The sequence below is a fragment of the Candidatus Accumulibacter sp. ACC007 genome (assembly GCF_907163205.1).
GTDB classification, from domain to species: Bacteria; Pseudomonadota; Gammaproteobacteria; order Burkholderiales; family Rhodocyclaceae; genus Accumulibacter; species Accumulibacter regalis.
In genome coordinates, this window is record NZ_CAJQUD010000001.1 from 1,896,028 (window position 1) to 1,953,698 (window position 57,671).

The following is a 57,671-nucleotide window of genomic DNA, read 5'->3' on the forward strand; positions in this document are numbered from 1 at the left end:
CTTTCGGCGCTGCGGCGCTTATCGCCGCAAGCATTTTCCGGCAGCAAGGCAGCACCAAACCCCCCAGCCTGCCAAGCACGAAAAAGCCCGGTGCCGTAACACCGGGCTCGGACTTGCGCGAACGCAGCCGCCAGCAAGCAGCGGCTACTGATCGGCTGGCTCAGGCCGTCTTGGCGATCATCTTTGCAGCCGGTTTGGCGCTGACTTCGGTTGCCGGTTTGGTGAACTGAGCGAGGTTGGCAAGCATCGAGGTGACCGTCGTCACCATCTGCTTACCCGATGACACCGCAAAGTCCACACCCGGCGGGGTGTTCTTCTTGGCTTCCTGAAGCGCTCCGACGGCGCCCCTGCCGGCCTGCGAAAGCTGGCCGCCCAAAACCTGCACGACGGCTGACGAGGTTTCGTTGGAAATATGGTAGGCACGACGCGAAAAGGCGACCGATTGCGAGACAGCGGCGACCGCCATCGGCTGTTGCACGGCCTTCAGGCCGGCCATGTCGCGAACGTCAGACAGGGCCTTGAAGTTCTCGGCGCCTTGCTTGGCAACAGCGCGTGCAGTGTGCAGATTCAACGCGGCAAGCTTGCCCATCCCGTCAAAGGAAGCATTGACCACCGACTTCCACACGTCCAGACCGGCTTTGCTGCGGCTGGTGAATTGCTCAGCTACGTTGTACACGATACTCTCCTTGAAATTGCGAACCCGAACACCGCTCAGGCTTCCCGCCTGAAGCTGTTTGCTGCAATGCAGCGAATGACTCATTCTAGCCTTCGAGCAGGGATTGTCAAGCGTTTTTGCTGCGTTGCAACAAGAGAAAAACGGCGAGCCAATGAGCGCCGAAAACCGCCTTGCCACAAACGCACTTTCGCCTCCCTATCGCCCCAGCAAGGCGTCAGGCCACGTGTTGTGCAGGCCGCTACTCGCCTCTGCCGATCGAACCGGCGACCAGCAAAGTCTGCGCGAACCCGACCTTGAGTGAGCACCATGCCCGAAGCAACGCCCTACACCCTCATCGGTGGCGAAACCACCGTCGCCCGCCTCTGCCAACGCTTCTACGAACTGATGGAAACGGTGCCGCAGTTCGCGACGATTCGGGCGCTGCACCCGGCTGATTTGCAGTCGTCGCGCGACAAGCTGTTCATGTTTCTGTCCGGGTGGCTGGGCGGACCCGACCTCTACGTGCGGAACATCGGACATCCGATGCTGCGCCGTCGGCACTTGCCGTTTGCCATCGGCGAGGCCGAGCGTGACCAGTGGGTGGCGTGCATGGTGCTGGCCATGGAAGCGGTCGGAGTCGAGGAAGCCCTGCGCCAGAAACTGCTGGCGTCCTTTTTCAGTACGGCCGACTTCATGCGCAACCAGCCCGGCTAGACGGGGCGAGTTTTTGCAGCGCAGCACGGGCTTCCGGCCTGTGATAGAATAACCGCCCCTGTTCAGAGGCTTGACCCCTTATGACCCGCGCCATCCGTAACATCGCCATCATTGCCCACGTCGACCACGGCAAGACCACGCTGGTCGACAAGCTGCTGGTTCAGGCGGGCACTTTCTCCGCCCACCAGCACATCACCGAGCGGATGATGGACTCGAACGACCTCGAGAAGGAACGGGGAATCACCATTCTGGCCAAGAATCTGGCGGTGGACTATGGCGACGTGCATATCAACATTGTCGATACGCCGGGACACGCCGATTTCGGGGGTGAAGTGGAACGTGTGCTGTCGATGGTCGATGGCGTCCTGCTGCTGGTCGATGCCGTCGAGGGACCGATGCCGCAGACACGCTTCGTGACCAAGAAGGCGCTGGCGCTCGGTCTGAAGCCGATCGTGGTGGTCAACAAGATCGACCGCGACGGCGCGCGCCCGGACTGGGTCGTCGATCACACCTTCGACCTCTTCGACAAACTCGGTGCCAACGACGAGCAGCTCGACTTCCCGGTCGTTTATGCTTCGGCGATCAACGGCTATGCGACGCTCGATCTGGCACAGCCTTCGACCGACATGCGCGCCATGTTCGAGACCGTTCTCAAGCACGTCCCGCCACCGCACGCCGACGAGATCGACGGGCCGCTGCAACTGCAGATTTCGGCACTCGATTACTCGAGCTATGTCGGACGCATCGGCATCGGCCGCCTGCAGCGTGGCCGCCTGAAGCCGGCCCAGCAAGTGACCATCATGTACGGCCAAGCCGATGCCGACGGCAAGTTCGAGCACGGCGCGCCGAAGACAGCCAAGGTCAATCAGGTGTTCGGTTTTCAGGGCCTGGAGCGGGTGCCGATGGACGAGGCAGTTGCCGGCGACATCGTGCTGGTGACCGGTATCGACGATCTCTCGATCGGCTGCACCATCACCTCCACCGAGCAGCCGGAAGCGCTGCCGATGCTGCACATCGACGAGCCAACGCTGAACATGACCTTCATGGTCAACAACTCACCCTACGCAGGCACCGAAGGCAAGTTCGTCACCAGCCGCCAGATCGGCGAACGCCTGCGCAAGGAGTTGCTGACCAACATGGCGCTGCGCGTCGAGGAAACGACCGACACCGACAGCTTTCTGGTTTCCGGGCGCGGCGAACTGCATCTGACGATCCTGCTCGAGACCATGCGCCGCGAAGGCTACGAACTCGCCGTCGGGCGCCCGCGGGTAATCGTCAAGGAGGTCGACGGCGAGCCGTGCGAGCCCTATGAAATGCTTACTCTGGACGTCGAGGAAGCGCATCAGGGCGGCGTCATGGAAGCACTCGGTTATCGCCGTGGCGACCTGCAGGACATGTCTTCGGACGGCCGCGGCCGTGTTCGCCTCGAATACCGCATCCCGGCGCGTGGCCTGATCGGTTTCCAGGGCGAGTTCCTCAACCTGACGCGTGGCACCGGGCTGATCAGCCACGTTTTCGACGAGTACGCACCGGTCAAGGGCGACATCCCCGGACGCCGCAACGGAGTGCTGATCTCGGCCGAGCGCGGCGAAGCCGTCGCCTACTCGCTGTGGAAACTGCAGGACCGCGGGCGAATGTTCAGCAGCCCTGGCGACAAGCTCTACGAGGGCATGGTGATCGGCATCCACAGCCGCGAGAATGACCTGGTAGTCAATCCGATCAAGGGCAAGCAACTGACCAACGTTCGCGCCTCGGGCACCGACGAAGCCGTACGCCTGGTGCCACCGGTGGCGCTGACCCTTGAATCGGCCGTGGAATTCATCGCCGACGACGAACTCGTCGAAATCACGCCCAAGAACATTCGCATCCGCAAGCGCCTGCTCACCGACAACGAGCGCCGACGCGCGTCGCGCGAAGGCTGATCGCCGGAAAAGGCAAGCACGCCGGCCGGTCAGGAGCCACGCAGGGACTCTACGCCGGACGCTGCTCGCGGAAGTGCGCGGCAAAGGCCATGGCTGCCGGAAAGAACTCGACAAAGTCGCCTTCGAAGCCGGCGTAGCCGGCGACCAGTTCGCTGCCCGCGCCGCGCAAGCTGTTGCTGCGCCGCAACCGGTGCACGGCGATGCGGTCGAGCGCCCGACCCACGGCAGCCGGCTCACGGTAGCTGGTCAGCCAGTCCTCGTCGCGCATGGTGGGCAGAATCCGGGCCAGGCGATCGGGTAGCTCCCGGGAAGCGAGAAGCGCATAGACGGCGGCAGAAAACGCCGCCAGCGGCTGCGGTGAAAAGCGCGCCCAGTGCACGGCAAGAAAGTGATCGTAGAACATATCGACGATGATGCCGCTGTAGCGGCGACGCTCGCTGCTCACCCGTCTCCGGCTGCGCGCGAAAGCCTGGTGTGCGTCGGCGAAGCTGTCGATCCGCCGGTGCAGCAGCAGGCCGTGCACAACCGCCGCGCTGAACTGCGCTGGCGCTGGCGCCAAAGGCCCCTTGACGAAGTCGCCGAGCAAGCCACCCAGCCGGCACTCGTCGTCGGCACCGGAGAGCAGCGCGTGCGCCAGGTAGTTCACGACGGCAGGCGCGGAAACGGTCGATTCTGCTCCTCGTCTGGCGTGCCCACCGAACGCAGTGGCGACCGATTCGAGTGCGGCAGGTGCAGCGTCACCAGTTCGCTGCCGAGCAGCGTCACCTGACCATCGCGGCGATTGTCGCCGGTGTCGCTGAACTCGAAACGATAGACGCGACGCAGGCGAAAGCGACCCTCATCGTCGCGTCCCGGCCGCAGGGAGGCGAGGGCAACGGTGTCGTCGAGCAAGAGGAGATCCTCGGCAGCACAAGCGGCGCGAACCGCGCGCATGCCCGCCTCACGCGACTTGAAGCTGTCCAACCACAGGGCGCCACCAGCCAGCATCGCCAGCAGGCTGAGCACTTCGGCCCAGGGCATCAGCGCCTCTTCTGGCGGAGGGTACCGCCACCGGTCCCGCTGGCGGGAAGACCAGCCGTGCGCCGGCGAGCGCCGAAAGCTGAAAACTTGAATGTCATTGCGGCTTGCCTCGTTGTGGTGCGTTGTGGTGCGTCGTGGCACGGTCCGATGGCCACGGCGCGGGGCAACATTGTTTCAGGGGAAAAGTGGCCGCAGCGGACTGCGCCGAGCGCATCGCTCGGCTGCGATCGCTGCGAGCTTGGCTATACTAGCGAAAAATGACCATCACCACATCCCGACCGGGTTCGCTGCTTGCGCGCGCTGCTCGCTTCCTCACCGCAATCGTCATCGTGCTTGCAGCGCTTCCCGGCCAGCTGTCGGCCCGGGAAGTGAGTGACCCGTTTGCCACCGACGCCATCACCCCGCCTCGCCCGGCCCTCGATCTTTCTGCCGTGCAGAATGCCTATCTGCCCTGCCAGGCGCTGCCCGACGACACCCCTTACGGCGTCCTGGAAGTCGTCGATCTGGCGCTGTGCAAGAACCCGACGACGCGTGAAGTATGGGCCATCGCCCGCCTGCAGGCGGCTCAGGTCGGCGTCGCGCAGTCGGACTTCCTGCCGGCGCTCGATGGTCGACTGGCGGCCAATCGCCTGCGTGGCGAAGCACGCAGCGCGACCCAGCGCAGTGCGTCGCTGACCCTGTCGTGGCTGCTGGTCGATTTCGGCGCCCGCTCGGCCAACCTCGAAGTCGCGCGGCAGCTGCTCAGCGCTGCGTCGGCGACACTGGACGCGACCGTGCAGAGCGTCTTTCTCGGCGCCCTGCAGTCCTACTTCAACGCCCAGGCGGCACGGGCGGCAGTGAGCGCGGCGCTGGAATCGGAAAAGGCCAGCCGCGAGAGCCTGACCGCCGCCGAAGTCCGCTACCGCGTCGGCAGCGGCACCCCGGCCGACCGCCTGCAGGCGCAGACCGCCTGGTCGCAGGCAACGCTCAACCGGATCAGGAGCGAGGGTGTACTGCGCAACGCGTTCGGCAGACTGGCCAAGGTGATGGGCCTCGACGCCAACCATCCGCTACGCCTCGACGACATCCCGACGACGATCCCCGACAGCGGCTTCGACCGCGACATCGCCGCGCTGATCGCCGAAGCACGCCAGCGGCGACCCGAGATGAAGGCCGCCGAAGCCGAACTGAAAGCGGCGCAATCGGGGATCGACTACGCGCGCGCCTCCGGCCGGCCGACGATCTCGCTGAGCGCCGGTCCGCAGTGGGAAAACCTCGACGGCCTCTCGGGCCAGGGCAATGCCATCGGGCTGAGCGTGCAGCTGCCGATCTTTTCCGGCTTCAATACCACCTACCAGATACGCGCCGCCGAGGCGCGCAGCGAGGTCCAGGCCACGCGCCTGGAAAATACCCGCCAGGAGGTTGCTCTGGAGGTCTGGGAGAACTACCAGAGCCTGAACACCGCCACCCAGACGATCCGCACCAGCGCCGACCTGCTGAGCAGTGCCGAACAGTCGGAACGCGTCGCCCTGGGCCGCTACAAGGCCGGCGTCGGTAACATCCTCGATGTCCTCAACGCACAGAGCGCGCTCGCCGCTGCGCGCCTGCAGCGCATTCAGGCGATGCTGGACTGGCAAGTCTCGCGCGCCGCACTGGCCCGATCCATCGGCGTCCTCGACAGCAGCCTGCTGCTCGCCGCCGGTGGCGAGCCGAAAGCCCGCAAACCATGAAAATCTCCCGCACAAGAGCGGCCACGGGCGTGCTCGCCGTCGCCCTCGCCGCCAGCGGCCTGTACTGGCAACAACAAAAGGCTGCCCTGTCGCCGGAGCAGCGCTACAAGCTGCAGGCCATCGAGCGTGGCGAGATCACCCAGACGGTGTCGGCCAACGGCACCCTCAACCCGGTAGTGCTGGTCAATGTCGGCACGCAGGTTTCGGGGACGGTCACGCGGCTGTATGTCGATTTCAACGATAAGGTCGAGAAGGGCCAGGCCTTGCTCGAACTCGACGACTCCCTGCTCGCCGCCCAGGCCCGGCAATCGGCTGCCAATGTGCACAACGTCTCGGCAGCGCTCGATCTGGCACGCGCCAACGAAGCACGCATGCGGGCGCTCTTCGAGCAGGAGTACGTTTCCCGCCAGGAACTCGAGCAATCGATCCAGGCGCGCCGCTCGTCCGAGGCGCAGCTGGCGCAAGCCAGGGCAGCGGCCGACAAGGACCAGGTCAATCTGCGCTACACGACGATCCGCTCGCCGGTCTCTGGCGTCGTCGTCGACCGCGTCGTCGATCTGGGACAGACGGTCGCCGCCAGTCTGCAAACGCCGACGCTGATCAAGATCGCCCAGGATCTGTCCGAAATGCGCATCGATTCCAGCTTTGCCGAAGCCGACATCGGCAAGATCAGGGACGGGCAGCAGGTACGGTTTACCGTCGACGCTTTCCCGGAGCGAAGTTTCGCCGGCCAGGTGCAGCAGATTCGCCTCAACCCGACGACGCAGCAGAATGTCGTCACCTACAACGTCCGCGTTTCGCTCTCCAACCCCGACCATATTCTACTTCCCGGAATGACCGCCTACGTCAGCATCGTCGTCGCCCGGCGCGAAGACGCCCTGCTCGTCCCCAACGCGGCGCTGCGCTTCAAGCCGCCGGAAGAGGATAGCGGCAGCAAACCGGTCGCAGGCGACGTCAGGGGCAAGGGCGGCAAGGGCGGCAAGCACGACAGGGATAAAGACAGCGGCAGCAGCAGCGGCACCGTGCACGTCGTCGATCAGGGTCAGCTGAAGGCGGTGAGCGTGCAGCTCGGCATCACCGACAACCGCAACAGCGAAGTGCTCGGCGGCGAGCTGAAGGTCGGGGAACGCGTGGTCGTCGGCGAGAACCCCGTCACTTCGGGTGGCAAGCCGAGCAGCGTCGGCATGCGCCTGTTCTGATGTCGTCAGCACTGATTCGCGTCGCCGGACTCGGCAAGTCCTACGGCACGCCCGCCGGGCCGTTCCCGGCGCTCAGGGGTGTCGATCTGAGCATCGCAGCCGGCGAGTTTGTCGCCATCATGGGTCAGTCCGGATCGGGCAAGTCCACCTTCATGAACCTCCTCGGCTGCCTCGACACACCGACCAGCGGCGACTATTTTCTCCTTGGTCGCAATGTCGCCCATCTCGCAAGGAACGAACTGGCGGCACTGCGCAACCGGAGCATCGGTTTCGTCTTTCAGGGTTTCAATCTCCTGCCACGGATGACGCTCGCCGACAACGTCGCCCTGCCGCTGGTCTACGCTGGCGTCGACCGCGCGCAGCGACAGCAGCGAGCGAAGGAGGAACTGATCCGCGTCGGCCTCGCCGGCTACGCCGACTCGCTACCCAGCCGCATTTCCGGCGGTCAGCAACAGCGCGTGGCGATCGCCCGCGCACTGGTCACCTCGCCGCAGCTGATCCTTGCCGACGAGCCGACCGGCAACCTCGACAGCCAAACCAGCGCGGAGATCATGCACCTGCTGGCAACGCTCAACGCTGCCGGGATCACCATCGTCCTGGTTACCCACGAAACCGATATCGCCGCCTGGGCGCAGCGGCAGGTACGCTTTCTCGACGGGCTGATCGTCAGCGACGTCGCGACGCCGGCAAGAGCAGCTGGCCAATGCTGAAGGCGATGCTCGGCGAAGCCTGGAGGGCGATGGGGGCCAACCGCATGCGCACCGCGTTGACCATGCTCGGGATGGTCATCGGCGTCGGCTCGGTGGTGTTGATGATGGCCATTGGCCAGGGTGCTCAGTACGCGGTGGCCCAAACCATCAGCACCATGGGCAGCAATCTGTATATCGTGATCTCCGGATCGACCAGCGCCGGCGGTCTGCGCAGCGGCGGCGGCGGTGGCCCCTCGCTGAACGTTGCCGACGCCGAGGCGATCGCCCAGCTCGAAGGCGTCAGCCGGGTGGCACCGGTACATCAGGGGCGGCAGCAACTGGTGCATGGCGCGAACAACTGGAGTGCCACGGTGGTCGGCACGACGCCCGCCTATTTCGACGCACGCGCCTGGGCGGTGAGCAGCGGTTACCCGTTCGGCGATTCGGACGTACGCTCGGCGACCCGTGTGGCGCTGGTTGGCCAGACCATCGCCGACAACCTGTTCGGCAGCGACGATCCCGTCGGCAAGACCATCCGCATCCAGCAGAGTCCCTTCCTGGTCATCGGTGTTCTCGGCAAGAAGGGCCAGAACCTCGACGGGCGCGACCAGGACGACACGGTGATCGTGCCGCTGACGACCGCCCAGCGCAAGGTCTTCGGCACCCCCTTTCCGGGATCGGTGCGGGTCATGATGGTCCAGGCCGCTTCGGCAGAAGCCATGCCTGGTGTGGAAACGAGCATGATCGCCCTGCTTCGCCAGCGCCATCGCCTGCGCGAAGGACAGGACAACGACTTCTACATTCGCAACCTCACCGCTGCCGCCGACTCGGCCGCCGAAACGACGCGCGTGATGTCGCTGCTGCTCGGCGCCATCGCTTCGGTATCGCTCCTCGTCGGCGGCATCGGGATCATGAACATCATGCTCGTCTCGGTGACCGAGCGGACGCGCGAGATCGGCATCCGCATGGCCATTGGCGCCCGCCAGAAGGACATCCTCAGCCAGTTCCTGCTCGAAGCGCTGATCATTTCCGTCGCCGGCTGCCTGATCGGCCTGCTCCTCGGGATCGGCGGTGCACTGCTGGTCAACGCCATCACCGACATGGTGATCGTCATCTCCGGCGGCGCGGTGCTGGTCGCTTTCGCCGTTGCCGCAGGGATCGGCATCTTCTTCGGTTTCTACCCGGCGCGCCGGGCGGCCGCACTCGACCCGATCGAAGCGCTGCGCCATCAATAGGCCTGGCCGTGGCTTACAGGCTACAATCTGCAATCCGCAACGACCGCGAGACCCATGCCATGCCCATTTACGCACTCGGCGCCCGTCGCCCGCAGCTCGACCCACAAAGCTGGGTCGCCCCAACGGCAATCGTCATCGGTGACGTCCGCCTTGCCAGAAACGCCTCGATCTGGTGGAACGCCACGCTGCGCGGCGACAACGACCCGATCAGCATCGGTGAAAACAGCAACATTCAAGACAACTCGGTGCTGCACACGGACGAAGGTGTGCCCCTGACCGTTGGCCGCAACGTCACCGTCGGCCATCTGGTCATGCTGCACGGCTGCACCATCGGCGACGGCTCGCTGATCGGCATCGGCTCGGTGCTGCTCAACCATTCGGTGATCGGCAAGGGCTGCATCGTCGGCGCCAACACGCTGATTCCCGAAGGCAAGGTCTTTCCGGACCACTCCCTGATCGTCGGCTCGCCGGGAAAGGTGGTTCGCCAGCTGAGCGCCGAACAGGTGGAACGGATCAGCCACAGCGCCGAGCACTATGTTGCCAACTGGCAGCGCTACCAGGGCGAACTGCAAGGCTTGTAGCAGGCAGGCGCTAAGTCGGCAGAGTCACCGCCGCGACGGTCGGGGCGAGGACAGCGCAGCGCGCCCGGGTTCAATGCGCGAAGCGTTGTCGACAGCTCATTGCCGCAGCTCCAGGTAATCGTCGACTGGCCGCCGACCCGAAACGATCGCCGACCGCCGGGCAAGACCCATGCGAAACAGCATCACCGGAGCGGCGCCACCGAGCAGCCCCTTCCAGGCGTCGGCCAGGTCTCGCTGCAAGGTCGCGGGAATTCCCTCGGCCCGCGCTCCGCGGCAGGTGTAAAGGGCTGCCGCCGGCATCGGTTGCAGGACTCGCCCGTGTCCGGTCGCCGCCAACCACAGCCGCTGGAACGATCGTCCGCTGTCGAAAATCGACTGACTGTCGTCCGCATCACTGACCGCCAGAAGGCCCAGATGCGGTGCCATACGACAGGGGAGGTAGCAGGAGCGGAAGCCAAGCATCTGATGCGCCCCGAAGAGGTTCAGCACACGGGCCAGCGACCAATGGCGCAGGAGAGCGAAGAAGGGCTGCAGCGGTGCCTCGACACCCAGGCTGCCTGGTGGCAATCCTTCCAGGCAGTTATTGCGCCAGCCGACGTCAAAGCGGATCGCCGAAAAAAGCTCCTCGTGCAACACCGGGTTGCGGAAACGTTCGCTTTCCGCACGGCGCATCAGGCCAAGCACGCGCTTGCGCAGCGCCGCTTCGTCGAGCCACATCAGCTTGCTGGTCGGGTAAGCGGCGACAGCCGAATCGAGGTCGGCGTGTTCGGCAGCGTTCATTGCCGGACCACTGAAGCGGACCTGCCGGTTGGTATGGCGCTCGGGAATGCTTTTCCAAAGCGGATCCGGCGCCACGCCGCGCGCGTTGACGACAACGCGCAGGAGAAGATTGGCTTGCGCGGGGTCCGGCAACAGGAGCGCGTCGCCAGCCAGGCCAAATCGGCTCAGCGCAATGTTCAGATTCTCGGCCACGGCGCCGAGCGAGACCAGCGCGAGAACTCGCTTGTAGCTGCCCACGGGCGGCAGGCGAGTCTCGATGCCACGAATCGCGATCACGTGGTCACGAACCTGAATACGGAAACGGTGGTGGTTGTCCGCCGACGGCGCGAGGAGCGCGCTCTGGAGAACGAAGCGCAGCCGCTCCTGACTCAGCTTGTCCATGTCAATCCAGTTTGAGTTGGTGGCGAGCGATGGCGATCGCCAGGCGATTGATCGGATTACGGTTGCCGCCCGGTCGCCAGGTACGGGCCAGCTTGTTGCGATAACCGTCGAACTGTACGCCATGCGGAGCGGCCAGTACCCTGCCCCGGTCGAGCAGAAGCTTCAAGGCTTCGCTGCCGGCAACCCCGGCACACAGCATGCATGCCATTGGCGTCGATGGACCGCGGCGAGACTTCAGGTCGACGCGTGTCTGATCGACCAGATAATGGCGATGCAGCAAGGCCGGTGCAAGACCGACGAGAAAACGTACTGCCTTCTCCAGATCGGGGAGGCCGGCAACCTGAAAATAATCTTCAAAAGTCATGCCGCCGGGCAGGAAATTGAGCAGCGCCGCACTCATCCCAAGTGGCGCGACGGTGATCGCAGGAATCCTGTGCTCGGCACAATAGGCAAAAACACGCTCACGCGCTTCGAAGGCAAAGAAATCGAGGCCGTCGACATAAAGATCGACGCCCTGGAAAAACTCGTCCAGGTTGTCCTTGCTCACCCCGTCAGGGAAGAGAGCCAGCTGGCATTCCGGGTTGATGTCCCTGGCCATCTCGGCGAGAACCTCAACCTTTGCCCGACCCACGGTTGCCTGGCTCGCTCCGGCCTGACGATTGAAGTTGGCGACTTCGAAAACGTCGAGATCGGCGATGGTGAAGTGGCCAATGCCAAGCCGCGCCAGGGTGAGAAGATGAAAGCCCCCGACTCCGCCCAGGCCGGCAATGGCGACGCGCGCCTGGCGCAGGCGTGACTGTTCCGCATCGCGAACCCAGCCAAGGTTGCGCGAAAACGCCTGGTCGTAGTCGAAAGCTTGCACGATGAACCCTCTCCAATTAGTATCAGCGCCTAAACGGTGTCTGCCGGCCTTGCCAAAACGGTGCAACATGACCGCCTAAGCGCTTGATCAAATGCAACTTCTCGGCAATAGCTCGTGGCCCAGGTGGCGGCGCACTGCAGCAAGTCGGGCGGCACTCCCCTCCAACTCGTTTTTTGAACATTACAGGCAAAGAACTCTCGGTGCCAATAGCCAGCCTGATTGCGGATGTGCGCCTCGCCATCCGCAACCTGCAACGCAATACCCGGCGGACGGCAGTCGCCGTGTGCACGGTTGCCTTTGGCATCATGGCTTTTCTGCTCGCTGGCGGATTCATCGAGTACATTTTCCAGGAGATGCGCGAGGCGACGATTCACTCGCAACTCGGTCACCTGCAGGTCGTCCGCCCGGACTATTTCGAGAAGGGAATCGCCGATCCCTACGCCTTCCTGCTCCCCGGGCAATCGCCGGCGCAGCAAGTGGTCGAGAAGGCACCCGGCTTTGCCAGCCTGGCCCCGCGTCTAGCCCTGAGTGGGCTGCTCAGCCACGGCGACGCGACTATCGCCTTCATTGGCGATGGAGTAGACCCCGAACATGAAAAACGGCTGAGCAGCGGTATCGCCATCGTCAGTGGCCGCGATCTGGCATCGGCCACGGAATCGGCCGTCGTTCTCGGCGAAGGCCTGGCACGCAGTATGGGCCTGCAGCCAGGCGATGTCGTCGTGCTGCTGGCCACCGCCGCCAACGGCGGCGCCAATGCCGTCGAGGTCAGCGTGGCCGGGACCTTCGCCACCATGTACAAGGATTACGACGACCGGGCACTGCGCCTGCCGCTATCGGTCGCCAGAAAGCTGATGCGTGTCGACGGCGCGACATCGTGGGTCGTGCTGCTCGACAGGACCGAGCAGACCGCCGCGGCCGCCAGCCACCTGAACGACACCCTCAAGCGCGACGACTTCCAGATCGTGCCGTGGACCGAGCTGGCCGATTTCTACAACAAGACCGTGGTCCTCTTCTCCAAGCAGGTGAGCCTCGTCAAGTACATCATCGGCCTGCTCATTGTGCTCACCATCTCGAATACCCAGACCATGGGCGTTCTCGAGCGCACCACCGAAATCGGCACCAGCCTGGCCATCGGCCAGCGCGCCCGCCACATCATGGGGATGTTCATCTTCGAAGGCATCCTCGTCGGCCTCCTCGGCGGCGTCGTCGGGGTCGCGCTGGGCTACGGTCTGGCACAGCTGATCTCCGCCATCGGCATCCCCATGCCGCCGCCACCGGGGATGGCGCGAGGGTATATCGGGCGAATTCTGGTCAGCGGCAATCTGGCTCTGGACGCGTTCCTGCTGGCCTTGATCGCCACCCTGCTCGCCAGCATCATGCCCGCCTGGAAGGCCAGCCGAATGAACATCGTAGACGCGCTGCGGCATAACCAATGACGCTGCGCCTGCCCGACGGATGGACCTTTGTCCTGCGCAACATCTTTCGCCAGCGCCTGCGCTCGGCGGCAACGCTGGCGGCGATCACCCTGGGCGTCACCGGGCTGATTCTGGCCGGCGGCTTCGTGCAGGACATCTTCGTGCAACTGGGCGAAGCGCTGATTCACTCGCAGACGGGGCACCTGCAGATTTCCCGTCAGGGCTATCGCGAGGGCGGCATCCGCGCTCCCGAGCGCTATCTCATCGAGCAGCCCGAACAACTGCAGCAGGAGATCCTCGCCCAACCGGGAACCGAAATGGTCCTCGCCCGGCTGGCATTCGCCGGCATGATCAACAACGGCAAACGGGACCTCGGCATCATCGGCGAAGGCGTCGAGCCGTCGTCCGAGGCGGTTCTCGGCAGCTTCCTGCGCTATATCGAGGGTCGGCCACTCGCCGACAGCGACGTGGACGGGATCGTCCTCGGGCAGGGCGTCGCGCGAAGCCTCGGGCTGAAGGCGGGCGACCGCGCGAATCTGATCATCAGCCTGCCACAGGGCGCCGTCAACACGCTCGACTTCGAAGTCGTCGGCATCTTTCAGAGCTTCTCCAAGGAGTTCGACGCGCGCGCCGTGCGCATTCCGCTGGCGGCGGCGCGCAGCCTCATGGATACGCAATCGGCGCACCTGATGGTGGTCCTGCTGAGCCGGACCGAATACACCGAGCGCGCCCAGGCTTCGCTGCTGGAGAAACTGGGCCCGCGCGGCTACGAAATCGCGTCGTGGCACGAACTGTCCGACTTCTACGACAAGACGCTGGAGCTCTACGATCGGCAGTTCGGCGTGCTGCGCCTGATCATCCTGCTGATGGTCCTGCTCAGCGTGGTCAACAGCGTCAACATGACCATCTTCGAACGTACACGGGAGTTCGGCACCATGCTGGCGCTGGGCGATCGCCCCGGACGGGTATTCCGCCTGATCCTAGCCGAAAGCGCCTTGATCGGCCTGATCGGCGCACTCCTGGGGATCGGCTTCGGCTGTGTTTGTGCCTGGCTGATTTCGGCGATCGGCATCCCGATGCCCCCCCCACCGAACGCCAACATCGGCTACACGGCGTTGATTCGCCTGCTTCCGGTCGATGTCGTCACGGCCGGCGCCGTGGGCTTCGTGGCCACCTGTCTGGCCGCCTTGCTTCCAGCGCGGCGGGCGTCGCGGGTACTGATCGTCGACGCCTTGCGCCAGGGCACCTGAGCCCCTGAGCCCCTGCCAGACCGGTCCCGGCTTCCCGTTTACGATGAGCGCCGAAACGAACGAACGGGCAGCATAGGCTGCCCGTTCATTCATCCACACACCGCGTCGTCTGTCAGGCCGTCGCAGGCAGGCACGCCCTTAGCCCTTGACCGCGCGCCGAACGCCACCGCGCCCGGCAGCGAGCAGTCCAATGGCCAGTACCAGCAACGGGAGAGTTCCCGGGAGCGGCACTGCGGCGTGGTAGGTTGCCGCCGCCATCAGTTGGTGAACCTCGGTGGTCGGATGGATCGGATCCCAGAAAACATAGCCCGCCGGATTGGCAACCTGCCCGAATCCGGGAATGAAGGCCGGCGTCGTGGCGTTGGTAAACCCGAATGCCGACGGGTTCGCCTCTACCGATTTGAGCAAGCCGAACATATCAACCGGAAAGAGCTGCATCTGCAGGGTGGGATCGGCCATCAGGCCGCCGAGCAAGGCGTCGAGCTGCGTATTGAACGCGACGGTGAGGAAGGCCAGGAGCGGATTGGTGCCCGCTGGAAGCGTTGGTCCATAGCCGTTGAAGAACGGCGCAGTGCTGGCGTCGATCTGATTCGGCACGACCACGCGCTGCGCGCCGTTGGCGTCAAGCTTGCGCAGTTCCAGTTCGAATTCGCTGAGGGTGGCCGCCACGGCAGCCAGGCCGCTGGCAACGCTACCCGTCAGGGTTGCCTGCAGCAGGTTCTGCGAGCCGCCCCAGAAAAGGACCATCTGGTCCGGCGAAAAGCGATTGCCCGCGCTGGCCGCCAGGAAGTCGTCGATCTGCTTGCCGGTATTCGAAACCGGTTGTACCTGCCCCGGAAGGGCGATCGAAGGCCTCAGCCGCGTTCCCGGACCGATCGCGGATCCCGCATACGCATAGCCAGTTCCACCCGTGCCCTGCTGACTTGCCTCGGCGCGCGGAACGTTCATCGCATCGGCCAGGTAATCCACCCAGATTGGACCGTTGGACATTCTGCCCGAGTAATAGGGCGGCGTGGGTGGATCGGGAGTCAGTCCCAGGGCAATACTGTCGGCATAGACGTTGCCAACGTCGGAAAGGCTATCGCCAAAAACGACGAGCTGTCCGGCCCACACCCACGACGGGAAAAAAGCCACGATGACGATGGCCAGGAAGGATCTAAGAGTGCTCATCTTCGGTCTCCAGAGTGTCAAACAAGCGGACAAAAGTACTACCGGAATAGTCCGGCGGGAACGCAGCAGACCCCCTGAATTCACCGCCTCCCTGCCAGAACCTTCCTGCACACGCCAGGAAGGACGATTGGTGAGTCACCGACGCACTTGCGAGTCGAAAGCAAGTTTCACACCACGATATGCTACACACATTAAATCAGTCCGCTAGAAACCGCAGAAGACGGCCAGCGAACGAGACTGTAAAGAATTCCGACAGATCCCCGCCCTCCAGCAGCCGTGCCGGCGAGATCTTTCGGCTGGACACCGGCAGCGCTCCGCGCGAGCGCTGATCGAACCCGTGCAATCAGGCCGGGTCGCGACGACCGGCTGCCGATCGACCCCTGGTGCTGCCCACCGCCGGCAGGCTCAGCACCACCCGCAAACCGCCCAGCGGCGAATCAGCCAGGCTCAGTTCGCCCGCGTAAAGTTGCGCCAGGTCGTCGGCGATCGACAGGCCCAGGCCCGAACCCGGCACCTGCTGGTCGGCGCGCACACCGCGGCGGAATACCGCATCCCGATCGCTGGCGGCGATTCCCTGGCCGTCGTCGTCGATGGTGATCAGCAGGCGGTCGCCAGTCGTACAGGCAGCGACCTCGACGCGGCTGCGCGCCCACTTGCAGGCGTTGTCGAGCAGGTTGCCAAGAATTTCCTGCAGATCCTGCTCTTCGCCGCGAAATGCCAGGCTATCGGCAAAGGGACGCAGAAGCAGTTCGAGTTGCCGCTCGGCGTGTATCCGCCGCATCGTGCGCAGCAGTGCTTCGAGGTTCGCTCGCAGCGGCGTGCGTGCGCCGGGAAGGCAGCGCTTGGCCGCCACCTGTGCCCGCGCCAGGTGATAGTCGACCTGGCGTTTGGCCGTGTCGACCTGGCCGACGACCAGGCGGGCGAGTTCGTCGTCCTTGCCACTGGCGGCGTTGGCAAGAACGCTCAGCGGCGTTTTCAGCGCATGCGCGAGATTTCCCGCCTGCGTGCGTGCGCGCTCGACGACCTCGGCGTTCTGTGCCAGAACGGTATTGAACTCGTCGACCAGGGGCGCGATCTCGGCCGGAAATCGACCTTCGAGACGCTGCGCGTCGCCATCGCGAACGCGACCGAGTGCGGCGCGCAGGGTGCGCAATGGCGCCAGCCCGACGATCACCTGGACCAGGGCAGCGACGACCAGACCCGCCGCGAGAATGCCGAGTGCCAGCCACAGCGCGCCATCGAACCTGCTCACCGGTTCGCGCATCAGTTGCTCGTCGGCAGCGACGATCAGGCGAAAGGCGCGTGCAGTGCGCCTGCCGGCATCGCTTCCCTCCGTTCCGCCGCTCCCCTCGTCGACGCGGATAACGCGTTCGACCATGCCGAGCATGCTGCCACCCGGACCGCTCAGGCGGTGCTGATGAATCTCGCCGTCTGCCGGTGCATCGGGCGGCACGGCAAGCACACTGTCCCACAGCGAGCGCGAACGCAGCCGGCCGGCAAGCGGAGTGCCCGCCCGAGCAGAGTCGACCTCCGCCGGCAGCTCGTCGACCTGCCAGTAGAGTCCGCTGTACGGCAGGCTCAGGCGCGGATCGCTCAAGGGCATCGCCAGCGTCGCGGGCCCTTTGCCGTCAACCGCCAGCTGGGCGGTCAACTGGTCGAGATGCGTTTTCAGCTCGGCGTGAAACTGCGTCGCCACGTGTTCGCGAAACAGGCTGCTCAATCCCCAGGCGGCAACGGCGATCGACGCGGCGATCCAGAACAGCGTCCCGGCCAGGAGGCGGATGCGCAGCGAGCCGCGGGCAAAAAGAGCGCAGCGCGGCGAGGCGGGCACACTCATGCACCGGCGCTCAGGCGATAGCCGAGGCCGCGTACCGTTTCGATCAGCCCTGGCGGCAATTTCTTGCGCAGGCGGGCGATGAAGACCTCGACGGTATTCGAGTCGCGATCGAAGTCCTGCGCGTAGATGTGCTCGACCAGGTCGCTGCGCGAGACCACCGCGTCGCGATGGTGGATCAGATAGGCCAGGACGCGGTACTCGTGGCTGGTCAGCGTCAGTGCCTGGCCATTGACGGTCGCCCGGGCGTTGCGCGTATCGAGCGTCAGCGGACCGCAGACCAGTTCGGCGCTGGCGTGTCCGCCGGCACGGCGGATCAGCGCGCGCAGGCGGGCGAGCAGCTCTTCCATGTGGAACGGCTTGGTCAGGTAGTCGTCGGCGCCGGCGTCGATGCCGGCGACCTTTTCGTGCCAGCCGTCGCGCGCGGTCAGGATCAGCACCGGCATGGCGCGGCCGGCGGCACGCCACTTCCTGAGCACGCTGATACCGTCGAGCTGCGGCAGGCCGAGGTCGAGAACGACGGCGTCGTACGAGCCGCTGTCGCCGAGGTAATGGGCGTCGACGCCGTTGCTTGCGCTATCGACCGCGTAGCCGGCCGCGCGGAGTGCGTCGGCCAGTTGCGTCTGCAGCAGAGGTTCGTCTTCGACGATCAGGATGCGCATCAGTGCTGCTCCCCGCGTTGCTCCCCGCGCGCCTCGCCGCGGCGCTCGCCCTGCCTGTAATCCTTGCGCCCCTTGACGCCGATAATGCTGCCGTCACGGGCGTCGACCCTGAGCTTGACCAGCGCTCCGCCGCTGCGCAGCAGCTTGATTTCGTACTCCCAGCGGCCGTCCTCGCGTTCGAGTTCGACCTCGACGATCTGCCCCGGATAAGCGCGCTCGACGCGTTCGAGGATCGCTCGTAGGGGCAGCACCTCACCGGCTTCGAGCGCCTGGCGCGCGCGGTCGTGGTCAGCGCCGTGGCCGTCGCCCGAACTGCCGGCACTCCCGGGACTGGCACTGGCCATCAGCGCCATGGCAATGGCAAGCAAAGCGTTCTTCAAGCGGCTCATCTCCAGAGTGTAACGGGAGCAAGGACTTTCGGGGCGGACGCTCGCTCGCCACGGCGACCTGCTGTGGACCTTCTTTCTACGCCGTTGCAGCTGAACGCAGGATGAACACGCGCTTCAGCCTCCGTTCAGAGGGCGCCAGGCAAAGTGGCGCCATGTCAATCCGAAGCGAGAGGGAACGATCATGAAACAGTACGTACCGAGGCACCCGAGAACGCAGCTACTGGCAGCGACGCTGGCACTCGTGGTCAGCACAACCGCGTTCGCCGCGGCACGCGACGATCTGCTTGCCGGCTATGCCGCGGCAGCGAAAAGCGGCGACCCGCATTTTTCCGGTTTCTCGGCGGCTCGCGGCGAAGCTTTCCATCGCCAGTCGTTTGCCGGCGGCAAGGCCGATACCCCGGCGTGCACCAGCTGCCACGCCAACGACCCTCGCACATCCGGCCAGACGCCTGCCGGAAAGGCGATCGACCCGGTAGCGCTGTCGGCCAGCCCCGGCCGCTATGCCGACCCGGCAAAGGTCGAGAAATGGTTCAAGCGCAACTGCAAGGAGGTACTCGGCCGCGAGTGTACGGCGCAGGAAAAAGGCGACTGGCTGAGCTTCATGATCAGTCAGTAAGCACCCGCAGACACTTGCACGAATGCATGCACCCCACCAGCCATTCCAAGGAGAAACCGATGAATCTGCCCTATCGCCCCATCGCACTCGGCCTGCTGGCGATCGCCGTTTCTGCGCTCGTCTTCCAGCGCGCGCAGGCCGGTGGTAGCCACTACTTCCCGCCGGTCAGCGACCCGGTGGTCAAGGAAGAATGCGGCAGCTGCCACCTCGCCTTTCCGCCCTCGATGCTTCCGGCCAGTTCGTGGAAGCGAATGATGGGCGAACTCAAGGACCATTTCGGTGACGACGCCAGCGTCGATCCCGTGACTGCCGCACAGATCACCAACTACCTGGTGAGCAACGCCGGCGATAGCGGCGGCCGGCGCTACGGCGACAAACTGCTGCGCGGGACCTCGACGAGCAAGGCGCCGCTGCGTATCACCGAGCTCGCGCGCTGGGTCAGCGAGCACCGCGAAGTCCCCACCTGGGAGTGGCAGCACAAGGACGTGCGCAGCAAGGCCAACTGCCTTGCCTGCCACGCCGGCGCCGAACGCGGCTACTACGACGATTAGATTTCGCCACTTCCCCAACGCCCGATCAACAGCTGCTTCAGACGACGTTCAGAAAGCGCCGCGCACCATTGGCGGACGCTCACCGGCGCCAACCCACCACCCCACCACCCCACCACCCCACAACCCTATACAAACCCACAACCGGAGATTGCCATCATGACACTGAAAGGAATCCTTCCCGCCCTGGCCATCGGCATCGTTCTCGGCGCCGCCAGCACTTTCATCACACCTGCCTTCAGCGACGACAAGCGTCCACCGGCCGCCGCTGCCGCTGCCGACCGGCAGTGGCTGTCGATTCCGCAAATCGTCGAGAAACTCGAGGCGGCCGGCTACCGCAACATCGAGGAGATCGAACGCGAGCACGGCAAGTACGAAGTGCGCGCCACCCACCGCGATGGCAAGCGCAGCAAGCTGTACGTTCATCCGCAGACCGGCGAAGTCATGGACTATCGCCAGGGTGAGCGCCAGCGCGCGAGCGACGAACGTGGCGAACGCAGGAGCGGCTCGGCCGACTGCAACGAAAGGCGTTGCCGCGACGACCTGCCGCAGGCCGCCGTCGGCGCGCTCCCGCCTGCCGGCAAATGACCTCGAGTTTTCATTCGCCGGCCACCTCGCCCGCTGTCGAAGACTCCCCTGCCTGATCCACTGACGGAATGATGCGCCAACCATGAAAACCGCTCTCACTCTGATCATCACCCTCGTCACCGCGGCCTGGGGCTGGGATGTACTCGTCACCGGCACGCCGTCCGGCGGCGCCCCACTGTGGGTCCTGCGCCAGGAAGCTCTCTACCTCAGCGGTCTGCTCGCGATCTCGCTGATGTCGGTGGCGATGTTTCTGGCCACCCGCCCGACATGGCTCGAAGCCCCGCTGGGCGGCATGGACCGCGTCTATCGCACGCACAAATGGGCAGGGATCCTGGCCTGCGCTTTCGCCGCCGCGCACTGGCTGATCGAGATGTCGAGCGACATCCTGAAGGCACTCATCGGCCGTGAGGGACGCGTGCCCAAGGAGAACTACGGCGGCTTTCTGGAAGTGCTGCGCGACCTTGCCGAAGACCTCGGCGAATGGGCGATCTACGCGCTTCTGGCGATGCTGGCGATCACCCTGTGGCAGCGTTTCCCGTACCGGATGTGGCGATTCCTGCACCGGGCAATGCCCTTGCTTTACCTGATGCTCGCCTTCCATGCGCTGCTGCTGGCGCCGACTGACTACTGGACGCAGCCGGTCGGTTTGCTCCTCGCGCTGCTCATCGCCGGCGGCGTCTACGGCAGCGTGCTCGCGCTGGCCGGGCGCATCGGCCGCTCGCGACAGGTCCGCGGAAGCGTCGTTGCGCTCGACCACCCGGCTGGCGACCTGCTCGCCGTTCGCTGCCGCCTGGACGCCGGCTGGCCGGGGCATCGGCCCGGCCAGTTCGCCTTCGTCAGCTTTGACGACAGCGAAGGTCAGCACCCCTTCACGATCGCCAGCGCCGACCGTGGCGACCGCGAGATCACTTTCCAGATCAAGGCTCTGGGCGACTACACGCGCCAGCTCGCGCGACGCCTGGCCGTCGGCCAGCCGCTGCGCGTCGAAGGGCCTTACGGACGCTTCGACATCGCGCGCCAGCAGCGTGGCGCGCAACAGATCTGGATCGCCGGCGGCATCGGCATCACGCCTTTCCTGGCCTGGCTGGAAGCGCTGCAAGGCAGGCCCGCCGACGTGCCGAGCGCCGATCTGCACTACTGCACGCGCGATCGCGACGGTGATCCTTTCGTCGCCCGACTGGAGGCGCTCTCCGATCGACTGCCCTCGATCCGCCTCTACGTCCATGACGCCAGGCAGGGTCAGCAACTCGGCGCCGACGAACTGGCCGCGAAACACGATCGCGCGCGCCCGGCCGAGGTCTGGTTTTGCGGCCCGCAGGGACTCGCCGACAGCCTGCGCGACCGCCTGCACGAGCTGTGGCAGAGCCGCCTGCGCTTCCACCAGGAGGCGTTCGTCATGCGCTAGGGTGGTGCGGCAGGCACGGTGGAAGCAACCACTGCCTGCCCACCAGTCATTGCGAGGAGGCGCAGCCGACGCGGCAATCCAGTTCCATTCTCTGACTACAGGTGCGCCACAGCAGCCAGGCGAAAAACAAGACCTCTGGATTGCCGCGTCGGCTGCGCCTCCTCGCAGTGACGGCATGGCTCGATCGCAGGCTCGCCTGCCTTCGCGCGCACACCTTGGCAAGCGCCCCTCCCTGCACCATAACTCGTACCAGCACGCGCCGGCGTGCCCCGAACTTGTGCGCCGCATCATTTTGCGCCCGGCGACGCCAGAATAAACTTCAGGAAAATCAACCTTCGCCGCCTATGGCACGCCAATTGCTTTAATGCCTCCATAGAGACGTTTCGAATGGAGTTGCGAAGATGAGCAAGAAGAAACTGGTGATGGTCGGCAACGGCATGGCGGGCGTGCGCACGCTCGAGGAGTTGCTGAAGATCGCTCCCGATCACTACGAGATCACCGTATTCGGCGCCGAGCCGCACCCGAACTACAACCGCATCCTGCTCTCGCCGGTGCTCGCCGGCGAGATGACCATCCAGGACATCATCCTCAACGATCACCAGTGGTACGCCGACAACGGCATCCGGCTGCATCTGGGCAAGACGGTGAAGCGCATCGACCGCGTCAAGCGCCGGGTGATCGCCGACGACGGCAGCGAGGAAGGCTACGATCGCCTGCTGCTGGCAACCGGCTCCAACCCCTTCATGCTGCCGGTTCCCGGCAACGACCTGCCCGGGGTGATCTCCTACCGCGACATCGCCGACACCGACGCCATGATCGACGCCGCCAAGCGCTACAGCCACGCGGTGGTCATCGGCGGCGGCCTGCTCGGCCTGGAAGCGGCGAACGGCCTGAAGCTGCGCGGCATGGACGTGACCGTGGTGCATCTCGCCGACTGGCTGCTCGAACGCCAGCTCGACGAGACCGCCGGCAGGATGCTGCAGAAGTCGCTCGAAGAGCGCGGCCTGAAATTCCTGCTCGGCAAGCAGACCGAGGCACTGCTCGCCGGCGAGAGCGGCCGCGTCGCCGCCATCCGCCTCAAGGAGGGCCTGCAGCTCCCGGCCGACCTGGTGGTCATGGCGGTCGGCATCCGCCCGAACATCGCGCTTGCCGAGGCGGCAGGGATTTATTGCAATCGCGGCATCGTCGTCAACGACACCATGCAGACCTACGATCCCAAGGTGTACGCGGTCGGCGAGTGCGTCGCCCACCGCGGCATCGCCTACGGACTCGTCGCACCGCTCTTCGAGCAGGGCAAGGTCGCCGCCAACCATCTCGGCGACTACGGCATCAGCCGCTACACCGGCTCGGTGACCTCGACCAAGCTCAAGGTGACCGGCATCGATCTCTTCTCGGCCGGCGACTTCTTCGGCGGCAAGGACAGCGAGGAAATCATCCTCAACGACGCCGCCGGCGGCGTGTACAAGAAGCTGGTGATCCAGGACAACAAACTGGTCGGCGGCGTGCTCTACGGCGACACCGCAGACGGGCCCTGGTACTACCAGCTGCTGCGCGACGGCCAGGACATACACGAAATTCGCGACCACCTGCTCTTCGGCCAGTCGCACGTCGGCGACGTCGGCCACCAGGGCCACAGCAAGGCGGCGGCGATGGCCGACAGCGCCGAGGTCTGCGGCTGCAACGGCGTCAGCAAGGGGACGATCGTCAAGGCGATCAAGGAAAACGGCCTGTTCACGCTCGACGACATCAAGAAGCACACCAAGGCCGCTTCGTCGTGCGGCTCGTGTGCCGGCCTCTGCGAGCAGATTCTCTCGGCGACCATCGGCGGCGCCTACACGCCGGCGGCATCGAACCGCAAACCGGTCTGCGGCTGCACCGAGTTCTCGCATCAGGAGGTCCGTGACGCGATTCGCCAGCAGCCGCTGCTGAGCATCGGCGAAACGATGCGCTTCCTCGAATGGACGACGCCCGACGGCTGCGACAAGTGCCGCCCGGCACTCAACTACTACCTGATCTCGACCTGGCCGAAGCAGGCAAAGGACGATCCGCGCTCGCGGCTGATCAACGAACGCGCGCACGCCAACATCCAGAAGGACGGCACCTACTCGGTGGTGCCGCGCATGTGGGGCGGACTGACCACTGCCGCCGAGCTGCGCCGCATCGCCGACGTCGCCGACAAGTACCAGGTGCCAACGATCAAGGTCACCGGCGGCCAGCGCATCGACCTGCTCGGAATCAGGAAGGACGACCTGATCGGCGTCTGGAAAGACCTCGACATGCCCTCCGGGCACGCCTACGGCAAGTCGATCCGCACGGTCAAGACCTGCGTTGGTGCCGAGCACTGCCGCTTCGGCACCCAGCTGGCGATGGACATGGGCGTCAAGCTCGAAAAGATGCTCTTCGACATGTACTCGCCGCACAAGGTCAAGCTCGCCGTTTCCGGCTGCCCGCGCAACTGTGCCGAAGCCGGCATCAAGGACGTCGGCGTGATCGGCGTCGATTCGGGCTACGAGCTTTACGTCGGCGGCAACGGCGGCATCAAGACCGAAGTTGCGCAGTTCTTCGTCAAGGTCAGCAACGACGAAGAGGTGATGGAGTACGCCGGCGCCTTCCTGCAGCTCTACCGCGAAGAGGCCTTCTATCTCGAGCGCACCTGTCATTACCTCGAACGCGTCGGCCTCGACCACGCCAAGAGCCGGGTCGTCGACGACGAGGAAAACCGCAAGGCGCTGCACGGCCGCCTGCTCGCCGAACTCAAGGACGCCAAGGATCCCTGGGCCGAGCGCATCGCCGGCGTCGAGAAGAACGAATACGAAACGCTTTCGGTATAGAGCCGGAAGAACTGGAGAACAGCAATGGCTGAATGGAAATCGATTTGCAAGCTCGACGACATACCGCGCCTCGGCAGTCGCGTCGTCAGGTCAATGAATGGCGACATCGCGCTCTTTCGCACGTCGTCGGATGAGGTCTTCGCGCTGCGTGACCGCTGCCCGCACAAGGGCGGGCCACTGTCGCAGGGACTGGTGCACGGCAACCAGGTGACCTGCCCGCTGCATGGCTGGAGGCTGCGCCTTGATTCCGGAGAAGCCGTCGCCCCAGACCAGGGCTGTGCCCGCCGTTACCCGATCCGCATCGAAAGCGATACGGTGTTTCTCGATATCTGAAATAGCTGCAGCCTGAACTCTCACCCCCACCGACGGAATACGACCATGGACAACTCGTTCTGGAAAGCCGGCCACCGGCCGACACTCATCGCCTCCTTTCTCTACTTCGACCTGGCCTTCATGGTCTGGGTCATGCTCGGCCCGCTCGGCGTTCAGATCGCCGGCGACCTCGGCCTGACGCACGCCCAGAAAGGGATGATGGTGGCCACGCCGGTGCTCGCCGGCGCCCTGCTGCGTATTGTCATGGGCCTGATGGTCGACCACCTGAAGCCGAAACTCACCGGCGCCATCGGCCAGCTGGTGGTGATGGTCTCCCTGTTCGTCGCCTGGTACGTTGGCGTGCAGACCTACGAACAGACGCTGATCCTCGGCATTTTCCTCGGTGTCGCCGGCGCCTCGTTCGCTGTCGCCCTGCCGCTCGCCTCGCGCTGGTATCCGCCCGAACATCAGGGAACGGCGCTGGGCATCGCCGGTGCCGGCAACTCGGGCACGGCACTGGCGGCGTTGATCGCGCCGAGCCTGGCCATCGCCTACGGCTGGACCAACGTTTTCGGCCTGGCGCTGATTCCCCTGCTCCTGGTGTTCATTTTCTACATGGTCGCCGCCAAGGATTCGCCCGAGTGCCCGCCGCCGAAGTCGCTGGCCGAGTACCTGAAAGTGCTCAAGGACAGCGACGCCTGGTGGTTCATGTTCTTCTACTCGGTCACCTTCGGTGGTTTTGTCGGCCTCGCCTCGTCGCTGACCATCTACTTCAACATCCAGTACGGACTCGACGCCAAGACCGCCGGTTTCTTCACCGCCGCCTGTGTCTTCGCCGGTTCGCTGGTACGACCCATCGGTGGCAACGTCGCCGACCGCATCGGCGGCATCAAGAGCCTGTCGGTGATGTACGTCTTCGCCGCGATCTTCCTGGCCATCGTCAGTATCGGCCTGCCTGAAGCGTGGATGGCATTGCTCGCCTTCGTCGGCGCCATGCTGGCACTGGGCATGGGCAACGGCGCAGTCTTCCAGCTGGTGCCGCAGCGCTTCCGCAAGGAGATCGGTGTGATGACCGGGCTGGTCGGCATGGCCGGCGGCGTCGGTGGCTTCTACCTGGCATCGTCGCTCGGCTACGCCAAGCAGCTCACCGGCAGCTATCAGATTGGCTTCCTGATCTTCGCCGCACTGGCCCTGCTCGCGCTGGCCGGGCTGAGCGCCGTCAAGAACCGCTGGCGCACGACCTGGGGTGCGGCGCACCTGACGGCAGCGAAGATCTGAGGGCGGCAACGATGACCGCACGGCCTGGCTCGGTCTGCAGGCGGTAAGGGAAGGACTCGCGGCGGCAATCGCTGACCGCATCGGGGCGACCTGCGAACGCCCTGTTCCTTTCAGCAACCCGGCGCGGCAAGGTATATTGCGACCTTGCCGCGCCGTTCCCGCTCCCGCCGCCCTGCTTTCAAGCCGGCCAGCGTCGACGGCCGGCAGGCCCGTCCGCGCGTCGAACGTCCGGCGCTGGCGACTTGAACAACGCCTTCATCAAGCCGTAGAAACCCATTGCCATGAGTACACGCACCCACAGCCAGGAAGAAATCAGCGGGCAGGTCGATCGCCCACCGCGATTCAGTATCGCGCTGGTCAATTACAAGTCCTTGGAAATGACGTCGATCTGCCTGGATTTGCTGCAGAAAGCGGTCGACGTTTCCGAGATCCCGGTGTGGGTCGTCGATAACGATTCCAACGACGCCAGCCTGGATTACCTGAGGTCGATCGACTGGATCAAGCTGATTGAAAGAAAACCACCCGGCGAGGAAGTCGGCTTTCTGGCGCACGGCCGCGCGCTGGACATGATCCTCGAAAAGGTGAGCACCGAGTATCTCCTGCTATTGCATACCGACACTTTCATCTATGACCCGACCATTATCAACATCATGCTGGAGAAATTCTCTGCCGACGACAGGGTCGCCGCCGTTGGCTGCATGGAACCGGTGTTGCGCAAGCTGCCACACACCGTCTGGCGGACTGCGACGCGAGGAACGAAGTATTACTTCAGGCGGCTGAAGATAGCGCTTGGCTTGAAAACCAGGCCACCGACCCTGTATTACGAGGTTTACTTCAAGAGTTTCTGCGCCCTGTGGAACGTGAACATCATCAAGAGCCACGGCATGAGCTTCTCGATGGGAGAGAAAATTCCCGGTTACGAGATGCAGGACGCGCTGCCCAGGCTGGGTTACAGATTCGTCAAGATCGCGCCTCGCGAGATGTTCAGATACCTGGACCACATCGACAAGGGAACGGCGTCGGCCAAGGACGGGATCAGGCTGAAACGCGGAAAAATCCGCAAATATCAAAACGTCGTCAGGAAAAACCTGGCGAATCGCTGATTTCATCCAGCGCGAGCCTCGTGCTCGGTGCACGATAAAGGGCGCCGGGCGAGGCTCGTAAGCGCCAGACACAGGCGGCACAGCAGACCATGAAATCAGAAGGCTAGCCGAGAAATGCCGCTCAGAGTCGATATCGGTCACTCGTCGCTCACCGGACCGCGCGAGCGCAACGAGGATTTCTGCGGCATGGTCACGCCCGCCGGGGCCGAACTCGACAACAAGGGCCTGATCGCCGCCGTCGCCGACGGGGTCGGCGGCCACCAGGGCGGTCGCGAAGCCGCCGAGTACACGGTGCGCGGCCTGCTTTCCGACTACTACGCGACGCCCGACACCTGGAGCGTGCCGCACGCGCTGGAGAAAGTCATCGACGCGCTCAACCGCTGGGTGATGGCCGAGGGGAGCCGCCAAGCGGAGCTCACCGGCATGGCGACGACACTGACCGTTCTCGTCCTGCGCGGCCGCCGTTACGTCAGCGCCCACGTCGGTGATTCGCGTCTCTATCTGCTGCGTGACGGCGTGTGCACACGTCTGAGCAGCGACCACGTCTGGGAACATCCGGAACTCAAGAACGTGCTCTCGCGCGCGGTCGGCCTCGACCGCCACTTCCAGCTCGACTTTGCCGACGGCGAACTGAAGGTCGGCGATTGCTTCCTGCTCTGCAGCGACGGCGTCTGGGCGGCGATCGGTGACGGCCGCGTCCGCTCCGCATTGCTCGCCCATCCCGACGCGCAGCAGGCAGCGGCGTCGCTGACCAGCCTGGCACTGGCGGCCGGCGGCCAGGACAACGCCAGCGCCGTCGTTGCGCTCATCGAAGAACTGCCGGCAGAGAACCTGCGCGACTCGCTGGAAGGAACGGCGCGCCTGCCGCTGCCGCCGCAGTTCAAGCCGGGCCAGGAAATCGACGGGCTGCAGATCGACGAAGTGCTGCACGACTCGCGCGCCACCCTGCTCTACCGCGTCACCGATCTTTGCTCACGCCAGCCACTGGTGCTCAAGACGCTGCGCCCGGAGCGGGCCGACGACGGCGAAGAAATCCGCGCGCTGATCATGGAGGAGTGGCGCGGCCGGCGCATCACCTCGCCCTTCTTCGCCCAGCTGCTGCCCGCCGAAGGACGCAGCTGCCTCTACTATCTGCAGACCTGGCACGAGGGAGCGACGCTGCAGAAAATGCTCGACGCCGGCCTGCACTTCACCGTTGCCGACGCCGTCCAGCACGGCGTCCGCCTGATGAAGGGGCTGTCGGCACTGCACCGCCTCGACGTCGCGCACCGGGACATCAAGCCCGACAACATCCACATCGGTCGCGACGGCCGCCTGCGCATCCTCGACCTCGGCGTCGCGCTCAGCCTCTCCGAGGACGACCCCAACACCGGCAGCCCGGGCACCCCCAGCTACATGGCGCCCGAACTGCTTGCCGGCGAGCGCGCCGGCCCCGCGCACGACCTCTACGCGGCCGGGGTCACGCTCTACCACCTGCTCACCCGCAAATACCCCTACGGCGAGGTCGAGCCTTTCCAGCATCCGAAATTCGGCGACCCGGCAGCACCGACGCGCTACCGCCCGGACATCCCCGGCTGGCTGGAAAACGTCCTCCTCAAGGCGGTCGCCCGGGATCCCGCGCAGCGCTTCGAAACCGCCGAGGAATTCCTGCTGGCGCTCGAACGCGGCGCCCACCGCCCGGTCGGCCGACCACCTGTCACGCCGCTGGCGCTGCGCAACCCCCTGCTCACCTGGCGGGTCATCGCTGGCGTTTCGCTGCTGCTCAATCTGGTGTTGTGGATGCTGCTGACGCGCTGACCTGTCCGCTCGGACAGATCGTAGGCCCTAGCAAAGTCACATCTCTTTATCCATCGCCGCCAACGTCCATTGCCGTTCGCCCTCCTCCCCTTTCAGCACAACCATTGCCCCAGCCAAGTGGCGGAGCTCTATGGCGTTTGGTGTGGAACGGGCGCCGGCGTCGTGCTCGCTGGTGTAGTGTTGCGCGCAGCATGAAACGCATACATCCCAGCCACCACAGGGGTTGCGTGCGGCTGTCGGGCTTGCTGAAAGTCTCGTCGGGCAGGCGGCAACACGCCAGCACGCTGGTCATTGCGAGGAGGCGAAGCCGACGCGGCAATCCAGTTCCATCGTCTTACTGCCTTCCACCGTATCGACCACGCGAAGGGCAAAACCTCTGGATTGCCGCGTCGGCTTCGCCTCCTCGCAATGACGGTGTGTGGGGCATGAGCGCCAGGGGTGGCGACGAGAGCCGCCCCGGCATGGACGATGCGAATTTCAGCCACCACAGGGTTTTCGCCCTGCTTTCAGCAGTCGCCAAAAGTCTCATTAAGAATGCAGAACACCACTAGCGCACGCCCTTGCGCGAAATCGAACGACGGCGCACGAATGCAGCCATAAGACCGAGTCCAAGCAGCAGATTGGCCCAGGTTTGCGGCTCGGGAATGGCGCAAACTTGCGGATCGGAAACGACCCGAACCAGCGTAAAAGTATCACCGCCGTCACTTAATTGCAGCGTGTTACAGCCTACGGCAGCGGAGGCGATATTACTGTGCGACAGGCCCCATTCCCCCGACGTATCGACGAGCGTCATGGACGAAAAAGCATTCGTGAGCGCATTCCATGTGAAGCTGCCCTTTTCCATGCCATCCTGTCCGCTGGGATCGAGGATCGAACTTCCGTCTTCGGCCATCATGTAGCTTCCGTCAGACAGGAAAGTGATAACCACAGTGCTGGCAGCTTGTCCGCCAGGGGTGGCATACCAGGAGCCGACAATGGCGCTGGTTGGGCTGGTTACGCGATTCAGCGTGACACCGACATCGATCGTCATAGTGTCACCGGAAATGCCGATCGAGGTCAGGCCCGAGTGAGACAACCCCCATTGCCCCGACGTATCCACGAGTGTCGTGAACGAGAAAGCACTGGTGAGCGGATTCCAGGTGTAAGTGCCTCTTTCCATGCCGTCCTGCCCAGAGGGGTCGAGGACCGAACTGCCGTCTTCGGCCATCCAGTAGCTTCCGTCCGCAAGGAACGTGATTACCGTGAGTGTGGTCACCCGATTTGATGTTCTGATGATCACGTTCTTTGATGGTTGTTGGTGGCGTTCTTGCCACTCTCCCTTCAACATCGCGCCAAGGCTACCCTCCACTCCGGCAGCATCAAGGCCAGGCCCTTCGGGTGCGGGCTTCGCCCGCAGCCTTGACCCTGCCTGCGTTCCGGGTGTTTTGTCGCCATGCCGAATGGCTCGTTGTGTGCCGCACGCGCACCATGCAACAAGCACAACTCGTGCCTGGCGACATGTGGTATCTCACTGATTTCACGCACAGTTTTTTGGTCAAGTTTGATGATGGCAAATAACCCCTCCACATCAACGTACGTGATCAAAAACAGGCCGTTTGCCATCGAGAATGCTGACTCTGCTCAACCGCAGTGCTGTCGGCCTGTCCGAGGTGCGTGCCATACCAGCCTCCCACAATGGGTGATGCGTGCGTTGGCACTGAACCCAGCAAACTGATGGCAACGACACTGAACGCGACCAGATCATGAAGTGGTTTCATCGTTGGACCCCCACAACAAGCCGTAATCGGAGAAATTTCTCCTGGAAACAGCAAAGTGCCCCGGGAACCCAGTCCCAGGCAAGCTGCGGCAACGGTATCTCCCCCGCGAGTTCGATTACTCCCCTCACCGAAGGGGCCTGCTGCTTCGGTGGCGAAACGGGGTTGCCGCAAGAATCGCCCAGCGGGCGTGACCCAAGCGGAGATTAAAACTTGCAAGCACGAACCATGCCGAAAAATACCTTGTCATGTAATCAGTGCGTTGTGCGCACGCCGAATTCGGAGTGTGAAAATTCCGACAAGATTTCTTGTCGAGGGGTTGCAGAACGCTGATTCCCAAGCCGCTGAGCTGATGCTTCATGATTCCGTGGCGTTTGTATACGCGACGCATGACGCCATTCAAGATAGGTCACCGGAAGGAAAACCGCTAGCCCTCTGGCCCGGCGATTTCAGCGTGCCACCAGGCAACTCCACAGCCTTGCGCACGCCGTCGTGGTCGTACTTGCGGCCGGTCTCGCCAAAACGTCCAGCGCCAGCACGGTTGGCAGCGCTTACAAACCCTGCAGCAGCCGGGCGACCTCGTCCTGGGCCGGAAATGTGCTGCCGAGACTGGCCAGGGTGTCCAGTTCCTTCCTGGCCACATCCTTTTGCCCGGCCTTTACCAAAGCCCGGGCCAGGTCCAGCCGTATCGCCGCGTCGTCGGGCGCGAGCGCGCTTGCTTTTTGCAGCAATTCCAGCCCGCGCGCGAGATCGCCCTTGTCGACCAGGAGCGTTCCCAGCGTGTCGAGGACCGCAGCGTTGCCGGGTGCCAGGCTGGCCGCCTTCCTGGCGTACGCCAGCGCTTCCGGATCCTTGAGCTGGCCCGCCACCCACGCCAGATTGTTCAGCGTCGGCACATCGTCCGGCTGGAGTACCTGCAACTGCTTGTACAGCCGTGCAGCGAGCGCGTAGTCTTTCTTGTCCAGTGCGATCTGCGCCCGATAGCTGCGGAACTCCACATCCAGCGACTGTTCCTTCAGCCAGGTGGCAGAAAAGCTGTCCGCCTCCTGGCCTTTTCCGCTGCGGACGAGGGCCGCATGCAACTGAATCGCCAGATCCGGCGTGCCGACCTGTTTCAGCCCGGCACGGTAGGCAGCAAGGGCCGCGTCCACAGCGCCAGTCGAGGCCAGAACGCCGCCCTCGAGCAGATAACCGGCCGATTCCTTCGGCCACCGCTTCTGCAAGTCGCGTGCGGCCGCGAGCGCTTCGGCGCTGCGACCGCGTCGCAAGTCGAGGACAATCATCGCCCGCTGGGCGTCGAGGCGATCCGGTTCGATCGCCAAGGCCTTGCGAACGCTCTCCTGCGCGGCAACGTTATCGTTGGCAGCGATCTGCAACTCGGCAAGGCGCAACAAGGGAAGCGGCGAACGCGGCCGGAGCTGGGCCAGCTTGAGGTACATCGCCTTGGCCTGATTGGAATCGCCAGCGGCCTGATACGCCTGACCTGCAGCTTCCAGGATTTCGGGCCTTTCCGGCAAAGCCGCCAGCGCAGCCTGGGTGGCGGTGATCGCCTTCTTCGGCTCGTTGCTGCGCAGGTAGTGCGCGATCAGCGCCAGCCGTGGGGCTGCATCGACGGGATTGGCGGAGACCGCTTCGTCAATCAGCGCCGCCACCTCGCCCGCGCCCTCTCCCCCGCGCGCGCGAAGTTCGGCCATCGCCAGCATCGCCTGCACGTTCTTTGGGTCCTTGGCGAGGACGCTCTCGAAGCGCTTCTTCGCGGCGTCCGGCTTCTTGTCGGCGAGATCAAGTCGGGCAAGGCTGGCGGCCGCGCCGAAATCGCCCGCGTCAAGCGCCGCGGCACGTTCGAAGCTTCGCCGGGCACCCGCCATATCCCCCCTGGCGGCGAGCACGGTACCGCGCAGCTTGTGCGGCACTGGCGTATCGGCCTGCTTCTTCTCGAGTGCGACAACCGCCGCCAGCGCCGCGTCGTAGTTTCGCCGCTGGAGACTTGTTGCGATCAGCGCCAGGTCGGCCCGAATGCCGGTATCGGACGCCGCCGATTGTTCGAGCTCGCGCAGCCCCCGCTCGCCCTCGCCGCTGGCCATTCGCGACAGGGCCAGATCGGTACGCCTTTCGGCGCTGGTCGGGTCGAGCGCCGCCGCCTTCTCGAAATACCCGACCGCCGCGGTGGTGTCGCCATTTTGCGCATAGACTTCACCGGCGAGAGCGAGCACATCGGCATTCGAAGCGGCATTTTCCAGCATCGGTTTCAAGGCATCCATGGCCTTGGACGGCTGCCGGCTCAGGAGATAACTTCTGACCAGGGTCAGACGGGCCAGCGCCTGATTCGGCGAGTCCTTCAGCACTTTCAGAAGCTGTTTCTCCGCTTGCACATACGATCCCAACTGGGTGTCGATGTAGCCGCCCAGCAGCAGCCCGGCGGTATCGTTCGGCACCATGCCGAGTTGCTGCTGACTGGCGTTGCGCGCTGCGGCGAAATCCTTCCTGCTGACGGCCAGGAGCGCCTCGAAGTAGAAGGTCTGCGGATGCTTCGGCGCGCGCGCCTGCAACAGGGCGAGCTGCCCGCCGGCGTCCTCGCTCTTGCCCTGGTCGAGCAGCAGCGCCAACACCGCCCAGTGGGCAGGTAGGTAATCCGGGCTGATTTCCAGAGCCTTTCGATACGCGGCAAGCGCCAGATCGGGCCGCTTCTGCGCCTCGAGGATCCTGCCCTTGAGCTGCCAGCCCGCGTACAGCGCAGGCGACTTCGCCAGCGCCGTGTCGATCATCGCGAGCGCAGCCAGCAGATCGCCGGCATCGGCGTTCAGACCAGCCGTGCCGAGCAAGGCCGGCGGATACTCCGGCACTGCCGCCAACGCCGCAGCGAAGTCGCCGCGGGCGGCAGCGAAGTTGCCGCTCGCCAGATGGGCATGGCCAAGCGTCGTCTTCAGATCAGCCCGCGCCTCGGGCGAGGCGAGGTCGGTCCTGGCGAAGTCGGCGGCAATCCTCTCGTGGTCGCCTCGCGCCAGGAGCGCGCGCGCCAGCGAGGGAGCGACCATGTCGGCGGGGTAGCCCAGTTCGGCGGCCCTGCGCAACTCCTTTTCGGCAGCCTCGACCTCGCCGCTGTCGAGCAAGGCCTTGCCGAGGAGGAAGCGCGCCTCGGCAAGGTCGGGATTCTCCTGGAGCGCGTTCTTGAGCTGGATCACTGCCGTGTTGCGATCGTTCCTGGCGAGACTCTCCTTGGCCGAGGCGAGCATCGCCTCGGGCTTCTCTGCGCAGCCGGAGAGCAGCAGCACAGCAACGAAGATCATCGCCGCGACGGCGCGAAGGGGGAATGTGATGGTCCTGTCTATCGTTGGCATGGCGTTGTTTGCCTGCGAAGGGGAAGTGACCCGCCTGGCCAGGCGGATGTTCGGTGGAAACGGTCCGATTTCGTTCCACGTGGCCGAACTCGGACGCCAAAAACGCAAAAACCCCGCCAGCACGGCGGGGTTTTCTCAGATGGCTGGATTGATCAGCCCTGCTTGCGCCGGCGCGATGCGGCGAGTCCGGCAAGACCGAGTCCAAAGAGGCCCAGCATGGCGGGCTCGGGGACGACGGCCCCGTTGATCGTGGCGACATGGTTGGTCGACGAGCAGGGATTCGCAGAACAACCGAAGGCAGTGCTCGAGGTTAGATCAACCGCCGAGCCGGCCGCCGCGCGCACGACGACCGAAAAGATGCCATCAAGCAACCCCCCTTGGGTGGAATTGAGGACGAAAAAACCGCCGAGGGGGCCAATGACCGTAGAAGTGGTGGAGAAGGAGGTCGCATTCAACCCGGTGTATCGGTCGATGAACACCGTTTCACCGGCATCCAGCCCGGTCATGTTCAAGGAGAACCCGATCGCCGCGTACGGTGGCGGAGTCGACTGACCCGTAAAGTTGAAGTTGATCAGCAGCCCGTGGCCGGCGGTGGTGGAGACGGGAATCGCCGTCGCGTTGGCAGCCGACGCGACGACGATACCGGCGGCAACGAGCGCCGCCTTTAATACGTCCTGATTAGCAATGAACCTCAGCCGTACGTGTTCCCAGAGCCCAGAGGTGGCATATACTGTACGCACGTACAGTTACCGCCCCGAGGAGCTCACCATGCCGATGAATCGAATTCAGTTCCAGCCAGGCTTGTCGATGCCTGAATTTTTTGGACGATATGGGTCCGAGCCCCAGTGCGAAGCGGCGCTTGAGTCTGCTCGCTGGCCCGAGGGCTTCCGCTGCCCTTGCTGTGGTACGTCGGCGTATTGCGTTCTTCGCGGTGCGAACCGCAAGATGTTCCAGTGCAAGGCCTGCCGCCATCAAACCTCGCTGATTGCTGGCACGATCTTTCAGGGCACCAAGCTTGGGCTGACGGTCTGGTTCCTTGCCATCTACCTGATCAGTCAGGCCAAGACCGGGTTGTCGGCACTCGCGCTTAAACGCCAGCTGGGGGTGAGTTATCGAACGGCGTGGCTCATTGACCACAAGCTGATGCACGCCATGGCCGCGCGCGAAGAACGCTACGTTCTCGAAGGTCAGGTCCAGGTCGATGATGCCTACCTCGGCGGCGAGCGTAGCGGCGGCAAGGCCGGTCGCGGCTCCGAGAACAAGGTTCCGTTCGTGGCCGCCGTCTCGCTCAGCGATGAGGGCCATCCCTTGCGCGTTAAGCTCTCGCCGGTGCCCGGTTTCACCCTCAAGGCGATTGCGGCGTGGGCCAGAACGAACCTGGCCGTGGGCAGCACCGTCTGTTCCGACGGGCTGTCCTGTTTCAGCGCGGTCACCGAGGCCGGCTGTGTGCATCAGCGCACCGTCGTCGCGGGGCGAAAGCCGAAAGACTTGCCCGAGTTCCAGTGGGTCAACACCGTCCTCGGTAACCTCAAGACCAGTTTGAGTGGCAGCTACCATGCATTCGACTTCCGAAAGTATGCCGCTCGGTACTTGGCCGCATTCACCTACCGCTTCAACCGCCGATTCGATCTCAGAACGCTGCATCAGCGCTTGCTTGTCGCCGCAGCTCGCTGTGGTCCGCAACCGGAGGGCACGATTCGGATGGCTGAGGTTCATTGCTAATCAGGTAATACGTTGATGCTTCTCTTCATGTTGGTGACCTCCAGTGGGTATTCATGCTTCTTGATGGACTTGCCGACGCGACGCGCGCCTAGAGGTCTGCTCTTGGTCGCCATGCATGGCAGATCGACAAAAGCATACACCATGCCAGTTTTTCAAACCGCTGTTTTATTGCGGGAAGCCAGAGTAGTTGAGCCTCTATCAGTCATGAAGTGTAAAATTTTCCGACATGGCCTGGCCTTGTCCTGCACGCTGTGTGGAGCCCAAGAATCCTGGCGGCGAGATCGTTTCAGGGGGCTGCCCGGCTTGCTGAAAGTCGCGTCGGAAATGCGGCGCCCCAGCAGCCCGCAGGTCATTGCGAGGAGGCGCAGCCGACGTGGCAATCCAGAGGTTCTGTTTTTCGCCTGGCTAACGCGGCGCACCAGTAGTCAGAGAATGGAACTGGATTGCCGCGTCGGCTGCGCCTCCTCGCAATGACGGGGGTTGGGGAATGCCTGCCCGGATCTGGCAACGAGAGAAGCGGTATGGCGCGGGTGAAATCCAGTCACCACAAGGGCTTCACGCGGCTGCCAGGGTCGCTGAAAGCCTCATCAAGAATGCGGCACTAAACTCGCCGCTCGCACGGAATCGCGCAGGAAATCGGCAATGGGTTGGCGCCAATATCACCAGAATGCCTGGCACCAATAATGGCTGCAGGCTTCCTGGTCACCCCACAGCGCGGCAACAATCGGCCGCGCAGCAGGGCCGAAGAAATACCGCTTGAACTCTGCATGCCTTTGTTTTAATTATTGTTGTTTTCCGTCGCTTCGCTCGCTACAAATCTTCTCTCAGGGATGTGGATAATCGCTTGGCGCGATCGGGAGCGCAATGCCGACAGAAAATGCCCTTGCATGCCGATCTTCGATTAGTGGTAGTTTGCACTGCGGAAAGACCCCACCTTGACCAGAAATCAGGCGATCGGCCTCGCGGCACAAGGAGAAAAACAAGGGCGAACCGCACAGCTGCGAGGGTAAGCGTAGGCGCAGCTGACGCGATGGAGGCTCATCGCGACTCCAAGAGGCAGCATTACCCATATAAGGAGGAGGTCATGAATCTGACAGTCAAGGTATTACTGGGGATGGCACTAGGCATAGTGGTTGGCCTGGTGATCAACCTGGGCGGCATGAATGCCGCAGGCTCGCTAATCAACGAGTATCTGGTCAACGGCCTGTTCCACGTCGTCGGCAAGATGTTCGTCAACGCATTGAAGATGATGGTCGTTCCCCTGGTGCTCTTTTCGCTGATCTGCGGTGTCTGCGGCATCGGCGACATCAAACTGCTGGGGCGTATCGGTTCGAAGGCTTTCGTGCTGTACATGGTCACCACCGCGATTGCCATCGCCACCGGCATCGTGCTTGCCGCCGGCCTGGGTATCGGCAAAGGCATGAACGCCGAAACCACGGCGAAGTTCACCGGCAAGGAGTCGCCGCCCTTGTCCGAGGTCCTGATCAACGTCATCCCGTCCAACCCGGTCAATGCCATGGCGCAGGGCGAGATGCTGTCGATCATCTTCTTCGCCATTCTCTGCGGCGTCGGCCTGCTACTGGTCGGCAAGAAGGCCAAGACGGTCGTCGAGTTCGTCGAACTGCTCAACGAAGTGATGATGAAGATGGTCAGCATCATCATGGCGCTGGCGCCTTACGCCGTGTTCTGCCTGATCGCCAAGGCGATTGCCAGCCTGGGGCTGGATCTGCTGGCGCAACTGCTCGGCTATGTGCTGGTGCTCATCGGTGTCCTGCTCTTCCACCTCTTCGTCACCCTGCAGGTGGTGCTCAAGGCCTTCTCCGGACTCGGTTCGAAAATCTTCCTGGCGAAGATGCGCAATGCCCAGGTGTTCGCCTTCAGCACCTCGAGTTCCAACGCCACCATCCCGGTAACGCTGCGCACGGTCACTGAACGCCTGGGCGTCAAGAACTCCGTCGCCTCGTTTACGGTCCCGTTCGGCGCCACCATCAACATGGACGGAACGGCGATCATGCAGGGCGTGGCCACGGTATTCATTGCCAACGTCTACAACGTCGATCTCGGCATGGGCGGCTATCTGACGGTCATTCTGATGTCGGTGCTGGCGTCGATCGGCACGGCGGGCGTGCCCGGTGTCGGTCTGATCATGCTCTCCATGGTGTTCACCCAGGTCGGCCTGCCGATCGAAGGCATCGGACTGATTCTCGGTGTCGACCGCTTGCTGGACATGATCCGGACAGCGGTCAACGTCTCGGGCGACGCGGTGGTCTCGGTGATCGTTGCCAAGAGCGAAGGGCAGCTGAACCTGGACGTCTATAACGACCCCGACGCCGGCGCTTTCAATACCGCCGACGTGCATCTCGACGAGGAGGTCGAGCGCGAAATGGCGCAGGTGGTCAGCAGCACGCACGACCACAAGTAGCAAGTAGCAAGACTCCCGACGACCACGCGCCCGCTCAGGCGGCGCGTGGTCGTTTTCTTGTCGGTGAAGCTTTCACGCAGGCCCATGCCTGACGCCGCTGTCGCCGGCAGCTTCAAGAAACAACTCACGCGGCCGTTATCGTGGCCGGGCGAGAAGGCCTCGAGCTTGTCGCCGTCACGCGACTCACCAATCGTGACCAGGCATTCGTTACACTGCGCAGCGTGGGTCTGCGCAAACAGCCCATCGGGACGATACTTGGCAAGGAATAACGGGAGAGAAAATGATGGGACGAAACATGATGGCGCATCTTGTCGGCGGCACTTTTCTGGCCGCCACGGTGCTTCTCGGGGGCCTCGGCGCGGCCCTGGCCGACGATAAGGCTGAGCAGCCGGCCACGCCCGCCAAGGAGATCACGGATCAGCGAGCCCTCAAGCTGCTGAAGGATATGAGTGACACTCTGGCCGGGGCGCGGACACTCGCCTTCAAGGCCCGCAGCCTGCTGCCCCTGGAGTCGCCGAGCGGGCAGTACGTCAGCCTCTTCGCTGCTTCACGCGTACTGCTGCAGCGGCCCGACCGCCTGTTCGTCGAGTCGCGCGGCGACCTCGTGCCAAACGACCTTTACTACAACGGCAAGACGGTGACGGCGATCGGCCCGGCCAAGAAATTCTACGCGCAGCACGAAGCCGGCGGCAGCACCCTCGACTCCGTCCTCGTCCAGGAACAGCCGGGCGCGGACACCTTGGCGCCCTTCGTTGACCTACTGGTTTCCGACCCCTACGCCCGCCTCACCAAGGACCTCTCGAGCGCCCTTCTGGTAGGACAATCGACAATCGACGGGGTCAACACCGATCACCTGGCGTTTACCGCCCCCGGCGTTGACTGGGAACTCTGGATCGGCACGCGGGACAAGCTGCCGCGCCTGGCAATCGCGTCGTACCGCAGTGGTGAGCGGCAGCCCACGTTCTCGGTCGAGTTCTCGGACTGGAAGCTCAATGCGCCAGTGCCGCCACAGAGCTTCGAGGTCGCCATTCCCAAAGACGCGGTCAAGCTCGAGTTCAAGCCGATCGGCCTTGTGCCGTCCAAATGAGTGACATGAGGAGCAATGCGATGAAACTGATGAAAAAACTCATTCTCGGCGTCGCGGTGACCGCGAGCGTCCTGGCTCCCCTTGCCGACGCCAACGCCTGGGTCGCGGCTGGACGCGGCTGGGGCGGACGAGGCTTCGTTGCTGCCGGCCACCCCTACCATGGCGGCTACTACCACGGCGGCGGCTACTACCATCGCGGTTGCTACGGATGCGGCGCGGCCGCGGGTGCCGTTGCCGGCCTGGCGGTTGGAGCGATGGCGGGGGCAGCGATCGCCAGCGCGGCGCAACCGGTGGTGGTCCAACAACCCGTCTACGTGGCCCCACAGCCGGTTTATGTGGCCCCACAGCCGACCTACGTGACCGCGAACAATCTGCCGATCGGCAGCCAGTACGCGGCACTGCCGCCCAACGCCCGACACATGACGGTGAACGGTGCCCAGTACTACCAGAGTGGGCCAAACTGGTACAAGCCCTACTTCGGGTCGAGCGGCGTCTATTACGAAGTGGTGCTGGCGCCGTAACCGCCATGCCCTATCCCGCGTAGTTGCGGGCCGTTCGACGATCCTTTTCCTCTCAGCAGAAGACGATGCGTGTGCTATTGGTCGAAGACGACCCGATGATCGGCAAGAGCGTCCAGCAGGGCCTGCGCCAGGAGGGCACCAGCGTGGACTGGGTGCGCGACGGGCAGGCGGCCGAACTGGCGCTGACGACGACTCCCTACGAGCTGCTGCTGCTCGACCTCGGTCTGCCCGGCAGGTCTGGTCTGGAGGTTCTCGCCAGGCTGCGGCGTTCGGACAACGACATTCCGGTACTGATCATCACCGCCCGCGACGCCGTCACCGAGCGCATCAAGGGCCTCGACAGCGGTGCCGACGACTACCTGATCAAGCCCTTCGACCTCGACGAGCTGGCGGCGCGCATGCGTGCGCTGCTGCGCCGCCGTTCCGGTCGCGCCAGCCCGGTCATCGAACACGGCGATCTGCGCATGAATCCGGCAACTCACGAGCTGACCCAGGACGGCAAGCCGGTGGCGCTTTCGGCACGGGAATTCGCCCTCTTGCAGGCGCTGCTCGAACAACCGGGAGCGCCGCTGTCGCGGGCGAAACTCGAAGAGCGGCTGTACGGCTGGGGAGAAGAGATCGAAAGCAACGCTGTCGAAGTCTATATCCACTCGCTGCGGCGCAAGCTCGGCAGCGAGCGGATCAAGAACATCCGCGGTGTCGGCTACCTGCTGCCGGCCGGCCGATGACGTCGATCCGCCGCCAGTTGCTGCTGGCGCTCCTGTCGGTGATTACGCTGACTACGCTGCTCGGCGCGCTGGCCACCTACCGCACGGCACGCGACGAGGCGAACGCGATGTTCGACTACCAGCTGCGCCAGCTGGCCCTGTCGTTCCGCGACCAGGTGTTCCAGGGCGGGCGCCCGCACGATTTCACGATCGACGGCGACGCGCAGGACTTCTCGATCCAGGTCTGGCGCCCGGACGGCACCCGCCTCTACCTGTCGCACCCGCGCAACGAACTGCCGGACAGGACGCCGCTGGGCTTCGCGACCATCGATACCGGCCATGGCAGGTGGCGTGTCTTCGGCATGCAGCAGCACGGCCAGACGATTCAGGTCGCCCAGCCGATGCATTCGCGCGACGAACTGGCGCTGGCCGCAGCCCTGCGAACCGTCGCCCCATTCCTGCTCATGCTGCCGGTTCTCGGGGTGCTGATCTGGGTCGTCGTCGGCCGCGGACTGCGCCCGCTCGACGCCGTGGCACGCGCGGTCAGCACGCGCACCGCGATCGCCCTCGACCCCCTCCCGGAAAATCGGGTGCCGAGCGAAGTAGTGCCGCTGGTACGCGCGCTGAACGAGCTGCTCGACCGGCTCCAGCACGCGCTGCAGGCGCAGCGTGAGTTCACTGCCGACGCCGCGCACGAACTGCGCACGCCACTGGCGGCACTGAGTCTGCAGGTACAGCTTGCCGAGCGCGCACCCGATGCTGCCGCCCGCGCCGAGGCCTTCGGCGAATTGAAGGGCGGTTTGCAGCGCGCGACGCATTCGGTGCAGCAACTGCTGACCCTGGCCCGCCAGGAACCGGGCAGCGGAGAGCGTGCGACAAGCGCGGTACACCTTGGCGATGTCGTGGCGACGGTGATCGCCGCGCAGCTGGCGCTGGCCGAAGCGAAGGGAATCGACCTCGGCGCCGCGCCCGGCACCGACAATGATGTCATTCGCGGCGACCGGGAAGCGCTGCGCATCCTGATCACCAACCTGATCGGCAACGCCATTCGCTATACCCCGGCCGGCGGTCGCGTCGATGTTGCCGTCGGTGACGATGACGGCGTGTTCATCGAAGTCAGTGACTCCGGCCCTGGCATTCCCGCCGCCGACCGGCAACGCGTCTTCGACCGCTTCTATCGCCGCGCACAAAGCGAAGAAGCGGGCAGCGGCCTGGGGCTGGCCATCGTCAAAACCATCGCTGAACGGCACCAGGCGACGGTGTCCCTCGGCGAAGCCCGGCTCGGCGGCTTGTGCGCACGCGTTCAATTCGACCGCTCCGCCTCCGCCAGCACTTTTTCCACCCCTTCTTCCACCACGCCGACCCGCACTTCGTTTTAAGTCAGTCTTAAGTCATGGCCGTCTATCGTACGTTCCACCGGAAGCGAGGCGCTTCCTCGATGAAACGAAAGAGGAGATCACCATGCAAGCAACGACCTTCAAACGCAGTCTGCTGGCTGCGGCACTGATCGCCGCCGTCGGCGGCGGCTACGCCAAGCTGGGCGGCGACGTCATCCGCCCGGCCGACGCCGTTGCCGCTCTTGCGGCGCCAAGCGCAGCGCCGCTGGCCAATCCTGCCGTCGGGCTGCCCGATTTCCGGGCGATCGTCGAGCACAGTGGCCCGGCAGTGGTCAATATCAGCGCCGTCGGAGCGTCGAAAACGGCGTACTCGGGCGGCGACCGGGATGAACGCGTTCCCGAGCTTTTCCGCCACTTCGGCATTCCGATGCCCGACGGCGGAGCACCCTCGCGCGGCATGGGCTCGGGCTTCATCGTCAGCGCCGACGGACTGATTCTGACCAACGCCCACGTCGTCAGCGACGCCGACGAGGTCACCGTCAAGCTGACCGACAAGCGTGAATTCAAGGCCAAGGTCGTCGGCCTCGACAAGCTGACCGACATCGCCGTGCTGCGTATCGCCGCCAAGAACCTGCCGGTCGTTCGCCTCGGCAGTCCGGGCAGCGCCCAGGTCGGCGAGTGGGTCGTCGCCATCGGCTCACCGTTCGGCTTCGAGAACAGCGTCACCGCCGGCATCGTCTCGGCCAAGGGCCGCTCGCTGGCCAGCGACAGCTACGTCCCGTTCATCCAGACCGACGTGGCGGTCAATCCGGGCAACTCGGGCGGACCCCTGATCAACCTCAACGGCGAAGTCATCGGTATCAATTCGCAGATCTACAGTCGCAACGGCGGTTATCAGGGCGTGTCGTTCGCCATCCCCATCGACGTGGCGATGAACATTCAGGAGCAGTTGCTGAAGAACGGCAAGGTCAGTCACGGGCGCCTCGGCGTCACCATCCAGGAAGTCTCGCAGTCGCTGGCCGAGTCCTTCGGCTTGAAGAACACCGCCGGCGCGCTGATCAGTTCGGTCGAGAAAGGCAGCCCGGCGGCGGCCGCCGGTCTCGAAGCGGGCGATATCATTCTCAAACTGGACGCCACGGAAATCGGCAGCTCGGCCGAGCTGCCACCCCTGGTGGCGGCGATCAAACCGGGAACGCAGATCGCGCTGCAGGTCTGGCGCAAGGGTGGCACGCGCGATATTGCGCTGTCGGTCGGCGAAATCCCCACGCAGGCGCAAGCGGCGGCAAGCGGCGGCGAAGCCGACAATCCTCGCCTTGGTCTGGCGCTGCGTCCGTTGAGCCCGCAGGAGCAGCAGGCAAGCGGCACGGCCGGCGGTCTGCTCGTCGAGAACGTCAGCGGCCCAGCCGCCAAGGCCGGCATCCGGCGGGGCGACATCGTCCTGTCGCTCAACGGCCAGGAGGTGCGCGACATCGCCCAGCTGCGCGCGCTGCTCGACAAGTCCGGGAGGAAGGTCGCCCTGCTCATCGAGCGCGACGACGCGAAGATCTTCGTTCCGGTCGACATCGGTTGAGCCCGTCTCGGCACCGTCAGGCTGCAGGTGGAGTGATCGCGCCGCCTGCAGCGCCGGCTATTTCTCGCAAGGAAGCCCGCCAATGATCGACGCCCTGTTCGACCTTCTCGGCACTTTCTATCAAAACGGCGACTTCGCGCAGGCCGAATGGATCGCACGCAGCATTCTGCAAGCGATCCCGGACGATATCGTGTCGCTGCAGTTTCTTGGTCTCGTCTATTATCGGACCGACCGTCGCAGCCAGGCGCTGCAGGCGTTCAGCGCCGCCGACCTGGACGCGCCAGCTGCTCCGCCGGCCGCCGGCGAGCCGGATCTGCTGGCCTCGGCGCAGTGCCTGCGCGCAGCGAGCGGCCACGGCTCGGCACTGGCGGGCGCCTGGTACGACCTCGGCCTGCTGCTCTTCCGCCTGGGACGCGACCGGCAGGCGCTCGGCGCGCTACAGGCCGCGCTTTGCGCACGCCCGGACTATCAGGCGGCGAAGGCGGCGGTGGCGCGAATCGCCGGATTTTCTGCCCACCGACGAGTGCGGGCCAAGCGGCGAGAACTGGCGCCACCCGTGGACAACAGGTTCGCCGGCAGCCAGCAGGAATAGCGGCAGCCGCAGGGTAAACGCCGCGTGCAGCAAGCACAGCCGTGCTTGCCGACGCCGACGAAGAGTGGAATTATGTAGCGGTGAAGGTCCCTCGCCCCATGGGCACATCCCCCACCAAGGTAATCATCGTCGCCGAATCCGTGCTGGTGCGCCAGTTCGTTACCCAGGCGCTCGCCGGCGAAGCGGGGATCCAGGTCATCGGCAGCGCCGCCGATCCGCTGCTTGCCCTGGAAAAAATGCGCCGGCAATGGCCGGAAGTGCTGGTGCTGGACGTCGAGACGCCACGCCTGGACAGCCTCTCGTTCATGCGCAAGGTGCTCGCCGAGCGAGCGACGGCCATCGTCATCTGCTCATCGCTGGCCAAGCGGCAGGGGCCAGCGACGCTGGCAGCGCTGGCAGCCGGCGCCGTCGGCAGCTTCTGCACGCCGGCGATCGGCGTGCAGCCAGCCGCCGGACATTACGCCGAGGCCATCGTGCGCGCGGTGCGCGCCGCTGCGCAAAGCTGCCTGCCACTGCAAAAGCGCCCGACACCAGCACCGACCAACGATCTGCTGCGCCCGAAGAACTCGGCCGACGTGATGCTTGCCGCCGGTGCGTCGACCGCCAGCGCCGGGAGTACCGAGCGCATCGTGGCCATCGGCGCGTCGACCGGCGGCACGCAGGCGCTGGAGCTCGTTCTGGGCCGACTGCCGACAAGCTGCCCGGGAATAGTCATCGTCCAGCATATGCCGGAGCGCTTCACCGCGATGCTCGCCCAGCGCCTCAACGAGATGTGCCAGATCGAAGTGCGCGAGGCAGGCCACGGCGACCGTGTCGTCGCCGGCCGGGCGCTGATTGCGCCCGGCAACAAGCACATGATGCTCAGACGCAGCAGCACGCATTATCTGGTCGACGTCGTAGACGGACCGCTGGTCAACCGCCACAAGCCATCGGTCGACGTGCTTTTCCGCTCGGTGGCCAGGTTCGCCGGCGCCAATGCGCTGGGCATCATCATGACCGGCATGGGAGACGATGGCGCTCGCAGCCTCAAGGAAATGCGCGACGCGGGCGCCCGGACGATCGCCCAGGACGAAGCGAGTTGCGTCGTCTTCGGAATGCCCAAGGAAGCCGTCAGGCACGGTGGGGCCGAGCAGGTCATGGCTCTCGAACAGATCCCCGGCGCCCTGCTCGCCTTCGGCCGCAACAGCACGCTGCTCGGCGTTTCCTGAACGGCGCCTGGCGGCAGCCGCTTCGCCACGCGGGCTGCCGCGGGCGAAAGGCCGGGGTATGGCAGCCGGCGTGTTGCGCAGCGAGTGGCGAGGGTGAGGTGTCGTCGGCTGCACATCGTGTTCACTCGCACGCGGCCATCGCGTATCCTCCGCCCATGGGCATTCTTGGAGTCATCGCGGCGTCGGAGCCGCATACCGCCGAAGCCGGCGCCTGCCTTCTGCGCCGGGGCGGCAACGCCGTCGATGCCATCGTCGCCGCCAAGCTCGCGGCGACCGTCACCGAACTGCCGCTGACCTCGCTGGGCGGCGGCGGCGCGTGCATCTGGGGCGACGCCGACGATGGCTACAAGGTCCTCGACTTCTTCGCAGCAACGCCGGGGCGCGGCCTCGCCAGCCCGCCGCGCCTCGACTTCGCGCCGGTGACGGTCGATTTCGGACGCACCACGCAGGTTTTCCATGTCGGCAGGGCGGCAGCAGCCGTCCCCGGGGAACTGGTCGGACTGCTCGAACTGCACCGTCGCGCCGGCCGCGTACCGCTGCGTGAAGTCGTCGCGCCGGCGGTCGCCTGGGCACGCGACGGCTTCACGGTCAGCCCGCAGATAGCGATGATCATTTCACTCGTCGCGCCGATCGCCCGCCGCTCGCCGACCGTGGCAAACCTGTTCTTCCCGCGCGGAGTCCTGCCGCAAGCAGGCGATCGCCTGAGCAACCCGGATCTCGGCGACTTCCTCCACGCGCTTGGCGAGGGCGACACGGACACCCACGTCGCCCGCTACTGGGCGTCGCTGGTCGCCAACTTCGGCCCGGCGCAAGGCGGACTGATCACCGCCGAGGACGTGGCGGCGTACGCGCCGGTGATCCGTGCACCGCTGCGCGTCGGCTTTGGCCCGTACACGGTGCTCACCAACCCGCCGCCGGCGGCCGGAGGCGGCCTGATCGGCGCCGGCCTGCGTATCGCCGAGCGACTCGGCCTCGGCGAGGAGGAGTTCCTGTCGCGCGAGCAGCAGCTGAAAATGGCGGCGCTGCTGGCGACGGTATCGGAAATCCGCCAGGCGGGTTATGACCACCGCCTCTACGCCGACCCGGGATCGATTCTCGACCTCGCCGCCGGCGACGGCATTCCCGCCTGGGGCGCGCGAACGCAAACGCTGATTGCCGAGAACCAGCTCGGCGCGACGACCCACATCTCGGTCATCGACGCCGACCGCATGGCCGCGGCAATGACCACCAGCAATGGCGAGGGTTGCGGTGAAGCCCTGCCCGGACTGGGTATCCACGTCAACAACTTCCTCGGCGAAGACGACATCAATCCCAGCGGTTTCCATCAACGGGCAGCGGGAACCTGGATGAGCACGATGATGTCACCGACGATCGTCGTCGCCGGCGAACGGCCATGCTTCGCGCTCGGCAGCGGCGGCTCAAACCGGATTCGCAGCGCCATCCTGCAATCGCTGCTCAACCTGCTGGCCTATCGCCGCCCGCTCAAGGAGGCGGTGAACGCGCCGCGCCTGCACGTCGAAGGGGCCAGACTGTGGTTTGAAAGCCACGGCCTCGGCGCCGGGGCCGCCGACGCCCTGCAGGCGGCGTGGCCGGCAGCGACCCGCTTCGACGAGGCGAGCCTGTTCTTCGGTGGCGTCAACTGCGTCGCCAGCGGTCATGGGCACCTCTACGGCGCGGGTGACCGCCGGCGTGGCGGCGTCGTGGTGGTCACCGAACAGTAGCGTGCGGACACGCCGGTCGCTGCCGGCGACGCCCCGCGTCTCGGGCTCCATGGTTTCGCTGCCCGCTGTATTGATCCCCGGCCGGAACCCGACGCATCAGAAGCTGTAGCGCAGCTCCGAATAGACCCGGTCGCTGTCGTCATAGCGGCCGAAGAATCCCAGCGGCGGGCCGTTGAAGATATCGACGCCGACCGCCAGATCCCAGTTCTTCTCGAAGTTCCAGCTGACCCGCGGGCGCAGCATCCAGTCGCTGCGGTTGAGGCTGGAAATCCATAGCGCCTGCGCCTCGAACCTGTCGCCGAACTTGCGGTTCACCAGCAGGCTGTAGCCATTCTCGTTGGCCGACTCGATGATGTCCGGGCTGTGGTCGAAGAAATGACTCTGGAAGACCTGGACGTTGACCCGGGTGTCGGTAATCTGGGAAAAGTCCAGGCCGAGCACCCAGGTGAGCGTGTTCTGCGCGACCAGTCCATCGGGGGTCGTGAGATTGGTTGACTGATACTTCTGGCCGCTGGTGTAGACCGCTTCGCCCTTGAGAACCGTCGAACCAAGGTCTTTGGCAAAGGTCGTCCCGTACTGGTCGATGCGCTCGTGCCGCGCCTGATACTCCACCGTCGGCTGCGCTCCGGCGATGATCTGCCGGTAGAAAGTCGGCGCAACGCTCATGCTGCTGTAGGCAAATGCCGCCACATCCCAACCGTTCTGGAGAACGGAAAGGCGCAGGCCATAGTTGGTGTTCTCGAGATTTTGCGTCGGGATCTTCTCGTTGCGAAAAGTGGCCTGGCCATAGGGGATCAGCGTGTAGTCGTAGAACTGTGCCCCCGGCTTGCCGATGTTGTCGTAGCTGGCCACCGGGATCCAGATCGCTTCAGCGTGAAAGTCGCCCTTGAAGTACTCGGCCCGTGCAGCCCACTGCGGAATGCGCAGGATGTCGAACTCGGGGAGCACAAAATGCCGCATATCCTTGGCCGAAACGACATCGCCGAAGAGCAGTCCGACCATTTCTCCCCAGATGATGTGCTGCCGACCGAGACGGAAATCCCAGTCGCCGGCGCCGATATCGATGTAGTTCTCGCGCAACATCGCATTCAGGGTTTGATTGTCGTTCACCGCCTGCGGGTAGAAATCACTCATCGGATAAACGGCGTCGAAGTCCACGCGAACGCCCAGATGCCACTTGACGCCACTGCTGAAATCGCCCTGCGCACTGACATCGGCACGTGTCATCGCCTCCGACCAGTGCGCTGGCCCGGGCGTGGTGTAGGCCATGACGTTCTGGATGAATCCGCGGTAGCGAACCGGGCGCGACGCCGACTGGGCAACAGCCTGCGCCGCCTTTCCTTTCGGCAAGGCATCGTCGTCGCCGAACAGGGCATCGCGGCCGAGCGGCAGTTCGTCGGCGGGCGCAGCGACGGTTGGCGTATCGGTCCCAAACAGGGCGTCGCGACTGAGCGGCGGTTCGCTTGCCGGGGCGACGGCCGGAGCTGCGGCTGGAGCGGTGGCCGGCTTTGTGGCGGGCTTCGCAGCCGGCTCGTCGGTGCCGAACAGCGAATCCCGGCTCAGCGGCAGATCGTCCGACTTGGCGGCGAGCTGAAGTGGCACCCGCTCTGGCAGGGCGGCGAGGGGGGCATCGCCAGCAGCGCGCCTGGCGTGATCCGTCGGCTGGGCGAGAATCGACAGCGGCAAGCTCGCCAGAAGCAGGGCGAGAACGGTCAAAGGCTGCTTATTTCTGATCTGCATTGCGGTTTTCCCCGTTGCTATCCGGCGCCTCGATCGGCGCGCTGTCCTGCTTCTCGTCGTCATTGACTGCCGGCGCCTCGTTGGCCACCGCACTCGCCTGTTCGTCGGCAATGGCTTCCGTCGGACGGTGACGCGCCAGTGACCACTTGCCACTCGAACGCTTCCCGAGCAGGGCGATCTCGCCATCCTCGACGCGGACCAGACGGTCAGCCTTGGCGATCACCCGCCTGTCGTGGGTAGAGAAGATGAAAGTCGTCTTGAACTTGCGATTGATCCTCTTCATCAGCAGAAGGATTTCCTCGCCGGTCTTGTGATCGAGGTTGGCGGTCGGTTCGTCGGCGAGGACGATGGCCGGCTTGATCACCAGGGCCCGGGCGATGGCCACGCGCTGCCGCTGACCGCCGCTCAGCTGGTTCGGACGGTGACTGGCAAACTTTGCCAGGCCAACGATATCGAGAAAGTACGCCACCCGCTCGCGCCGTTCGGCAACCGACATATCCCGGCGGTGGAGCAGCGGATACTCGACGTTTTCAGCCGCCGACAGCACGGGCAGCAAATTGAACGTCTGAAAAATGAAACCGATGGTCCGCGCGCGAAGATCGGCGAGCTGGTTCGGCGTCCGGCCGCTTACGTCCTTCTCGTTGATGTAGATCTTGCCGCTGCTTGGCGTGTCGATGCAGCCGATCAGGTTCAGCAAGGTCGTCTTGCCGCTGCCGGACGGACCGGCAATCGCCAGAAAGACACCCGGGTCGAAGGCCAGCGTAATGTCCTTGAGCGCTTGGACTTTCTGCTCGCCGAGCTGATAATCCTTGTAGACGTGGTCGATACGGACAACTTTCATGCGGTGGCACTTCCTGCCAACCGACTGAACGGCCAGCACAATGAGGTGAAAACGATGGAAAGCATGACGATCCGCCATTCTGGTGTCAAGACTGCCTTGGCGCTTCTCCTGCTGACTTTCTCCGCCTGGAGCGCGGCAGCGCCGGCGGCAACGCCCGCGCAGGAAGATCCCGGCAACGAGGCCACGGCCCGCATGATCGTCCAGAAGGCCGACGAGGTTCGCTTCCCTGCCGACAGCTTTCAGGTCGACGTGGCGATTACCACGACCACCAACGGCGACAATCCCGACGTGCATAAGTATCGGGTGCTGTCCAAGGGCAACACCAACAGCGTGGTGATGGTCACCGAACCGGCGTCCGAGCGGGGTCAGATCATCCTGATGAAAGGCCGCGACCTGTGGATCTTCATGCCTGAAGTCTCGCAGCCAATTCGCCTCGCGCTCTCGCAACGGCTGACCGGACAGGTGGCCAACGGCGACCTGGCACGGGCCAATTTCGCCGCCGACTACAACCCGAAGCTTCTGCGCAGCGAGAAGATCGGCGACGACAGCTATTTCGTGCTTGAGCTGATCGGGGTCGACCGCGGCGTCACTTACCAGCGGGTGCTCTACTGGGTCCGGGAAAAGGACTCCTGGCCGTACCGCGCGGAGTTCTATTCGCTCTCCAACCGCCTGCTGAAAACCTGCAAGTACGAGAACTACCAGACCATGGAAGGCAGGAAGCGCCCGACTCGACTGGTCATGGAAGATGCGCTGCGCGGCGGCGAGCAGTCGGTCCTGGAATACGGCAGCATGAAGCTGCGCGATCTTCCGGACAAGATCTTCACCAAGGATTACCTCAAGAAACTCGACTGACGTGGCGCCCGCCAAGGGTGCGAGCCCCGCACTTCGTAGTAGTATGCGCAGGTCGTGCCGGCAGCTCGCCGGCCAGACAGACAACACCACAAGGGCGGCGGATGTTTCTTTCCAACTTGACAGAACTGACCATGAGCCAGGGCTACCGGCGGTTCTTCAGGGTCGTGCCGGCGCTGACCGACGAGCTGCGCGCCGAAAACTACCGCATCCGGCACCAGGTTTATTGCCAGGAGCTGGGTTACGAGCCGCTGCGCCCCGAGGGTCTCGAAGCCGACGCCTACGACAAGCAGTCGCTGCACTGCCTGGTGCAATCGGTGTCGACGGGGGACTTCGTCGGCTGCGCTCGCCTCGTGCTGATCGATCCGGAACTTGCCCAGGAGGCCAGGCTACCGCTGGAGATCAGCTGCGCGGAAACACTGGACCGCTCGATCGTCGATCCGCTGGCGCTGGACCGATCACGCATTGCGGAAATCTCTCGCCTGGCGGTGATCGGCAGCTACCGCCGCCGGCCGGGCGAGAAGGAAAGACCCATCTCGATCTCGGAGGAGGACTTCGGCACTGCCAAGCAGCCGCGCCAGCCCTACCTCGCTCTGGCGGTCTATCTTTGCCTGATTTCGCTGGCCCGCAGCTACGGAATCACCACCCTGTTCGTCCTCACCGAGCCGCGTCTGGCGTCGAACCTGACGCGCCTGGGCGTCAATGTCGAACAGATTGGCGGCGCGATAGAACACCGCGGCACCCGCGTTCCCTCGATGCTGTCGGTCGATGAAATCATCGACGGCATGAACTTCGTCGTCCGTGCGCTCTTCGAGGTCGTTTCACGCGAGGTCCAGGAAGGTATCGACGCTGCCGGCGAGAACGCTGTTCGCGCCGGGCACAACCCGTTTTCCTAGCCACCCCCAGGACAATGCGCGCACTTACAAACCCATCTGCTGCCGCCAGGACACCGTTTCGCATCTTCGCTCACCACGATGTATAGCTTGCCGGAGCCCGTCCGCCACGCCATCGAGTCGGGACGCGCACCTTCGCCACCACAGGTCTTGCTGCGCCTGCTGCAGATGGTCGACGACGACAGCACGACGATGGCCAAGCTGGCGCGGCTCGTCGAACAGGATCCGGGCTTATGTACCCGCGTACTGACGGCGGCCAATTCACCCGCCATTCGCCACGGCACCCAGCTGCGCAGTATCGAAAACTGCCTGATCGCACTCGGTACCAGGCTGGTGCGTTCGATCGCCACCTGCCTGTCGGTGCAGAACCTGTTCGACGAACGCGCCGGCACCCGGTCGGTCGATCTCTCCGCCTTCTGGACGCACTCGCTGCTGGTCGCCGAACTGTCGCGAAGCCTGGCCGCCACCAGCGGCTATCAGCGACCGGACGAGGCCTACCTGGCGGGACTCCTGCACGACGTCGGCGAGCTCATTCTGCTCTCGGCGCTGGGCGAGCCTTACTTGCAGCTGCTTGCCACCTGCCCCAGCGAAGCCGAACTTTCCGCTCGGGAAAGCGCGCAGTTCGGCGTGCACCACGGCGAAATTGGCACCTGGCTGGCCGACCAGTGGCATCTCGATTCGCCATTCGCCGACGGCATCCTGTTCCACCATCTGCCCGCCGAGCAGATCGTCACCGCCGCCGAGCTGCCGCGGCTGGTGTGGCTGGCGCACGCGCTGATCTCCTGCGACGAGATTCCGGACGGACTGGCAGCCCTCGCCGAGCAGATATTGGCCAACGGCAGCAGCGCTCGCCTGACCGGCCTGCGCGACGAAGCCGAACAGCGGATGTGCATCATCGCCGACGCCATCGGCATCGCCCCCCCGGAAAGCTTACCTTTTCCCAGATCTCCGCTGGACACCGTAGCAACTTTTCGCTATGGTTTCGCCTATGGATATGGCGAAGCGGCTGTGGGAAGGTGATGCCCTGGCGTACGTACGGGAAATGGCCGCGCGTATCGGCATGACGCGCACGCGCTTGTCGCAAGTCGTTTGCGAAGCCTTCGATTTTCGGGACCCCTTGGGGCGCTTGCGCGAGATGACGTGTCGCAAAGTTCTGGCGAAGATGGCAGCGCGGGGGGATGTCGTTCTGCCGGGGACGCAGCGCAGCATTCCAGCGCGAGGAGCGCTGGCCGTGGTGGAGAGCGGCGCGGTGACCTGCGAGTTGGCCGAACTGGGTCGGGTCGAGCTGGTCGACGTTACCGGTGAGGCAGCGCTGTCGCCGGTGTGGAATGGCCTCATGGACACTCACCACGAACTGGGCAGTGGCCCGTTGTGTGGCGCACAGTTGCGCTATCTGATTCGCTGCGAGCACTTCGGCTGGCTCGGTGGTCTGGCCTTCTCGGCGGCCGCCCGCCGTCTGGCAGACCGAGAAGCCTGGCTGGGCTGGAGCGAGGACGAGCGTCGTGAGCAACTCCAGCACGTGGCCTGCAATTCGCGCTTTCTCATTCTTCCCGGGATTCGCGTGCCCAACCTGGCTTCGCATGTGCTTGGCTTGGCCGTCCGACGCTTGGTCCGTGACTGGCCGAAGCGTTACGGTATCGCCCTGTGGGCGCTCGAGACCTTCGTTGCCCCGCCGCGTCTGGGCACGAGCTACCGCGCCGCGAACTGGCGCGAGATCGGGGAAAGCCGCGGTCGTGGCCGGCAGGACGGCCAGCATACGGCCGAGCGGACAAGGAAGCGGGTGTTTCTCCATCTCATCGAGCCGCGCCGCTTTCCGCGTGCCGGACCGCCCGCGACACCAGAGACCGATTGGGCTGCCGCGGAGTTTGCGGGCCTTGAACTGGACGCGCGTTTGCAGCGTCGTACAGTGGCCCTGGCGCGCCGCTTTCAGGCCCGTCCGACGGCCAGCCTGCCGCAGGCCTGCGAAGGCCACCTGGCCGAGCTCAGAGGCGCTTATCGCTTGTTCCAGCACGAGAAGGTCACCATCGATACCCTGCTTGCTCCTCATTATCAGGCCACCCAGGCACGCGCTGCCCAGGAACCGCTGGTCCTGGCGGCCGTCGACAGCTCGGCGTTAAATTACTCGGCTCATCCGGCCACCGACGGGCTGGGACTGATCGGCACGACGGTCAATGGGCCGGTCGGACTGTGGCTGCATGAGACCCTGGTCTTTACGCCCAGTGGCGTCCCGCTCGGGCTGATCGACGTCCAGCATTGGCGGCGTGACCCGGCGGAGCATGGCAAGAAGCGCACGCGCAAGAAGCGGCCGATCGAAGAAAAAGAAAGCGGCAAATGGCTCAAGAGCTTCGACCGGATAGAGGCCGCCCAGCGCGCTTGTCCGCAAACCCGATGGGTGATGGTCGCCGACCGCGAGTCGGACATCTATGAATTCTTTGTCAAGGCCAGCGACGCCACGGCCGGCGTGCTGGTCCGGGCGCAGACAAACCGCCATCTGTGCTCGGACGAGCAGGCGCATCTGTGGCCGGCCCTGGCCGCCGCGCCGGTCGCCGGAACCTTCACCGTGCAAGTCGCGGCCGGCAATGGCAGGCCAGCGCGCGAGGCCACCCTCACCGTGCGTGTGCAGGCCGTCACCCTCAAACCGCCACGCGACCAGACGCGACTGGGAAACGTGCCGGTGTCGGCCATCTGGGCGCACGAAGAACATCCGCCCGAGGGCAGCTCTGCCCTGGAATGGATGCTGCTGACCACCGTGCCGACCCGTACCTTCGATGAAGCCTGTAGCCGTATCGAGTGGTATTGTCGCCGCTGGGGAATCGAGATTTATCACCGCACGCTGAAAAGCGGCTGCCGCATCGAGGACCGCCAACTCGGCTCGGCCAAATCACTGAAGGCCTGTCTGGCGATCGACATGGTCGTTGCCTGGCGGATCTTCCACCTCGTCCATCTCTCCCGCCAGCACCCCGACTTGCCCTGCACCACCTATTTCGATGACGATCACTGGAAGGCGCTCTACGGCTTCGTGCACCGCACGCCCATCCCCCCGGACACGCCACCGACTCTTCATCAGGCGGTGCAAATGGTCGCTCGCCTCGGTGGTTTCCTCGGCCGTAAGAGCGACGGCGAACCCGGCGCTCAAGTCCTCTGGATCGGCATCCAGCGACTCGATGACCTGACCAGCATGTACCGCGTCTTCGCTACACCTCCACCACAAGCTCCTTGAGCCCCGCGCCAACCCATGCCCAGTCACCTTACAGACCAGCGTAATAACAACTCGCTACCGTCTGCTGGCACGATGTGGGTAAGGGTAAGCCCGGAAAGAGCGGCTGCCGGCGGCAGCTCGAACGGCATGCCGCGGGTACTTGGCGCTCGTCGCCGCAGCGAACACGACGCCCACGAGCAGATCGCCGCGATCATCGGTGAGCGGGCACTGATGGCTCCCTTGCAGGAGGATCTCTGCAGCCTCGAGAGCGACGCCGAAGTCCTCCTCTCGCTACGCGAGTCGGCACGCATCCTGTTTGACCTCAACCACCTCGCTTTCCTGCTCTGCGAGCCGCAGGACGGCCAACTCACCGGCAAAGGCATTGCCGCACAGCCGGCAATTTTTGGCCAGGTCAACATCCTCGCCGAGGCGCATCGCAGCCTCGCCGCCGCGGCCGCGATCAACGGCCTGATCTGCTCGACCTACGACCGCGGCGCGCCGCCCGCGAATTCGCTGATCGACATCCAGTTCGCCCGAGCGCTGTCAAGCGCCGGCCTGGTGTGCATTCCGATGATCGGCCGCGGGCGTACGATCGGGGTGATCGTCGCCGGGCTGAGTGCCGGCCAGCACACCCGCCTGACGCGCCGCCTGCCCTGTCTGGCGAATTTCGGACGCATCGCCGGCATCACCCTGGAAAGCTGGCGCAACGCACAGGACCTTCGCCAGGAGGCCGACGAAGCGGTGTCGGCGCGCTTCACTCGCCACGCCCGACGCGTGGTTCACGAAGCGGGCAACCCGCTGACGATCATCAAGGGCTATCTGCGCATCCTCGACGGCAAGCTGCCGTCGGAAGCAGGCGTGCACCACGAACTCAAGGTACTCAGCGAAGAGATCGACCGTGTGGCCAGCATCGTGCGGCGGATGAGCGAAGTTCCCGCAGGCGGCAGCACCGACAAGGCAGTCGATGCCTGCGAGCTGGTGCGCGAGCTGCTGCAGCTCTACCGCGGAACACTTTTCGATGCGCGCGGAATCGACATCGAAACCTCCCTGCCCCTGCGCCCGGTGCGCATCGCCGCTGATCGTGGCAGCATCAAGCAGATCCTGGTCAACCTCTGGAAGAATGCTTCCGAAGCGCTCACACCCGGGCAGCGGGTCAAGCTTTCGCTGAGCGAAGACATCCTTCACCAGGGACAGCCGGTTTGCGAATTGCGAATCGAGGACAACGGTCCCGGCATGAGTGCAGCGGCGATGAGCGCGCTGCACCGCGCCGCCGAAGGTCAGCTCGGGGCGACGCGTGGCATCGGTCTGTCGATCGTTGGCGCGCTTGCCCACCGTCTTGGCATTCCCGTCTCCTGCCGCAGCAAGGCCGGCCAGGGGACCATGATTTCACTGCTGTTGCCAACACCGGGCCGCGTAGAGCACCGGGGCGACGGCGAAGCCAACCCCAACTAAACGAGAAGAGCGCGTCGCCGAACACCCGTCAGGAGGAACGATGAAGGCCATAGCAAACGTCGATTTTTCGCCGCAGCTTCCGGACCTACCGGAAACCAGCAGCATTCTGATCGTCGACGATGAGGAGCGAATTCGCGCGGCCTACCGACAACTGCTCGCGGCACCAGGGCGGAGCATTGAGGAATGCGCCACGGGGGGAGAAGCGATTGACCGCCTCGACCGCCGCGACGTCGACATCCTGATCCTGGACCTCAATCTGCCCGACGTCCATGGACTGGAAATCATGGAATGGATGGTTCAAAAGCACGTTCCGACGGCGGTGCTGGTCTTCAGTGGTGATGAATCGATCGATTCGGCAATCCGCGCGCTGCGCCACGGCGCTTTCGAATTCATCCGCAAGCACGGCAAGGCGCAGGAGCTCATCGACGCCGTCGATCGCCTGCAGCGCCGCCGCCGGATTGAACGCGAGCACGCGATGATGACCGTCCAGCTCGAAAACTCCGAGCGCCTGCACCGCTTTCTCGTCGAGCAGTCGCCGGACATCATCTACACCCTCGACCGCGACGGCCGTTTCATCTTCATCAACGGCCGCGTCGAAGCGCTACTCGGTTACTCGCGCGGTGAACTGCTGGGCAAGCACTACTCGCTGATCGTTCATCCCGACGACCTCGAGCACGCCCGTTTCGCGTTCAACGAGCGTCGCATCGGCGAACGCGCGAGCACCAATGTCGAAATTCGGCTGCAAACCAAGACCCAGGGCGTCCGCCACTTCGAGAATCGGACCATCGTCACCATTCTCAGTGCGCAAGGCCTCTACGCCACCACCGACGGGCCCGCCACGCAGCACTTCATGGGCACCTCGGGCGTTGCCCGCGACATCACCGACCGCAAGAAAGCCGAGGAAACGATCGCCTTCCAGGCCTTTCACGATCTGCTCACCGGGCTGCCCAACCGGATCCTGTTCAAGGACCGGCTGGGAGTCGCCCTGACGCAGGCGAAAAGAAAAGGCAAACGGCTTGGCGTGATGTTCATCGACATCGATCGCTTCAAGCTGATCAACGACAGCTACGGTCATCACGAAGGCGACGAGCTGCTCAAGCGCTTTGCCGAGCGGGCGCGCAGCTGCCTGCGCTCGGGCGACACCCTGGCCCGCCAGGGGGGCGATGAATTTACCGTCCTGTTGCCCGATCTGAGCAGCGCCGACGACGCTGCGTTCATTGCCGAGAAACTGCTCGCCGAGCTGAAACTTCCCTTCAAGATCGCCGGACTGGATTTCTTTGCCACGGTCAGCGTCGGCATCTCGCTTTACCCGGACGACGGCGAAAGTGCCGAACTGCTGATCCGCAACGCCGATATCGCGATGTACCAGATCAAGGGCCGCGGCAAGAACGGCTATCTCCAGTTCACGCCGGAAATGCACAGCGGCCACAGCCTGCGCATCACGCTCGAGAGCGACCTGCGCCTGGCGCTGGAAAGCGGCGGCGATCAATTCGAACTCCACTATCAGCCACAGGTCAGCCACCGCGACGCGCGCACCGTCGGCATGGAAGCGCTGATCCGCTGGCACCACCCGCGACTCGGCCTGATGGCGCCGGACACCTTCATTCCCCTGGCCGAGGAAACCGGCATGATCGTGGCCCTCGGCGAATGGGTACTCGAACGCGCACTGAGCCAGCTCGCCGACTGGCGCGACAAGGGCTTCACCGGTCTGCAACTGGCCGTCAACCTGTCGCCCAAGGAATTCGACCGCGCCGACCTGCCCGAACGACTGCT

At 64.6% G+C, this 57,671-nt stretch carries 48 protein-coding genes (1 of these 48 running past the window's edge); 34 read left to right on the forward strand and 14 right to left on the reverse strand.

Annotation, left to right across the window (positions count from 1 at the left end):
- Positions 1-160 precede the first annotated feature (160 nt).
- On the reverse strand, positions 161-676 hold the full coding sequence (locus QZ634_RS08195) for a phasin family protein (protein ID WP_291987122.1): 516 nt from the start codon (positions 674-676) through the stop codon (positions 161-163).
- A gap of 306 nt (positions 677-982) precedes the next feature.
- Here QZ634_RS08195 and QZ634_RS08200 point away from each other — a divergent pair, with 306 nt between their 5' ends.
- Positions 983-1,369: a group II truncated hemoglobin gene (locus tag QZ634_RS08200; protein WP_291987125.1), complete on the forward strand. Its 387-nt coding sequence runs from the start codon at positions 983-985 to the stop codon at positions 1,367-1,369.
- An 80-nt stretch (positions 1,370-1,449) separates the two neighbouring features.
- The gene (typA, locus tag QZ634_RS08205; protein ID WP_291987127.1) at positions 1,450-3,291 is read left to right on the forward strand and encodes a translational GTPase TypA; all 1,842 of its coding nucleotides are present in this window, start codon (positions 1,450-1,452) and stop codon (positions 3,289-3,291) included.
- A gap of 49 nt (positions 3,292-3,340) precedes the next feature.
- Here the strand turns inward: typA and QZ634_RS08210 are convergent, their stop codons facing one another.
- Together QZ634_RS08210 and QZ634_RS08215 are read right to left on the reverse strand one after the other, a co-directional pair.
- Complete coding sequence (locus tag QZ634_RS08210) at positions 3,341-3,937, reverse strand: acyl carrier protein phosphodiesterase (RefSeq protein WP_291987129.1); 597 nt, start codon at positions 3,935-3,937, stop codon at positions 3,341-3,343.
- Positions 3,934-4,311: a DUF3301 domain-containing protein gene (locus QZ634_RS08215; RefSeq protein WP_291987131.1), complete on the reverse strand. Its 378-nt coding sequence runs from the start codon at positions 4,309-4,311 to the stop codon at positions 3,934-3,936. The genes QZ634_RS08210 and QZ634_RS08215 overlap by 4 nt, the downstream gene beginning before the upstream one ends.
- Before the next feature lie 257 nt (positions 4,312-4,568).
- Here QZ634_RS08215 and QZ634_RS08220 point away from each other — a divergent pair, with 257 nt between their 5' ends.
- The 5 genes from QZ634_RS08220 to QZ634_RS08240 are packed head-to-tail and all read left to right on the forward strand — an operon-like array spanning position 4,569 to position 9,724.
- Complete coding sequence (locus QZ634_RS08220) at positions 4,569-6,020, forward strand: TolC family protein (RefSeq protein ID WP_291987132.1); 1,452 nt, start codon at positions 4,569-4,571, stop codon at positions 6,018-6,020.
- Positions 6,017-7,219, forward strand: a complete 1,203-nt coding sequence (locus QZ634_RS08225; RefSeq protein ID WP_291987134.1) for an efflux RND transporter periplasmic adaptor subunit — start codon at positions 6,017-6,019, stop codon at positions 7,217-7,219. Before QZ634_RS08220 ends, QZ634_RS08225 begins: the two co-directional genes overlap by 4 nt.
- Positions 7,219-7,929, forward strand: coding sequence for an ABC transporter ATP-binding protein (locus tag QZ634_RS08230; protein ID WP_291987136.1), 711 nt, complete (start codon positions 7,219-7,221; stop codon positions 7,927-7,929). Before QZ634_RS08225 ends, QZ634_RS08230 begins: the two co-directional genes overlap by 1 nt.
- Positions 7,923-9,143, forward strand: a complete 1,221-nt coding sequence (locus QZ634_RS08235) for an ABC transporter permease (RefSeq protein ID WP_291987138.1) — start codon at positions 7,923-7,925, stop codon at positions 9,141-9,143. Before QZ634_RS08230 ends, QZ634_RS08235 begins: the two co-directional genes overlap by 7 nt.
- 59 nt (positions 9,144-9,202) lie before the next feature.
- Positions 9,203-9,724 carry a gamma carbonic anhydrase family protein gene (locus QZ634_RS08240; RefSeq protein ID WP_291987141.1) on the forward strand — a complete coding sequence of 174 codons (522 nt, stop codon included), beginning with the start codon at positions 9,203-9,205 and terminating at the stop codon, positions 9,722-9,724.
- A gap of 96 nt (positions 9,725-9,820) precedes the next feature.
- Here the strand turns inward: QZ634_RS08240 and QZ634_RS08245 are convergent, their stop codons facing one another.
- Both QZ634_RS08245 and QZ634_RS08250 read right to left on the reverse strand, forming a co-directional pair.
- On the reverse strand, positions 9,821-10,885 hold the full coding sequence (locus tag QZ634_RS08245; protein WP_291987143.1) for a hypothetical protein: 1,065 nt from the start codon (positions 10,883-10,885) through the stop codon (positions 9,821-9,823).
- Position 10,886: 1 nt separating this feature from the next.
- On the reverse strand, positions 10,887-11,750 hold the full coding sequence (locus QZ634_RS08250; protein ID WP_043563881.1) for a ThiF family adenylyltransferase: 864 nt from the start codon (positions 11,748-11,750) through the stop codon (positions 10,887-10,889).
- A gap of 197 nt (positions 11,751-11,947) precedes the next feature.
- Between QZ634_RS08250 and QZ634_RS08255 the strand changes: the two genes are divergently transcribed.
- Positions 11,948-13,183, forward strand: a complete 1,236-nt coding sequence (locus tag QZ634_RS08255) for an FtsX-like permease family protein (RefSeq protein ID WP_291987144.1) — start codon at positions 11,948-11,950, stop codon at positions 13,181-13,183.
- Positions 13,180-14,412, forward strand: a complete 1,233-nt coding sequence (locus tag QZ634_RS08260) for an FtsX-like permease family protein (protein ID WP_291987146.1) — start codon at positions 13,180-13,182, stop codon at positions 14,410-14,412. The genes QZ634_RS08255 and QZ634_RS08260 overlap by 4 nt, the downstream gene beginning before the upstream one ends.
- A gap of 138 nt (positions 14,413-14,550) precedes the next feature.
- On the opposite strand, the gene QZ634_RS08265 is transcribed toward QZ634_RS08260, so the two are convergent.
- The 4 genes from QZ634_RS08265 to QZ634_RS08280 form a co-directional block, all read right to left on the reverse strand.
- Positions 14,551-15,582, reverse strand: coding sequence for an SGNH/GDSL hydrolase family protein (locus QZ634_RS08265; protein ID WP_291987148.1), 1,032 nt, complete (start codon positions 15,580-15,582; stop codon positions 14,551-14,553).
- Between the two features lie 343 nt (positions 15,583-15,925).
- Positions 15,926-17,419, reverse strand: a complete 1,494-nt coding sequence (locus QZ634_RS08270; protein ID WP_291987150.1) for a sensor histidine kinase — start codon at positions 17,417-17,419, stop codon at positions 15,926-15,928.
- Positions 17,416-18,078, reverse strand: coding sequence for a response regulator transcription factor (locus QZ634_RS08275; protein ID WP_291987153.1), 663 nt, complete (start codon positions 18,076-18,078; stop codon positions 17,416-17,418). Before QZ634_RS08275 ends, QZ634_RS08270 begins: the two co-directional genes overlap by 4 nt.
- Positions 18,078-18,467 (reverse strand): PepSY domain-containing protein, encoded by a 390-nt coding sequence (locus QZ634_RS08280; protein WP_291987155.1) that lies wholly within the window; start codon positions 18,465-18,467, stop codon positions 18,078-18,080. Before QZ634_RS08280 ends, QZ634_RS08275 begins: the two co-directional genes overlap by 1 nt.
- A gap of 181 nt (positions 18,468-18,648) precedes the next feature.
- Here QZ634_RS08280 and QZ634_RS08285 point away from each other — a divergent pair, with 181 nt between their 5' ends.
- The 9 genes from QZ634_RS08285 (at position 18,649) to QZ634_RS08325 (ending at position 28,945) form a co-directional block, all read left to right on the forward strand.
- Positions 18,649-19,083, forward strand: a complete 435-nt coding sequence (locus tag QZ634_RS08285; protein WP_291987157.1) for a DUF1924 domain-containing protein — start codon at positions 18,649-18,651, stop codon at positions 19,081-19,083.
- Positions 19,084-19,142: 59 nt separating this feature from the next.
- Entirely contained in the window at positions 19,143-19,634 is a 492-nt protein-coding gene (locus QZ634_RS08290; protein ID WP_291987159.1) for a diheme cytochrome c, read from the forward strand.
- A gap of 156 nt (positions 19,635-19,790) precedes the next feature.
- Positions 19,791-20,219, forward strand: a complete 429-nt coding sequence (locus QZ634_RS08295; protein ID WP_291987161.1) for a PepSY domain-containing protein — start codon at positions 19,791-19,793, stop codon at positions 20,217-20,219.
- An 82-nt stretch (positions 20,220-20,301) separates the two neighbouring features.
- A complete protein-coding gene (locus QZ634_RS08300; RefSeq protein ID WP_291987163.1) occupies positions 20,302-21,624 on the forward strand; it encodes a ferric reductase-like transmembrane domain-containing protein in 1,323 nt (440 codons plus the stop codon).
- Positions 21,625-22,025: 401 nt separating this feature from the next.
- A complete protein-coding gene (nirB, locus tag QZ634_RS08305) occupies positions 22,026-24,455 on the forward strand; it encodes a nitrite reductase large subunit NirB (protein ID WP_291987165.1) in 2,430 nt (809 codons plus the stop codon).
- 24 nt (positions 24,456-24,479) lie between these two features.
- Complete coding sequence (gene nirD, locus QZ634_RS08310) at positions 24,480-24,788, forward strand: nitrite reductase small subunit NirD (protein WP_291987167.1); 309 nt, start codon at positions 24,480-24,482, stop codon at positions 24,786-24,788.
- A 45-nt stretch (positions 24,789-24,833) separates the two neighbouring features.
- On the forward strand, positions 24,834-26,045 hold the full coding sequence (locus tag QZ634_RS08315) for a nitrate/nitrite transporter (protein WP_291987169.1): 1,212 nt from the start codon (positions 24,834-24,836) through the stop codon (positions 26,043-26,045).
- 281 nt (positions 26,046-26,326) lie between these two features.
- Positions 26,327-27,148 carry a glycosyltransferase gene (locus QZ634_RS08320; protein ID WP_291987170.1) on the forward strand — a complete coding sequence of 274 codons (822 nt, stop codon included), beginning with the start codon at positions 26,327-26,329 and terminating at the stop codon, positions 27,146-27,148.
- A gap of 114 nt (positions 27,149-27,262) precedes the next feature.
- Positions 27,263-28,945, forward strand: a complete 1,683-nt coding sequence (locus tag QZ634_RS08325) for a bifunctional protein-serine/threonine kinase/phosphatase (RefSeq protein WP_291987172.1) — start codon at positions 27,263-27,265, stop codon at positions 28,943-28,945.
- Between the two features lie 547 nt (positions 28,946-29,492).
- On the opposite strand, the gene QZ634_RS08330 is transcribed toward QZ634_RS08325, so the two are convergent.
- The 3 genes from QZ634_RS08330 to QZ634_RS08340 all read right to left on the reverse strand — a co-directional run bounded on the left by QZ634_RS08330 (position 29,493) and on the right by QZ634_RS08340 (position 34,777).
- On the reverse strand, positions 29,493-30,272 hold the full coding sequence (locus QZ634_RS08330) for a PEP-CTERM sorting domain-containing protein (protein ID WP_291987174.1): 780 nt from the start codon (positions 30,270-30,272) through the stop codon (positions 29,493-29,495).
- A 978-nt stretch (positions 30,273-31,250) separates the two neighbouring features.
- The gene (gene prsT, locus QZ634_RS08335) at positions 31,251-34,037 is read right to left on the reverse strand and encodes an XrtA/PEP-CTERM system TPR-repeat protein PrsT (RefSeq protein WP_291987176.1); all 2,787 of its coding nucleotides are present in this window, start codon (positions 34,035-34,037) and stop codon (positions 31,251-31,253) included.
- A gap of 152 nt (positions 34,038-34,189) precedes the next feature.
- Complete coding sequence (locus QZ634_RS08340) at positions 34,190-34,777, reverse strand: PEP-CTERM sorting domain-containing protein (RefSeq protein WP_291987178.1); 588 nt, start codon at positions 34,775-34,777, stop codon at positions 34,190-34,192.
- 28 nt (positions 34,778-34,805) lie between these two features.
- On the opposite strand from QZ634_RS08340, the gene QZ634_RS08345 reads away from it, so the two are divergent.
- The 10 genes from QZ634_RS08345 to QZ634_RS08390 all read left to right on the forward strand — a co-directional run bounded on the left by QZ634_RS08345 (position 34,806) and on the right by QZ634_RS08390 (position 46,924).
- Positions 34,806-35,759 (forward strand): IS1595 family transposase, encoded by a 954-nt coding sequence (locus QZ634_RS08345; protein WP_291987180.1) that lies wholly within the window; start codon positions 34,806-34,808, stop codon positions 35,757-35,759.
- 1,084 nt (positions 35,760-36,843) lie between these two features.
- Complete coding sequence (locus QZ634_RS08350; RefSeq protein WP_291987183.1) at positions 36,844-38,181, forward strand: dicarboxylate/amino acid:cation symporter; 1,338 nt, start codon at positions 36,844-36,846, stop codon at positions 38,179-38,181.
- 280 nt (positions 38,182-38,461) lie between these two features.
- On the forward strand, positions 38,462-39,268 hold the full coding sequence (locus QZ634_RS08355) for a DUF2092 domain-containing protein (RefSeq protein WP_291987185.1): 807 nt from the start codon (positions 38,462-38,464) through the stop codon (positions 39,266-39,268).
- A gap of 20 nt (positions 39,269-39,288) precedes the next feature.
- Entirely contained in the window at positions 39,289-39,789 is a 501-nt protein-coding gene (locus QZ634_RS08360) for a hypothetical protein (RefSeq protein ID WP_291987187.1), read from the forward strand.
- Between the two features lie 65 nt (positions 39,790-39,854).
- Positions 39,855-40,517: a response regulator gene (locus QZ634_RS08365; RefSeq protein ID WP_291987189.1), complete on the forward strand. Its 663-nt coding sequence runs from the start codon at positions 39,855-39,857 to the stop codon at positions 40,515-40,517.
- Complete coding sequence (locus QZ634_RS08370; protein ID WP_291987190.1) at positions 40,514-41,875, forward strand: ATP-binding protein; 1,362 nt, start codon at positions 40,514-40,516, stop codon at positions 41,873-41,875. The genes QZ634_RS08365 and QZ634_RS08370 overlap by 4 nt, the downstream gene beginning before the upstream one ends.
- Before the next feature lie 82 nt (positions 41,876-41,957).
- Positions 41,958-43,403 carry a DegQ family serine endoprotease gene (locus tag QZ634_RS08375; RefSeq protein ID WP_291987192.1) on the forward strand — a complete coding sequence of 482 codons (1,446 nt, stop codon included), beginning with the start codon at positions 41,958-41,960 and terminating at the stop codon, positions 43,401-43,403.
- 82 nt (positions 43,404-43,485) lie between these two features.
- On the forward strand, positions 43,486-43,995 hold the full coding sequence (locus tag QZ634_RS08380) for a hypothetical protein (RefSeq protein ID WP_291987194.1): 510 nt from the start codon (positions 43,486-43,488) through the stop codon (positions 43,993-43,995).
- 98 nt (positions 43,996-44,093) lie between these two features.
- Positions 44,094-45,203, forward strand: coding sequence for a chemotaxis response regulator protein-glutamate methylesterase (locus tag QZ634_RS08385; protein ID WP_291987196.1), 1,110 nt, complete (start codon positions 44,094-44,096; stop codon positions 45,201-45,203).
- Between the two features lie 155 nt (positions 45,204-45,358).
- A complete protein-coding gene (locus QZ634_RS08390; protein WP_291987198.1) occupies positions 45,359-46,924 on the forward strand; it encodes a gamma-glutamyltransferase in 1,566 nt (521 codons plus the stop codon).
- A gap of 96 nt (positions 46,925-47,020) precedes the next feature.
- Here the strand turns inward: QZ634_RS08390 and QZ634_RS08395 are convergent, their stop codons facing one another.
- Positions 47,021-48,664, reverse strand: coding sequence for a DUF1302 family protein (locus QZ634_RS08395; protein ID WP_291987200.1), 1,644 nt, complete (start codon positions 48,662-48,664; stop codon positions 47,021-47,023).
- On the reverse strand, positions 48,648-49,505 hold the full coding sequence (locus QZ634_RS08400) for an ABC transporter ATP-binding protein (RefSeq protein ID WP_291987201.1): 858 nt from the start codon (positions 49,503-49,505) through the stop codon (positions 48,648-48,650). Before QZ634_RS08400 ends, QZ634_RS08395 begins: the two co-directional genes overlap by 17 nt.
- 54 nt (positions 49,506-49,559) lie before the next feature.
- Here QZ634_RS08400 and QZ634_RS08405 point away from each other — a divergent pair, with 54 nt between their 5' ends.
- From QZ634_RS08405 to QZ634_RS08430, 6 genes are all read left to right on the forward strand, one after another.
- Positions 49,560-50,357, forward strand: coding sequence for an outer membrane lipoprotein-sorting protein (locus tag QZ634_RS08405; RefSeq protein WP_291987202.1), 798 nt, complete (start codon positions 49,560-49,562; stop codon positions 50,355-50,357).
- A gap of 101 nt (positions 50,358-50,458) precedes the next feature.
- Complete coding sequence (locus QZ634_RS08410; RefSeq protein WP_291987203.1) at positions 50,459-51,250, forward strand: PEP-CTERM/exosortase system-associated acyltransferase; 792 nt, start codon at positions 50,459-50,461, stop codon at positions 51,248-51,250.
- An 87-nt stretch (positions 51,251-51,337) separates the two neighbouring features.
- Positions 51,338-52,267 carry an HDOD domain-containing protein gene (locus QZ634_RS08415; protein WP_291987204.1) on the forward strand — a complete coding sequence of 310 codons (930 nt, stop codon included), beginning with the start codon at positions 51,338-51,340 and terminating at the stop codon, positions 52,265-52,267.
- A complete protein-coding gene (locus tag QZ634_RS08420) occupies positions 52,236-54,467 on the forward strand; it encodes an IS4 family transposase (RefSeq protein ID WP_291984831.1) in 2,232 nt (743 codons plus the stop codon). Before QZ634_RS08415 ends, QZ634_RS08420 begins: the two co-directional genes overlap by 32 nt.
- A 15-nt stretch (positions 54,468-54,482) precedes the next feature.
- Entirely contained in the window at positions 54,483-55,898 is a 1,416-nt protein-coding gene (locus tag QZ634_RS08425) for a HAMP domain-containing sensor histidine kinase (protein WP_291987205.1), read from the forward strand.
- A 40-nt stretch (positions 55,899-55,938) separates the two neighbouring features.
- Positions 55,939-57,671, forward strand: the 5' portion of a protein-coding gene (locus QZ634_RS08430; protein WP_291987206.1) for an EAL domain-containing protein. The gene runs 463 nt beyond the window's last position; only the first 1,733 of its 2,196 coding nucleotides appear in the window; the start codon lies at positions 55,939-55,941; its stop codon lies beyond the right edge, outside the window.

What these genes read in the sequence shown, in the direction of transcription:
- QZ634_RS08235 (WP_291987138.1), top strand. Translation starts at nt 7,923, where the DNA reads ATGCTGAAGGCGATGCTCGGCGAAGCCTGGAGGGCGATGGGGGCCAAC.
- QZ634_RS08395 (WP_291987200.1), bottom strand. Translation starts at nt 48,664, where the DNA reads ATGCAGATCAGAAATAAGCAGCCTTTGACCGTTCTCGCCCTGCTTCTG.
- QZ634_RS08420 (WP_291984831.1), top strand. Translation starts at nt 52,236, where the DNA reads ATGGATATGGCGAAGCGGCTGTGGGAAGGTGATGCCCTGGCGTACGTA.
- QZ634_RS08380 (WP_291987194.1), top strand. Translation starts at nt 43,486, where the DNA reads ATGATCGACGCCCTGTTCGACCTTCTCGGCACTTTCTATCAAAACGGC.
- nirB (WP_291987165.1), top strand. Translation starts at nt 22,026, where the DNA reads ATGAGCAAGAAGAAACTGGTGATGGTCGGCAACGGCATGGCGGGCGTG.
- QZ634_RS08245 (WP_291987143.1), bottom strand. Translation starts at nt 10,885, where the DNA reads ATGGACAAGCTGAGTCAGGAGCGGCTGCGCTTCGTTCTCCAGAGCGCG.
- QZ634_RS08385 (WP_291987196.1), top strand. Translation starts at nt 44,094, where the DNA reads ATGGGCACATCCCCCACCAAGGTAATCATCGTCGCCGAATCCGTGCTG.
- QZ634_RS08295 (WP_291987161.1), top strand. Translation starts at nt 19,791, where the DNA reads ATGACACTGAAAGGAATCCTTCCCGCCCTGGCCATCGGCATCGTTCTC.
- QZ634_RS08265 (WP_291987148.1), bottom strand. Translation starts at nt 15,582, where the DNA reads ATGAGCACTCTTAGATCCTTCCTGGCCATCGTCATCGTGGCTTTTTTC.
- QZ634_RS08390 (WP_291987198.1), top strand. Translation starts at nt 45,359, where the DNA reads ATGGGCATTCTTGGAGTCATCGCGGCGTCGGAGCCGCATACCGCCGAA.
- QZ634_RS08200 (WP_291987125.1), top strand. Translation starts at nt 983, where the DNA reads ATGCCCGAAGCAACGCCCTACACCCTCATCGGTGGCGAAACCACCGTC.
- QZ634_RS08350 (WP_291987183.1), top strand. Translation starts at nt 36,844, where the DNA reads ATGAATCTGACAGTCAAGGTATTACTGGGGATGGCACTAGGCATAGTG.
- QZ634_RS08260 (WP_291987146.1), top strand. Translation starts at nt 13,180, where the DNA reads ATGACGCTGCGCCTGCCCGACGGATGGACCTTTGTCCTGCGCAACATC.
- QZ634_RS08280 (WP_291987155.1), bottom strand. Translation starts at nt 18,467, where the DNA reads ATGAGCCGCTTGAAGAACGCTTTGCTTGCCATTGCCATGGCGCTGATG.
- QZ634_RS08320 (WP_291987170.1), top strand. Translation starts at nt 26,327, where the DNA reads ATGAGTACACGCACCCACAGCCAGGAAGAAATCAGCGGGCAGGTCGAT.
- QZ634_RS08355 (WP_291987185.1), top strand. Translation starts at nt 38,462, where the DNA reads ATGATGGGACGAAACATGATGGCGCATCTTGTCGGCGGCACTTTTCTG.
- QZ634_RS08325 (WP_291987172.1), top strand. Translation starts at nt 27,263, where the DNA reads ATGCCGCTCAGAGTCGATATCGGTCACTCGTCGCTCACCGGACCGCGC.
- QZ634_RS08370 (WP_291987190.1), top strand. Translation starts at nt 40,514, where the DNA reads ATGACGTCGATCCGCCGCCAGTTGCTGCTGGCGCTCCTGTCGGTGATT.
- QZ634_RS08315 (WP_291987169.1), top strand. Translation starts at nt 24,834, where the DNA reads ATGGACAACTCGTTCTGGAAAGCCGGCCACCGGCCGACACTCATCGCC.
- QZ634_RS08300 (WP_291987163.1), top strand. Translation starts at nt 20,302, where the DNA reads ATGAAAACCGCTCTCACTCTGATCATCACCCTCGTCACCGCGGCCTGG.
- QZ634_RS08275 (WP_291987153.1), bottom strand. Translation starts at nt 18,078, where the DNA reads ATGCGCATCCTGATCGTCGAAGACGAACCTCTGCTGCAGACGCAACTG.
- QZ634_RS08220 (WP_291987132.1), top strand. Translation starts at nt 4,569, where the DNA reads ATGACCATCACCACATCCCGACCGGGTTCGCTGCTTGCGCGCGCTGCT.
- QZ634_RS08375 (WP_291987192.1), top strand. Translation starts at nt 41,958, where the DNA reads ATGCAAGCAACGACCTTCAAACGCAGTCTGCTGGCTGCGGCACTGATC.
- prsT (WP_291987176.1), bottom strand. Translation starts at nt 34,037, where the DNA reads ATGCCAACGATAGACAGGACCATCACATTCCCCCTTCGCGCCGTCGCG.
- QZ634_RS08285 (WP_291987157.1), top strand. Translation starts at nt 18,649, where the DNA reads ATGAAACAGTACGTACCGAGGCACCCGAGAACGCAGCTACTGGCAGCG.
- QZ634_RS08400 (WP_291987201.1), bottom strand. Translation starts at nt 49,505, where the DNA reads ATGAAAGTTGTCCGTATCGACCACGTCTACAAGGATTATCAGCTCGGC.
- QZ634_RS08330 (WP_291987174.1), bottom strand. Translation starts at nt 30,272, where the DNA reads ATGTTGAAGGGAGAGTGGCAAGAACGCCACCAACAACCATCAAAGAAC.
- QZ634_RS08240 (WP_291987141.1), top strand. Translation starts at nt 9,203, where the DNA reads ATGCCCATTTACGCACTCGGCGCCCGTCGCCCGCAGCTCGACCCACAA.
- QZ634_RS08405 (WP_291987202.1), top strand. Translation starts at nt 49,560, where the DNA reads ATGGAAAGCATGACGATCCGCCATTCTGGTGTCAAGACTGCCTTGGCG.
- QZ634_RS08365 (WP_291987189.1), top strand. Translation starts at nt 39,855, where the DNA reads ATGCGTGTGCTATTGGTCGAAGACGACCCGATGATCGGCAAGAGCGTC.
- QZ634_RS08360 (WP_291987187.1), top strand. Translation starts at nt 39,289, where the DNA reads ATGAAACTGATGAAAAAACTCATTCTCGGCGTCGCGGTGACCGCGAGC.
- QZ634_RS08215 (WP_291987131.1), bottom strand. Translation starts at nt 4,311, where the DNA reads ATGCCCTGGGCCGAAGTGCTCAGCCTGCTGGCGATGCTGGCTGGTGGC.
- QZ634_RS08345 (WP_291987180.1), top strand. Translation starts at nt 34,806, where the DNA reads ATGCCGATGAATCGAATTCAGTTCCAGCCAGGCTTGTCGATGCCTGAA.
- QZ634_RS08230 (WP_291987136.1), top strand. Translation starts at nt 7,219, where the DNA reads ATGTCGTCAGCACTGATTCGCGTCGCCGGACTCGGCAAGTCCTACGGC.
- QZ634_RS08425 (WP_291987205.1), top strand. Translation starts at nt 54,483, where the DNA reads ATGCCCAGTCACCTTACAGACCAGCGTAATAACAACTCGCTACCGTCT.
- QZ634_RS08290 (WP_291987159.1), top strand. Translation starts at nt 19,143, where the DNA reads ATGAATCTGCCCTATCGCCCCATCGCACTCGGCCTGCTGGCGATCGCC.
- nirD (WP_291987167.1), top strand. Translation starts at nt 24,480, where the DNA reads ATGGCTGAATGGAAATCGATTTGCAAGCTCGACGACATACCGCGCCTC.
- QZ634_RS08410 (WP_291987203.1), top strand. Translation starts at nt 50,459, where the DNA reads ATGTTTCTTTCCAACTTGACAGAACTGACCATGAGCCAGGGCTACCGG.
- QZ634_RS08225 (WP_291987134.1), top strand. Translation starts at nt 6,017, where the DNA reads ATGAAAATCTCCCGCACAAGAGCGGCCACGGGCGTGCTCGCCGTCGCC.
- QZ634_RS08270 (WP_291987150.1), bottom strand. Translation starts at nt 17,419, where the DNA reads ATGAGTGTGCCCGCCTCGCCGCGCTGCGCTCTTTTTGCCCGCGGCTCG.
- typA (WP_291987127.1), top strand. Translation starts at nt 1,450, where the DNA reads ATGACCCGCGCCATCCGTAACATCGCCATCATTGCCCACGTCGACCAC.